Raw genomic sequence first — 57,671 nt, forward strand, 5'->3', positions numbered from 1 at the left:
GGAACGGCTTGACTTTATCTGAGTATCCAACGCCTAGAAGCCGTCAGAACCCAGGGCCGCCGCCCACATGTCCCTTCATCTATATCACTATGTCAAAGAGCACGTTCCTGCCCGAAGCGTCGCCACGAGCACCCCTTGAAAGGGAAACAGCCGACGCTGCCGGGGCAGCGCAACCGATTTAAGAACGTCCCAACCGGAGGCCGGTCAGAGCAGAGAAGCGAGCGCCTCGCTGCCGGGAGGGCGCCATCTATGTGCCCGACCGATTCCCGTCAACCCGAAAAATGCACTTTTTTCCGATCCCCGCATTTTTTCCGTTCGGCCGGCGGCTCGCGCCCCGCAATCCCCGTTGCACACAGTCCAAAGGAAGCCGCCCGCGCGGGGAGCCCCCTTCCCGCTTGCCAGGGCGAACGCTTCCCAGATGAAGGCGGCGCCCCGTGCGGCAGCCGATAGCAATAACCGCCTCGCGCCCGACCTCATGGACCATTGCGGAAACAAATTGGACATAACCGCGCACCGCCCGATGGTCGAAGCGATGGATTCCGGCCGATCCGGCGCGCCCCGACTGCACGGATACGGGACAGGTGCCGCTCCGGAAACCCTATCCCCTTAAGGGTAATTACTTGTTCAGCATGATATGATCCAAGCTCGACTCACAGGTATTTCGGGGGAATTACGATGGTTCGGCGAACGGATGCTGTGCGGCTCGCGCGGCTCGCGGCGCTGGTGGACGCGACGGGCGACGCGGTCGATGCCGACCGGCTCAGCCGCGCGCAGCGATCGGACTTCATTTCCGAGATCGGCGCTGTCCTCTCCCTGCTCGCCGATCGATCGGCAGCGCTGTCGCACGCGCTCGAGCGGTTGCGCGACCGCATCGCCGGGGCCGGCGCCCCTCGCCGCCCGCGCCAGGCCGACCGCAGGCTGTTCGGGACGCTCGCCCGGCAGCTGAAGCGCATCGGCCTGCTGCTCGCCATGGGCACCGCCGCCTGGGCGACCACCGCCGCGGCCCATGTCAGCGTATCGCGCATGGCATTGGCCAAGGCGATGGCCGCGCCGATGCCCGCCCCGCCGGCGATACCGCCGGTGCATGTCGGCGACATGGTGCTGAATCCGGTCACCGACGCCAATGAGCGCGTGGTCGAAGTGATCAACGACGCGCTGGTCCGCACCGACCAGAACAACACGATCCTGCTCGCCAACACCGTCGGCCAGACCTTCACCGATACCAATACCAACATCACCTACACGGTGAGCGCGGTCCAGCTGACCTCCGGCCGGGTCACCGGCGTCACGCTCGACAAGAGCGGCGGCGGCACGGTCACCACCCCCATCGTCACCGATGTGAGCGCGGGCGTCGGCTCGGCGCCGCCGCCACAGGGCAACGGATCGACCGGATCGACGAGCTCGGGATTCACCTTCCCGACGGCGGCGGGCGACCTCCACCAATATTCGAACGTCCAGCGCGGCGCGAACGGCGGCAATGGCAGCTTCGGCGCCGGCGTCGAGATCTGCATATTCGGCGGCTGCTTCACGATCGGCGCGAACGCCTCGGCCGGCGGCGGCGGCGCCAATGGGCCGAACATCACCGCGACCGTGACTCCCGCCAACAACGGCAACATCACCACCATCTCGGACAATCTTCCCGGCATCGCGGCGATCAGCGCCGGCGGCAATGGCGGCAAGGGCGGCGACGGCGCGGGCAATGTCCGCGGCGGCGCGGGCGGCGGCGCGGGCCGCGGCGGCAATGTCGACCTGAGCTCGAGCGTGACCATCGCCACCTCGGGCGTGCGCAGCTATGGCATCCTGGCGCAGAGCATCGCCGGGCGCGGCGGCGCGGGCGGCACCGGCTATCTCTTCTCGGGCGGCGGCGCCTCGGGGCCCGCCGCGCAGGGCGGCACGGTCACCGTCACCAATTCGGGCCAGATCCAGACCACCAATATCGGCGCGATCGGCATCCTGGCGCAGAGCCTGGGCGGCAATGCCGGCACCAGCGGCGGCAGTTACGGCATCGTCGGCAATCCGGGCGCCGGCAGCGTGGGCGGCGACGGCGGCAACGTCACTGTCGAGCATAGCGGCATCGTCCGCACCGAGGGCGTGGACGCGGTGGGCATCCAGGCCCAGTCGATCGGCGGCTCGGGCGGCAATGTCGGCGGGACCGGCGGGATCGTCGCGTTCGGCGGGACCGCCGGCAATGGCGGCAATGGCGGCAGCGCGACGATCAACGTGCGCGCCGGGGCCGAGGTCACCACCATCAACAGCGGCGCCTATGGCGTCTTCGCCCAGTCGATCGGCGGCGGCGGCGGCTCGGCGGGCGGCTCGGGCGGCCTGGTCGCCTTCGGATCGGACGGCAGCACCGCCGGCAATGGCGGGAGCGCCTCGGCCCTGGTCGAGGCGGGCGCGACCGTCACCACCGGCGGCGCCAACGCGCATGGCGTGTTCGTCGAATCGGTGGGCGGCGGCGGCGGCGCGGGCGGCGCCTCGGGCGGCGCGGTCGCGGTCGGCGGCAAGGGCGGGTCCGGCGGCACCGGCGGCGCGGCGAGCGCCACCATCGGCGGCGCGGTCCGCACCGGCGGCGTCGACGCGCGCGGCGTGTTCGTCCAGTCCGTGGGCGGCGGCGGCGGCTCGGCCGAGGGCACGGGCGGCCTCGTCTCGATCGGCGGCAGCGGCACCGGCGGCGGCCTGGCGGGCAGCGCCTCGGCCAGCATCACCGCGACCGGCAGCGTCGTCACCACCGGCAAGGGCGCCGACGCGGTGTTCGTCCAATCGGTGGGCGGCGGCGGCGGCGCCGGCTCGGGCTCCGGCGGCGTGGTCGCGCTCGGCGGGACCGGGGGCACCGGCGGCAATGGCGGCACGGTCACGGTCGGCAATGCCGGCACCGTCCGCACCGAAGGCGACGGCGCGCGCGGCATCTTCGCCCAGTCGGTGGGCGGCGGCGGCGGCAAGGGCGGCGACAGCGGCGGCCTGGTCACCATCGGCGGCAACGGCTCGGCGGCGAGCACCGGCGGCACGGTGACCATCACCAACACCGGCAGCGTCACCACGCTGCGCAACAACGCCACGGCGATCTTCGCCCAGTCGGTGGGCGGCGGCGGCGGCGACGGCGGCACCACCGGCGGCGTGCTGCTCACCATCGGCGGCAAGGGCGCGAGCGGCGGCAATGCCGGCCTCGTCACCGTCAACCACAGCGGCAATATCGGCACCGGCGGCAATGATTCGAACGGCATCTTTGCCCAGTCGATCGGCGGCGGCGGCGGCAATGGCGGCGCCAGCGCGTCGCTGAGCGCATTCGTCGGCGTCGCGATCGGCGGCGCCGGCTCGGCCGGCGGCAATGGCGGCATCGTCGACGTCAACCTCACGCCCCGCTCGGTGATGGTCGGCGGCGTGCCCACCCAGCTCGATCCGTTCATCGCGACCAGCGGCGATCGCTCGCGCGGCATCCAGCTCCAGTCGATCGGCGGCGGCGGCGGCAATGGCGGCTTCGCAGTCCAGGCGACCGGCGGCTTCTTCGGCGGCGCCAGCGTGGCGATCGGCGGCAGCGGCGGCACCGGCGGCACCGGCGGCCATGTCACGCTGGACGGCGACGCGGTGATCCTCACCACCGGCGACAATGCGCAGGGCATCCTCGCCCAGTCGGTGGGCGGCGGCGGCGGCGCCGGCGGCTTCACCGTCTCGGTCGCGGCGGCGGCGGGCCCGGCGCTGGGCGCATCGGTCTCGCTCGGCATCGGCGGATCGGGCGGCAGCGGCGGCAATGGCGGCCTGGTCGAAGTCAGGTCGGGCGGCGCGATCCAGACCGATGGCGACTTCTCGACCGGCCTGCTCACCCAGTCGGTGGGCGGCGGCGGCGGCAATGGCGGGTTCAACGTCTCGGCGGCGATCGCGGCGGGCGGCGGCGGCGCGGTCTCCTTCGCGGTCGGCATCGGCGGCAAGGGCGCCAATGCCGGCAATGGCGGCGTGGTCGATACCGATTTCGACGGCACCATCTCCACCGGCGGCGACGATGCCGGCGGCGCGGTGATCCAGTCGGTCGGCGGCGCCGGCGGCTCGGGCGGCTTCAACGTCTCGGGCGCGGTGAGCTTCGCGGGCACCACCAGCGTGGGCGTCGCGGTGGGCATCGGCGGCGCGGGCGGCGGCGGCGGCGACGGCGGCAAGGTGACCGGCCGCGTCGGCGGCAACGTCCAGACCACGGGCGACCGCGCGACCGGCGTGCTGATCCAGTCGGCCGGCGGCGGCGGCGGCAATGGCGGGTTCAACATCGCGGGCTCGATCTCGGGCAGCGGCAACTATGCCGGCGGCATCTCGGTCGGCCTGGGCGGCGCGGGCGCGGGCGGCGGCCGCGGCGGCGAGGTCACCGGCACCGCGGCGGGCACGATCTACACCTCGGGCGACCAGTCCGACGGCCTGCTCGTCCAGAGCCTGGGCGGCGGCGGCGGCGCGGGCGGATTCAACATCTCCGGCTCGATCGCGGGCAGCGCGACCTTTGGCGGCGGCCTGTCCGTCGGCCTGGGCGGCGCGGGCGGCACCGGCGGCAATGCGTTGCATGCGACGGGCAGCGCGCTCGCCGCCGTCCACACGCTCGGCGACCAGTCGCGCGGCGTGGTGGTCCAGTCGAACGGCGGCGGCGGCGGCGTCGGCGGGTTCAACGTCTCGGGCAGCATCGGCGGATCGGGCAGCTATGGCGCGGCGGTCAATATCGGCCTGGGCGGCTCCGGCGGCGGCGCCGGCAATGGCGGCGAAGTCGATGCGAGCGCGGTCTCGATCCTGACCGAAGGCAACCAGTCGGGCGGCTTCCTCGCGCAGAGCGCCGGCGGCGGCGGCGGCGCGGGCGGCTTCAACGTTTCGGGCGGGGTGAGCTTCGGCGGCACCGCGGCGGGCGCGCTCTCGGTCGGCCTGGGCGGCTCGGGCGGCGGCGGCGGCGGCGCCATGCGCGTCGGCGCGACGGTGACCGGCAATGTCGTCACGCTCGGCGACCAGTCGACCGCGATCACCGCGCAGAGCCTGGGCGGCGGCGGCGGCACCGGCGGGTTCAACGTCTCCGGCGGCATCGGCATCTCGGGCACCGTCGCCGGCGCGATCAATGTCGGCATCGGCGGATCGGGCGGATCGGGCGGCGACGCCGGCAAGGTCACCCTCACCGTCACCGGCACCACCGCGACCGCAGGCGACGAGAGCGACGGCATCCTGGCGCAGAGCGTGGGCGGCGGCGGCGGCGCGGGCGCGTTCAACGTCTCGGGCGGCATCGCGGTGGCCAAGGACGGGGCCGGCACGCTCGGCATCGGCCTGGGCGGCGCGGGCGGCAGCGGCGGCGACGGCAAGGCCGTCACGCTCAACGTCAACCAGGGCGTTGCCGACACCGCCGATACGCTGGTCGCGGTCTCCACCGAAGGCGACGACGCGCGCGGCATCGTCGCGCAGAGCCTGGGCGGCGGCGGCGGCAACGGCGCGTTCAACGTCACCGGCGGCATCGCCGGATCGAAGAGCGGCGCCGGCAATATCGGCGTGGGCATCGGCGGCGCCGGCGCCACCGCGGGCAATGCCGAAGCCGTGATCGCCAACATCAACGGCGACGTCGCCACGCGCGGCGCGCGCTCGGGCGGCGCGCTGATCCAGTCGGTCGGCGGCGGCGGCGGCAATGGCGGGTTCAACGTCTCGGGCGGCATCGCGGTCTCGAAGGAGCTCACCGGCAACGTGCTGGTCGGCGTCGGCGGGTTCGGCGGCGCGGGCGGCGACGCGGGCACGGTCGACGCGACCCTGACCAGCGACATCGGCACCAGGGGCGACGATTCGCTGGGCCTGACCGTGCAGAGCCTGGGCGGCAGCGGCGGCAACGGCGCGTTCAACGTCACCGGCGGCCTCAGCCTCAGCGCCGGCAATGGCAGCTCGGGCACGCTGGGCGTGGGCGTCGGCGGCTTTGGCGACAGCGGCGGCAATGCCAAGGCAGTTACCGCCGCGCTCACCGGCGATGTCGGGACGCTCGGCGCGCGCAGCGGCGCGATCCTGATCCAGTCGGCCGGCGGCGGCGGCGGCAATGGCGGGTTCAACGTCACCGGCAGCATCGCCCTTTCCAGCGGCGGCACCGGCACGCTCGGTGTCGGCATCGGCGGCTTTGGCGGCAATGGCGGCGACGCGGCCACGGTCGACGCCACGCTTTCGGGCAATGTCGCGACCAGCGGCGCGGAATCGGCCGGCGCGCTGATCCAGAGCCTGGGCGGCGGCGGCGGCAACGGCGCGTTCAACGTCACCGGCTCGCTCTCGATCTCGGCGGGCAACAACACTTCCATCGGCGCCGCGATCGGCATTGGCGGCTTTGGCGGCGACGGCGGCATCAGCCAGAAGGTCACCGCCAGCGTGGCCGGCGACTATCGGACCCGGGGCAGCGATTCGGCCGGCGTGGTGGCGCAGAGCATCGCGGGCGGCGGCGGCGCGGGCGGGATCAACGTATCCGGCGCGATCGCCCTCTCCACCGGCACCGCGGGCACCGCCTCGATCGGCATCGGCGGCTTTGGCGGCGACGGCGGCAAGGCCGGCGACGTCGAGCTGACCCGCACCGGAAACACCGTGACCGGCGGCGCCGATTCCGACGGCGTCGTCGCGCAGAGCATCGGCGGCGGCGGCGGCCGCGGCGGCATCGACGTGGCCGGCGGCATCTCCGGCAGCACCAGCGGCAGCACCGGCTCGTTCGGCTTCGGCCTGGGCGGCTTCGGCGGCGGCGGCGGCGAAGCGGGCAACGTCACCGCGCGGGTGACCGGCAATGTGCTCGCGACCGGCAATGGCGGCGTGGTCGCGCACGCGGCGCAGACGATCAACTTCCTTGGTTTCGACTTCAGCTTCCCCGCCTATCGCACCATCGCGAACGGCTCGAACGGCGTGATCGCGCAGAGCGTGGGCGGCGGCGGCGGCCAGGGCGGGCTCAACGTCACCGGCCAGATCGCCCTCACCTCGCCCGGCTCGAGCAGCGCGAGCCGCGTCGCCGCGCTGGGCATCGGCGGTTTCGGCGGCGATGGCGGCAATGCCGGCACGGTCGAGCTGAGCGTGAAGGCGCCGGGCGCCGACCGCGTGCAGGTCGTCGCTTCGGGCGACGAGCGCTCGGCGGTGATCGCCCAGTCGCTCGGCGGCAGCGGCGGCATCGGCGGGATCAACGTCTCGGGCGGGATCTCGCTCGACGGCCAGCTCACCGTCGGGATCGGCGGCTTCGGCGGCGATGGCGGCCTGGGCCGCAAGGTGACCGCCAATGTCGATGCCGACCTGTTCGCCCAGGGCACCAGCGCGCGCGGCCTGCTCGTCCAGTCGGTCGGCGGCGGCGGCGGCACCGGCGGCATCAACATCTCCGGCGGGATCACCGCCGACACGACCGCGACCGAGCCGACGCTCGTCTTCGGCATCGGCGGCTTCGGCGGCGCGGGCAATGCCAGCGGCGACGTGATCGCCACCCAGAACGGCCAGGTGATGGTCGACGGCTATGAGGCCGCCGGCATCATCGTCCAGTCGGTCGCGGGCGGCGGCGGCGATGGCGGGCTCAACGTCTCGGCGGCGCTGAACAATGCCGGCGCCGGCAAGTCGAAGCTCACCGGCGTCGCGCTCGCCGCCGGCCTGGGCGGCACCGGCGGCACCGGCGCCGATGCGGGCGACGTCACCTTCACCAGCAACGGCAATGTGCTGGTCAACACCAAGGTGACCAGCGGCGCCGGCGGCGCGGTCACGCTTTCGGCGACCGACTATGTCGGCAAGGCGACGGGCATCCTCGTCCAGTCGGTGGGCGGCGGCGGCGGCCAGGGCGGCATCGACGTGGCCGGCGCGGTCTCGCGCCAGGGCGCGCCGATCGCGCTCGGCATCGGCGGCACCGGCGGCGCGGGCGGCAATGCCGGCGACGTGACGGTGACGCGCGGCTATACCATGGTCGGCGGCGTCGAGACCGCGACGCCCGGCCTCATCCGCACTTTCGGCGACGAATCGAACGGGATGACCGTGCAGTCGATCGGCGGCGGCGGCGGCAATGCCGGGTTCAACCTGGTGCTCGACGTCACGCTGGCGCCGGCGGGCAACAGCCCGTTCGCGGCGGTGGTCAATGTCGGCGGCTCGGGCGGCGACGCGGGCGCGGGCGGCGACGTCACGCTGCGGCACCGCGGCGATATCGGCACCAGCGGCGCGCTGAGCGACGGCATCCTCGCCCAGTCGATCAGCAAGGGCGGCGGCAACGGCACCTTCAACCTGGCCGGCGGCTATACCCGCGACGCCAACCAGCTCAACCTGAGCATCGGCGGGCGCGGCGGCATCGGCGGCGAGGCCGGCGATGTCGAAGTGGATCATGACGGCGCGATCGTCACCACCGGCGAGCGTTCGATCGGCATCCATGCCCAGTCGATCGGGGGCGGCGGCGGCAATGCCTCGTTCGATTTCGGCCTGGTGCCGGGCGCGAAGAACCAGTTCGCGCTGAGCCTCGGCCAGTCGGGCGGCACCGGCGGCACCGGCGGCGAAGTGACGGTGAACGCCGCGGGCGCGATCGACACCAGCGGCGGCTATTCCTCGGCGATCTTCGCCCAGTCGGTCGGCGGCGGCGGCGGCAACAGCGGCTCGTTCAAGATCGGCGGCACCGTGGGCACCGGCAGCGGCAGCTCGGCGCAGAGCTTCGCCGGCAGCGTCGGCGTCGGCCTGGACGGCGGCGTCGGGGCGACCGGCGGCGCGGTCTCGGTCGTCAACGCGGCGAACCTCACCACGCGCGGCGTCGAATCGCGCGGCATCTGGGCGCAGAGCATCGGCGGGTCGGGCGGCGCGGGCGGCAGCGGCACCGGCGTGATGGTCAACACCACGGCGGCGCTCACGGTCGCGGTGGGCGGCACCGGCGGCGTCGGCTCGAAGAGCTCGACCGTCGATGTCGGCAACAGCGCGCGGATCGTCACCGGCGGCGACGATGCGGACGGCATCCTCGCCCAGAGCATCGGCGGCGGCGGCGGCACCGGCGGCTTCGCGGCGAGCGTCGCGCTGCAATATAAGGGCAGCGGCAACACTTCGAACACCATGGGCATCGCGGTGGGCGGCTCGGGCGGCACCGCGGGCATCGGCGACACGGTGACGGTGACCAACACCGGCGTGATCGCCACCAGCGGCGCGCGCGCCTTCGGCATCCGCGCCCAGTCGATCGGCGGCGGCGGCGGCATCGGCGGCGCGGTCATCGACTTCCGCGCCCAGGGCAAGAGCGCCAACAACTCGATCAACGTCAATGTCGGCGGCGCCGGCGGCACGGGCGAGAAGGCGGGCGACGTCTCGGTCACCAATGAGGGGCTGATCTGGACCAAGGGCGAGGATGCCGCGGGCATCAGCGCCAATTCGATCGGCGGCGGCGGCGGCGATGCGGGGCTGGTGCTCCAGCTCGCGGTGGGCGCCACCGGGGCGGACAAGCAGACGCACAGCGCGCGCGTCACCATCGGCGGCAATGGCGGCAGCGGCGGCGCGGGCGGCAAGGTCACCGTGGTGAACCGCGACACCGGCGGCGCCAATTCGGGCGACATCCTCACCGAGGGCAAGGGCGCCTATGGCATCTTCGCCCAGTCGCTGGGCGGCGGCGGCGGCAACAGCTCGACCATCCTGGCGCTGACCGGCGTCTCGTCGGGCAAGGACAGCGTCGCCTTCGGCTTCAATTTCGGCGCGGTCGGCGGCAGCGGCAATATCGGCGGCGTGGTCGAGGTGACCAATGCCGGCACGATCGAGACCAGGGGCGAAGGCGCGCACGGCATCCTCGCCCAGTCGATCGGCGGCGGCGGCGGCAATGGCGGGATGGCGCTCACCGGCAGCCTGCTGATCGGCGCGCCGACCTCGGCGCCGCTGATCGCGATCGGCGGCGTGGGCGGCAATGGCGGCAATGGCGGCGCGGTCACCGTGACCAACAGCGGCTCGATCCTCACCCGCGGCGCCAAGGCGAACGGCATCGTGGCGCAGAGCATCGGCGGCGGCGGCGGCAATGCCGGGCTGGGCGCGGCGCTCACCCCGGAGCCGGCCAGCCTAACCCTGTCCAACGAGATCGCGCTGATCGTCGGCCTCACCGGCGGCGGCACCGGCGGCACCGGCGGCGCGGTCACGGTCAACCAGACCGGCGACATCACCGTGCTCGGCGCGGGCTCGCAGGCGATCGTCGCGGAGAGCATCAATGGCGGCGGCGGCACGCTGGGCCTCGACTTCAGCGGCATCACCGGCCTGCCGGGCCTGCCCGTGGTCGGCCCGCACGGCAATACCGAGCGGCCCAACCCGCTGGTCGTCGCCCGCGCGGGCGCCGACGGCGCTTCCGGCATGAACGCCGGCAAGGTGACGGTGAATTCGAACGGCACGATCGGCGCGGGCGGGCGCAACGGCGTCGGCATCAGCAACCAGGCGATCGGCGGCGGCGGCGGCACGATCGACATCGACCTCGACATCGTCGCGCTCCGCGACCCGACCGTCACCGACCCCCAGGCGCCCGTCGGCGTCCGGCTGGCGCTGGGCGGCCTGGGCGGCGCCGACAATGACGGCGGCGACATCACCGGCAGCCATGCGGGCAGCGTCACCACCAATGGCGACGGCGCGGCGGGCGCGCTGGCCCAGTCGATCGGCGGCGGCGGCGGCCGGGGCATCATCGACGTGACCGCCGAGCTCGCGTCCTTCTTCGCCGGCGCCTCGGTCACGCTCGGCGCCGACGGCACCACCGGCGCCTCGGGCGGCGCGATCCAGCGCGGCATGACCGGCGCGATCAGCACCACCGGCAAGTTCGCGCCCGGCGCGATCGTCCAGTCGATCGGCGGCGGCGGCGGCTCGGCGATCGTCGAGATCGCCCTGGGCACGGGCGCCACGGCGGCCGCGCCCAGCGTGCTCGATGTCGACGCCACCGCGCCCGGCACCGGCCCCAGCGCGGGGCTCGCCCCCCAGAGCCAGCGCGCGCTGGCCTATTGGCTGGCGGGCGCCGGCGCGGATCCGCTGGCGGCCGCGCCGCCCGCGGTTCCGCCGACCGCCATCGCGCTCGGCGCCAATGGCGGCGCCGGGCTCGACGGCGGCACCGTCACCCTCGCCTATGCCGGCGGCTTCGCCACGCTGGGCGACTATTCGCCGGCGCTGGTCGTCCAGTCGATCGGCGCGGGCGGCGGCGAGGTGCGCCTCACCGGCGGCAGCGCCAGCGTCACCCTGGGCGGCAGCGGCGGCGCGAGCGGCAATGGCGGCAGCGTCACCGTGTCGAACAACGGCGCGGTCCAGACCGCCGGCAACCATGCGCATGGCGTGTTCCTCCAGTCGATCGGCGGCGGCGGCGGCGCGGTGCTGGGCGCAATCGATTCCGCCAGCATCGCCTTCAACCCGGGCAATACCGGCAATGGCGGCGCCATCCGCTTCGACCAGACCGGCAACATCACGGTGCTCGGCGCCAATTCCATCGGCGTGGTCGCGCAGTCGCTCGGCGGCGGCGGCGGCTGGGTCGAGGGGATCTTCGCCGGCAACGGCACCGGCACCGGCGCGGGCGGCGCGATCGACCTGCGCCTCTCCGGCTCGGTCTTCGCCGCCGGCCTGAACTCGACCGGCATCTTCGCCCAGAGCCAGGGCAGCACCGGCACGGGCAATATCCGCGTCACCGCCAACAACCTGGTGCGCGGCGGCGCCGGCACCGGCGCCGGCATCCGCCTGGCCGGCGGCGCGGCCAACCTGATCCAGCTCACCTCCGGCTCGATCAGCGCGGTCTCCGGCCTCGCGATCGACACCGGCGCGGGCAACGACCGGGTGGAGAACAGCGGCACGATCATCGGCAATGTCGACCTGGGCAGCGGAACCAACGCCCTGGTCAACAACGCCAGCGGCGTCTTCATCGCCTTCAGCCGGATCGACCTGCGCGACGGCGCCGGCTCGAGCGGGAGCTTCGCCAATGCGGGCGACTTCCAGATGGGCCTTGCCGCCAGCCGCACTCCGATCGACCTGCTGCACGGCGCCAGCTTCGCCAATCTGGACGGCGTTGGCACCCCCGCGACCAACCTGCTCTACGGCGCCCGCGTCATCAACACGGTCGATCTCGACGGCGACTTCACCCAGAGCGCCACCGGCCACCTGGCGTTCGACGTCGCCTTCGGCCCCTATGCGTCGGACCGCGTCAATGTGAGCGGCAACACCAGCGTGGCCGGCACCGGCGACGTGATCCTCACCTGGATGCAGGACAAGAACCCGGTCACCCTGTTCGCCACGGCGGGCACGGCGACCAACAACGGGCTCGTCATCCGCGACACGCTGGCGGTCGACTATCGCGTGCTCGCCAACAGCGCCGGCATCCAGCTCGCCTTCGACACCAATTTCGGCCAGCCCTTCCTCAACGGCAACGAGCGCGCGCTCGGCGCCTATATGGACCGCGCGGTGACGGCGGGCAGCTCGGCCGGGATCGGCCGCCTGCTGGCCCTGCTCGGCAACATCCAGGCCGGCGGCGAGGCCCAGTATCGCGCGATCTTCGACCAGCTGAACCCCGAGCCCTATCTGATCGCCTCGCTCACCCAGTTCGGCGCGGCGCGCGACTTCTCGTCCAACCTGTTCGGCTGCGGCACGCTCGCCGGCCCGGCGGGCGATGGCTGCGCGTGGAGCCAGGCCGGCGGCCATGTCTTCAAGCGCAGCGGCGACGGCGAGCATGCCAGCGTCCGCGGCGATACCGACGGCCGCTTCCGCGCCGGCTTCGAGAAGCCGCTGGGCGGCGACTGGATGATCGGCGGCGCGATCGGCTATGACAGCCTCGGCAATGCCAGGATCGACGGGCTGCGCGCCAATTCGGACGGCAACGGTGTCCATGCCGGTATCGGCGCGCGCTATGCGGGTGCGAGCGGCGCGCAGTTCGCCGCCTCGGTGAGCGGCGGCTGGCAATGGACCGAGCTGCGCCGCGGCGTGAGCATCTTCGACACGCGCCAGGGCGTGGGCAACCAGGGCACCGGCTATTTCCAGGGCAGCGCCGAGGCGGCCTGGGTGCTCGGCCAGGGCATGGTGTTCGCGCGGCCGGCGGTGCGCGGCTTCGTCACCGCGCTGCGCCAGGGCGGCTTCACCGAGCACGGGCTCGAGGGCCTGGGCGTCGAGAGCCTCTCGCACACCCAGTGGATCGGCACCGTCGCGCCCGAGCTGAGCCTGGGCGTGCGGCTCGCCGGCAGCGGCCCGACCAGCGCGACCTTCGCGATCACCGGCGGCGGCGTGTTCAACACCACCGACCGGATCGCGGCGCCGTTCCGCCTGCTCGGCGGCAACGCCTCGGCCGCGCCGGCGACGATCACGACGCTGATGGATCGCCAGGCCGCGCATGTCGGCGCGGAGCTGCGGGTGGTGGGCAACGAGAACCTGTCGCTGCGGCTCGGCTATGACGGCGAGTTCGGCAAGCGCACCACGGACCATCGCGCCAGCCTGAGCGCCCGCATCCGCTTCTGATCGCATGGGGGCTGTCCAGGGCATGAGGCGCGCCCTGGGCAGCTCCGTCAAGCCGATCGAGCAGCCCCCGGCGGATCACATTGACGAGATCCCAATAGCCGTCATCCCCGCGAAGGCGGCGATGGCCGGGCGGAATACGGGCACGAAGCCCGGACAGCCCGCCCATGCCTCATCGCATCGTGCGGATCTCGTCGTCGCTTCCCGTCAGCTCCCAGCGGATCAGCGAGATCGGGATCGAGCCCGCCGCGCGGAAGCGATCGTGGAACGTCTTGATGTCGAACCCCTCGCCTTCGCGCATCGCCACATCGGCCAGCAGCTTCTCCAGCTCGACCTTGCCCATGTAATAGCCGATGCCATAGCCCGGCTGGCGCAGGTACAGCTCGATGTCGAACTGCGCGACGGCATCGCCCGGCTGCATCCATTTGGGCGTGCGCGAGACCAGCGAGGCATTGGCCTGTTTCCAGGTCCATTCGTTCGCCTGCATCTTCAGCTCGGGCAGGATGCGCGCCGCGCGCTTGGCGCCCAGGATATAGTCGATCTCGCGCGCCTTGGGCCGGTCCGCCAGCATGCCCGACTGGATCAGGAATTCCTCGAGGTAAAAGGCCCAGCCTTCGTTGCGCAGGCCGTTGACGAAGAACAGCCGCGGCTGGCCGCGCACCGGGCGCGTGTCGCGCGCCGCCTGAAGTTCGTCAAAGGCATGGCCGGGCAGGTTGTGCGCGCGCAGCGGCCGCCCGTCGCGGAACTCGGCCTGGAAGAAGAAATGGAGATGCTGCGGCGCATCGAACAGGCCCGGCCTGGACGGATCCTTCTCGAAGGGGAACTGGTACGGCCCCTCCTCCGGATCATGCTTCACATAGTCCGGGACCGTCACCCATTGGCCGTCGCGCAGGAACCTGAGCAGGTCCTCGTCCTCCGCCTTGCGCTTGGCGTCGAACTCGGCGCGGGTCTTGACCGGCTCGGGCATCGGAATGGCCCGGTCGCGATGCTCCTCGATCTTCAGAAAGGCCAGCTGGCGCTGATATTCGCGCTCGCCGATCACCCGGATCTCCTCCGGCGTATAGGGCAGCAGCAGCACGTGCCTGAGATACCAGGCGTAATTCTCCGCCCCCACCCCGCCATGCGCGGGAAGCCCGGCCTCGATGCCCTCCAGCCACGCTTTGAACGCGGCGGCGGCGGCCTGGGCGCGCTTCGCCGGGGCGACGAGCAGAGGCTGGCGCTTCGCCGCTTCCGCCGCCAGCGCGCCATAGACGTTCACTTCCACCTGCTTCTGCACGATCGCCAGCCGGGCAAGGTCGCCGCGCGCATCGGTGAGGTTCGCCCGGGCCTGGCGCAGCGCCCCGGGCACCGCGTTCAGCCGGGCGGCCAGCGCCGCGGCCGCGTCCTTCGCGACCGGCAGCGCCGGGATCGCGATGGCGCCGTGCATCTTGGGCCCGAAGCCGAGATTGGTGGTGCTGTAGAAGGCCGGATCGCGCTTCCAGGGCTGCGTCACCCGGTGCTGGAACTCCAGCCCGCGCATCTCGGCGAGCACCACCATGTAGTCGACGCGCCGCGGGATCGGCCAGGCGCTGTCGTCGATCGCCGCCAGCCGCGCCTCGAAGCGCTGGAGCCCGGCATAATGGCGCGCCATCGTCTCGGGCGAATAATCGGGCACGCCCCGCACCATCGGCGGCGGCACGAAGGCGCGAAACTCCTGGTAGAGCGCGACCAGCGCGTCATAGCCCTGCGGTGCGGCCTGAGCCTGGGCGCGTGCGGGCGCCGCCAACGGGATCGGAAGCGCCGGCAACGCCAGCAGCACGGCAGCAAGACCCAGACGCCTCTTCATCCCATTTCTCCCCAATTCGTCGAGTTGAAGCTCTCACCGCTCTTCGTCGCTCCGGCCCCGCGCCGGGGCGACGACGGAGGAATGCAACCGCCCGCGCCCTTCAGAGCGCGTTGAAGAACCGCCCCAGCCGCTCCATCGCCTCGGCCACCCGCGCCTCGGATTCCGATCCGAAGCAGACGCGCAGATGCCCCTCCCCGCCCGGGCCGTAGAAGCTTCCCGATTCGACCACGACATGCGCTTCCTTCAGGATCGCCATGGCGAGGTCCTGCGAGGAGCGCCCGGTGCCGCTGATGTCCGGAAAGGCATAGATCGTCCCTTCCGGCTCGGCGCAGCTGACGCCCGGCATCTGGTTGAGCGCCTGGACGACGATGTCGCGCTTGCGGCGATCGGCCTCGACCATCGCCAGCATCGCGTCCTGCGGCCCCTCCACGGCGGCGCGGGCACCTTCCTGGATGAAGACGTTGACGTGCGTCACATCGGTCATGGTGATGCGCAGGATCGCGGGCATCAGCTTCGCATCGGCGGTCAGATAGCCGATCCGCCAGCCGTCCATCGAATAGGCCTTGGTGAAGGCGAAGCAGGTGATGGTCCGGTCGCGCATGCCAGGCAGGCTGGCGATGCTGACATGCTCGGCCCTGCCATAGGTGATATATTCATAGACCTCGTCGGAGAGCACCAGCAGGTCGTGCTCGATCGCCAGGTCGGCGACGTGCTGGAGTTCCGCGCGGCTATAGACTCGGCCGGTGGGGTTGGCCGGGTTGACCAGCACGATCATCCGCGTGCGATCGGTGATCTTCGCGGCGATCCTCTCCCTTGAGATCGCGAAATTGTCCGCCTTGTCGAGATCGGCGATCACCACCTTGCCGCCGGCCAGCTCGGTCTTGCCGATATGCTGGGGGTAATAGGGATCGAGCAGGATCACTTCGTCGCCGGGATCGATCGCGGCCATGAAGGCGGCGAAGGAAGCATGGGTGAGCCCGTTGCACACCAGCACCTCGTCGACGCCATAGTCCAGGCCGTTGAACGCGGCGAGCTTCTCCGCCAGCGCCCGGCGGAAGGAGAGCGTGCCGCGGAAATCGCCATAATGGACGATGCCCGCGTCGAGCGCCGCCTTGGCCGCTTCCTTGATGTGCGCGGGCGTGTCCGCATGCGGGCGGCCGAATTCGAGGTGGATCAGGTCCACGCCCGCCGCGTCCAGCTTCGCCGCTTCGTCGTACATGCCGAAGCTCTTCTTCGATCCGCCCGTCAGGCGCTGTGCCGGCCACTTCATCCCTAGACCTCCCACGACTCGATTACCTGTGAATAATTGCGTGATATATGATATTTCAAGCTTGAAATTTTAGGCTTGAAATATCTAGGATCCGGGCGTTAGGTGACACGGACGGAGTCGCCGCGAGGGAGTTCTGCTCGATGAAGATCGCATGCGTGGGCGGCGGGCCGGCTGGCCTCTATTTCGCCATCTCGATGAAAGTGCGCGATGCGGGCCATGAGATTCATGTGTTCGAGCGCAACCGGCCCGACGACACGTTCGGCTGGGGCGTCGTCTTCTCGGACCAGACGGTCGAGAATCTGATGGCGAACGATCCCGTCAGCGGCGAGACGATCCGCGGCGAGTTCGCGCATTGGGACGATATCGACGTGCATATCCATGGCGAGCGCATCCGCTCGTCGGGGCACGGCTTTATCGGCATCGGCCGCAAGCGGCTGCTGGCGATCCTCCAGGCGCGGGCCCGCGAGCTGGGCGTGGTGCTGCATTTCCGGCACGAGGCGGGGCCGGACCTGGCCGACTGGGCGGACTATGATCTCGTCATCGCCGCCGACGGCGCCAACAGCCGCATCCGCAATGCGCATGCCGAGCATTTCGACGTCGACATCCAGGTGCGCAGGAACAAGTTCTTCTGGTTCGGCACCGGCAAGGTGTTCGACGCCTTCACCTTCGCCTTCGAGGAGACCGCGGCGGGCTGGGTCTGGGCCCATGCCTATCGCTTCGACGACGATCTCTCGACCTTCATCGTCGAGATGGATCCGGCGACCTGGCACGGCCTGGGCCTCGACGCGATGGACCAGCCCGCGGCGATCGCGCTGTGCGAGCGGATCTTCGCCCGGCATCTGGACGGCCATGGCCTGATGTCCAACGCCACGCATCTGCCCGGGCCCCAGGCCTGGCTGAACTTCCGCCGGATCGTCACCGGCCGCTGGTCGCACGACAAGTTCGTCCTGCTCGGCGACGCGGCGCACACCGCGCATTTCTCGATCGGGTCGGGCACCAAGCTGGCGCTGGAGGACGCGATCAAGCTGGCCGAGGTGCTCAACCGCCCCGGGCTCGGCCGCGCCCAGGCGCTGGCGGAATATCAGGCCGAGCGCAATGTCGAGGTGCTCAAGCTGCAGAACAGCGCGCGCAACTCGACCGAATGGTTCGAGACGCTCGACCGCTATCTGCCATTCGCGCCGATCCAGTTCGCCTATTCGCTGCTCACGCGCTCGCAGCGGGTCAGCCACGAGAATCTCCGCCTGCGCGACCGGAACTGGCTGGAAGGGGTCGAAAGCTGGTTCCAGGCGCAGTCGCCGGGCGGAAAGCGCGCGCAACCGGTCCCGCCGATGTTCGCACCGTACAGATTGCGCGAAATGCCGCTGGCGAATCGTATCGTGGTTTCGCCCATGGCCATGTATTCGGCCGTCGACGGCACGCCGAACGACTTCCATCTCGTCCATTACGGCACCCGCGCCCAGGGCGGCGCCGGCCTGATCTATACCGAGATGACCTGCGTCTCGCCCGAGGGCCGGATCACGCCCGGCTGCCCGGGCATGTACGCTCCCGGGCATGTCGCGGCCTGGCGGCGCATCACCGATTTCGTCCATGCGCACAGCGGCGCGAAGATCTGCCTCCAGCTCGGCCATTCGGGCGCCAAGGGCTCGACCAGGATCGGCTGGGAGGGGATGGACCAGCCCCTGCCCGAGGGCAATTGGCCACTGATCGCCGCCTCCGACGTGCCGTGGAGCGCCGACAACGCCGCGCCGCGCCCGATGACCCGCGCCGACATGGACGAAGTGCGCGACCAGTTCGTCGCGGCGGCGCGCATGGCGGCGGAAGCCGGCTTCGACATGATCGAGCTGCACGCCGCGCACGGCTATCTGCTCTCCAGCTTCATCACGCCGCTCCAGAACACTCGCACCGACGACTATGGCGGCAGCCTGGCGAACCGCCTGCGCTATCCGCTCGAAGTGTTCGCGGCGATGCGCGCCGCCTGGCCCGCCGAACGGCCGATGTCGGTCCGCATCTCGGCGACCGACTGGATGGGCGACCAGGGCGTCACGCCCAACGAAGCGGTGGCGATCGCCCGCGCCTTTGACGAAGCGGGCGCCGACCTGATCGACGTCTCGGCCGGCCAGACCTGGGTCGAGTGCAAGCCGGTCTATGGCCGCATGTTCCAGACGCCCTTTGCCGACCGGATCCGCAACGAGGCGCGCGTCTCGACCATGGCGGTGGGCAATATCTTCGAGACCGACCACGCCAATTCGATCCTCGCCGCCGGCCGCGCCGACCTGGTCGCAATCGGACGGCCGCACATGATCGACCCGATGTGGACGCTGCGCGCCGCCGCGCAGCACGGCTATCGCGGCGTGCGCGTGCCGCCGCAATATCTGGGCGGGATGAGCCAGCTCGCCCGCAACCTGCAACGCGCCGCCGAGGCCGGCGCGGCGCTCGGGAGCTGATGCCATGCGCCTGAAGGATGTCCATGCGGTCGTCACCGGCGGCGGGTCCGGCATCGGTGCGGCGATCGCCCGGGCCCTGACCGAAGAGGGCGCGCGCCTGACGCTGATCGGGCGCCGGGTCGAGCCGATCGAGGCTGTCGCCGCGACGATCCCCGGCGCCATCACCATCCCCGCCGACGTGACCGATCGCGCCTCGATCGACACCGGCTTCGAGACCGCCCGCGCCGCGCACGGGCCGATCGGCATCCTGGTGAACAACGCCGGCATCGCCCCCAGCGCGCCCTTCGCCAGAATGACGGCAGACACCTGGCGCGCGACGATGGCGACCAATCTCGACGCGCTGTTCCATTGCTGCCAGGCCGCGCTGCCGGACCTGCTCGCGGCACCGGCGGGGCGGATCGTCACCATCGCGTCGACCGCGGGGCTCAAGGGCTATGGCTATACCGCCGCCTATGTCGCCTCGAAGCATGGCGCGATCGGGCTGATGCGCGCGCTCGCCGCCGAGTTCGCCGCCACGCCGCTCACCGCCAATGCGCTCTGCCCCGGCTTCACCGATACCGACATCGTGGCCAGGGCGATCGAGACCATCGCCGGCCGTACCGGCCGCAGCGAAGCGGAGGCGCTGGCCGAGCTGACTCGCCACAATCCCCAGAAACGCCTGATCACGCCCGAGGAAGTGGCGGCCGCGGCAGTGTGGCTCTGCCTGCCGGCCAGCGGATCGGTGACCGGCCAGGCGATCCCGATCGCCGGCGGAGAAGTGACATGACCCGCGCCGCCTCCCTCCGCGAGAAGCATGACGGCGCGCTCGACGATCGCGGCAGCGTGCGCCTGTGGCTGCGGCTGCTCACCTGCACCACGGTGATCGAGAAGCGGCTGAAGCGCGGCTTCGCCGACAAACATGACATCACCCTGCCGCGCTTCGACGTGATGGCCGCGCTCGACCGCCATCCCGGCGGAATGACGATGGGCCAGCTCTCCCAGGCGCTGCTCGTATCGAACGGCAATGTCACCGGCGTCGTCCAGGCGCTGGTGCGCGATCGCTATGTCAGCCTGGCCCCCTCTCCCACCGACGGCCGCTCCTCGGTCGCGCGGCTGACCCAGCTGGGGCGCGAATGCTTCGCCGGGCTGGCCGAGGCGCATCACGCCTGGATCGAGGCGATGCTCGCGGGACTGGGCCGGGAGGAACGCGGCCAGCTTCACGCGTTGCTCGGAATACTCAAGGATTCGCTCGCTGCCGATGGAGGGAAGGAATGACCATGGATCCGACCAGCTTCGCGCCGGCGCATTTCGGCTGGCAGTTTGCCGACGGGATAGCGACCATCACCCTCAACCGCCCCGAGCGGAAGAACCCGCTCACCTTTGAAAGCTATGCCGAGCTGCGCGATGCCTTTCGGGATCTGGTATATGCGCCGCAGGTGAAGGCGATCGTCCTTACCGGCGCCGGCGGCAATTTCTCCTCGGGCGGCGACGTCCATGAGATCATCGGGCCGCTGACCGGGATGGCGATGCCCGAGCTGCTGGCCTTCACCCGGATGACCGGCGACCTGGTCAAGGCGATGCGCGCCTGCCCGCAGCCGATCGTCGCGGCGATCGACGGCATCTGCGTCGGCGCCGGGGCGATCATGGCGATGGCGTCCGACCTGCGCCTCGCCACCCCGGCGGCCAAGACCGCCTTCCTGTTCACGCGCGTCGGCCTGGCGGGCTGCGACATGGGCGCCTGCGCAATCCTGCCGCGGATCATCGGCCAGGGCCGCGCCGCCGACCTGCTCTATACCGGCCGCATGATGTCGGCCGAGGAAGGCGAGCGCTGGGGCTTCCACAACCGGCTCGTGCCCGCCGACGCGCTGCCGGGCGAAGCCCAGGCACTGGCCCGCAGCATCGCCGCCGGCCCCAATTTCGCGCACGGCATCACCAAGACCCAGCTCAACACCGAATGGGCGGTGAGCATCGAGACCGCGATCGAGATGGAGGCCCAGGCCCAGGCGATCTGCATGGCGACCAGGGATTTCCGCCGCGCCTTCGAGGCCTTTGCGGAGAAGCGCACTCCCGAGTTCGAGGGCAATTGATGGCCGACCGCAGCTTCCTCGACTGGCCCTTTCTCGACGACGGCCACCGCAGGCTGGCCGAAGCGCTGGAGACCTGGTGCATTGCCAACCTCACCGGCCATCACGGCGCCGATATGGATGCCGAATGCCGGAGGCTCGTCCGCGCGCTCGGCGACGGCGGCTGGCTGCGCTACTGCGTGCCGGCGGCCTGGGGCGGCGTGCACGAGACGCTCGACATCCGCTCGCTGGCGCTGATCCGCGAGACGCTGGCGCGCCATTCGGGGCTGGCCGATTTCGCCTTCGCCATGCAGGGACTGGGATCGGGCACCATCTCGCTGTTCGGCACCGAGGCGCAGAAACAGGCCTATCTCCCCGCCGTGGCACGCGGCGAGAAGATCGCCGCCTTCGCGCTCACCGAGCCGGGCTCCGGCTCCGACGTCGCCGCGATGGAGACGCTGGCCGAGCGCCACGGCACTGGCTGGCGCGTGAACGGCGCCAAGACCTATATCTCGAACGGCGGCATCGCCGATTACTACGTCCTCTTCGCCCGCACCGGCGAGGCGCCGGGCGCCAGGGGCATCTCCGCCTTCCTCGTCGATGCCGACACGGCGGGCCTGCGCGTCACCGAGCGGATCGAAGTGATCGCGCCGCATCCGCTCGCCACGCTGGAGTTCGCCGACATGGCGCTGCCCGCCGACGCCCTGCTGGGGGAGCCCGGGCGCGGCTTCGCGGCGGCGATGGCGACGCTCGACATCTTCCGCACCACCGTGGGCGCCGCCGCGCTGGGCTTCGCCCGCCGCGCGCTCGACGAGGCCACCACCCGTGCCCGGACCAGGCGGCTCGGCGATGGCACGCTCGCCGACAATCCGGTCACCCAGTCCAAGCTCGCCGAGATGGTGCTCGACATCGATACCTCCGCCCTTCTCATCTACCGTGCCGGCTGGCTCCGCGACGTCCGGGGCCAGCGCAACACGCGCGAGGCGGCGCTCGCCAAGCTCCACGCCACCGACAGCGCCCAGCAGGTGATCGACAAGGCGGTGCAGATCTTCGGCGGCCTGGGCGTCACCGTCGGCGCGCCGGTCGAGGCGCTGTACCGCGAGGTCCGGGCGCTGCGCATCTATGAAGGCGCCTCGGAGGTGCAGAAGATCGTCATCGCCCGCCAGCACCTCGCCCAGAGCGCCGGCTGATGTTCCGCGTCGCCTATCCGCTGCGCTTCGCCCATTGCGACCCGGCGGGGATCGCCTTCTACCCACGCTGCCTCGAGCTGTGCGACGCCGCGGTCGAGGACTGGACCCCGGCGGTGCTGGGCGACGACCGGCGGGCGATGCACATGGGGCGCGGCCTGGGCCTGCCCACCGTCAGCCTCTCCTCCACCTTCACCGCGCCGAGCAGGCTGGGCGACCGGCTCGATTTCGCCGTGCGCCTCACCCGGGTTGGCCGCAGCTCGATCGACCTGGAAGTGGAGGTGACGTGCGAGGGCGCGCTGCGCTTCTCGGTCCGCCTCACCCAGGTGCTGATCGATCTTGCCGACGGCAAGTCGCGGCCCTGGCCCCCCGAATATCGCCAACGCCTTGAAACGGAATGCCGATGACTGCCCATCAGAGCCTGCTCCCCCCCGGCTGGAAGCGCCCGCGCGGCTATGCCAACGGCATCGCGGCCAGCGGCCGGATGCTGTTCACCGCCGGCGTGGTCGGCTGGGACGCGGAGGAGCGCTTCGTCGCCCCCGATCTCGCCGGCCAGTTCCGCCAGGTGCTGGTCAACACGCTGGCGATCCTCGCCGAAGGCGGCGCCGGCCCGGAGCACATCGTGCGCATGACCTGGTACGTCACCAGCCGCGCCGAATATCTCGGCCAGATCGCCGAGATCGGCGCGGCGTATCGCGAGCTGATCGGCCGCAACTATCCGGCGATGGCCGTGGTCGAGGTCGCCGCGCTGGTCGAGGCCGAAGCCAAGGTCGAGATCGAGACGATCGCGGTCGCCCCCACTGCCTGAGGAACCCTGACATGCAGAAATTCGACTGGGCCGATCCCCTGCTGCTCGACACGCAGCTGGAGGACGAGGAGCGGATGATCCGCGACACCGCGCGCGACTATGCGCAGGGGCGGCTCGCGCCGCGCGTGATCGAGGCGTTCGACCGGGAAGTCACCGATCCGGACATCTTCCGCGAGATGGGCGCGCTGGGCCTGCTCGGGCCGACCGTGCCCGAGGCTTATGGCGGCGTCGGCGCCTCCTATGTCGCCTATGGCCTGATCGCCCGCGAAGTGGAGCGCGTGGATTCGGGCTATCGCTCGATGATGAGCGTCCAGTCGAGCCTGGTCATGTACCCGATCCATGCCTTTGGCTCGGAAGCGCAGCGGCTGCGCTATCTGCCCAAGCTCGCCAGCGGCGAATGGATCGGCTGCTTCGGTCTGACCGAACCCGATGCCGGCTCCGATCCCGGCGGCATGCGCACGCGTGCCACCCGGATCGACGGCGGCTATCGGCTGAACGGCGCCAAGACCTGGATCTCCAACGCGCCGATCGCGGACGTCTTCATCGTCTGGGCCAAGTCGGACGCGCATGGCGGCGCGATCCGCGGCTTCGTGCTCGAGAAGGGCATGAAGGGCCTTTCGGCACCCAGGATCGAAGGCAAGCTGAGCCTGCGCGCCTCGATCACCGGCATGATCCAGCTCGACGATGTCGAGGTGCGCGAGGACGCGCTGCTGCCCGGGGTCGAGGGGCTGAAGGGCCCCTTCTCCTGCCTCAACCGCGCCCGCTACGGCATCAGCTGGGGCGCGCTCGGCGCCGCCGAATTCTGCTTCCATGCCGCCCGCCAATATGGGCTCGACCGGCACCAGTTCGGCAAGCCGCTCGCCGCGACCCAGCTCTTCCAGAAGAAGCTGGCGGACATGGAGACCGAAATCGCGCTCGGCCTGCAGGCTTCCCTGCGGGTGGGCCGGCTGATCGACGCCGGCCGCTTCGCCCCCGAGATGATCTCGATCGTCAAGCGCAACAATGTCGGCAAGGCGCTCGACATCGCCCGGGCCGCGCGCGACATGCACGGCGGCAACGGCATCTCGGGCGAATTCCAGGTGATGCGCCACCTGATGAACCTCGAGACGGTCAACACCTATGAGGGCACGCACGACGTCCATGCGCTGATCCTGGGCCGCGCGATCACCGGCATCGCCGCTTTCTGACTGGTTTCCGGTTGCCGGCCTGTCTCCTACAGCGAACCGGCAAGCGTAGCGCGGAAAGTCACAAGGGTCGCACCACCGCGAATTCCTCGCGCGGCCTATTTTCCCTGTTTTCCCGGAAAGCGCGCGCATCTCGCAACATAGCTGCGCGCGGCTGATCCTATCTTTCCAACAAAGCAAAAGAGCGGCCGGCAGCCAGGGCCGACCGCTCGAGCCAAGCAGGCGAAACCCTACATTGCAAGCGCGCCCGGAGCGGCCCGCACGCCTTACTTCACCAGCAGGATGCGGCTGTTGGGCGGATAGGCCCATTCGAAGCCGCGCTCGGTGACCACGCCATTGTCCTCCAGCGGGATCTTGATCTTGCGCGCCCCCCATTCGGGCACCGGCGTGTAGAGAAACAGCTCGATCGACAGGAAATTGCCGGGGCGGAGCGTGTAGGTCATGCGCAGCGGATTGAAGTCGGCGATCGACGGACCCGAGCCATGGCCCCAATCTCCCACCGAATGGCTGCCGATCACCACGTCCGAGACCTTCATGTCCCTGCTCGGATCGTCATAGCGGCCGAGCGCCAGCCCCGGCGTCGCCGCCACGCGCCGGTTGACCGCGGCGAGCGCGTCCCCGGCGGTCACGCCCGGACGGATCACGTCGAGGATCATCCGGCGGATTTCCTGCGCCTTGTCATAGGCGCGCTGCACGCCGGGCGGCGGGGCGTTCTCCCCAGGCTTCAGCACATAGGCCATGCGCTTCATGTCGGTATAGTAGAAGAGATAGTTCACTCCCCAATCGACCGTGATCAGGTCGCCCGGCTGGATCACATGGTCGCCCGAGACCGGGCCGCGCTCGCCGGGGCCGAGGACATAGATGCTCGGCAGGCCGAAGCTGCTGCCCAGCCCCTCCTTGTGGAGCTGCTCCATCATCCACCAGGCGACATCGCCGGTGGTGGTGTGGCCGGGCACGATCACTTCGTTGGAGAGGGCACGCTCCAGAATGGTGCGCGAATATTCCCCCGCCCTGGCAAAGGCCGCGATTTCATGGATCGAGTGGCGCGAACGGAAGTCGGAGACCAGCTTCTCGGCCGAAACCAGCCGCTCCGCCAGCGCCGGGCCGAGCGTCTCGACCAGCTTCGCGTGGAGCGAATGGCTGAGCCCGTCGGCAGTGCCGATCTCGGTGGCGATATCGATGCCGATCCGCCTGGGATCGCGCGCCTCGACGAACTTGCGCAGCTCGGCGGGCGAGAGCTTCAGGTCGTAGAGCGGGCACTGGTCGAACGCCGCGCCGCCGATTCCCATCGCGGCCCGCTCGATCCGGCCGCTGCCGGCGCGATCGGTGAAGACATGATAGCCGACATCGCCCACATAGCCGCCGCCGAGCAGCGCGGCATTGGGATCGTCATGCCCCTCGCGCGAGGCGACGATCCACATGTCGATGCGGTTCTCGCGCATCGCCTCGGGCAGGATCAGGTCGAGCTTGTCCTTGCGGATCTGGCACATCTGGTCCCAGCGCCGCCTGGCCTCCTGCCCCTGGGCGGGAAGCGCCGCCAGCAAGGGAAGGACGGCAAGCGGCAGGGCCAGGCGATGGCGGCGTTTCGACGACACGCTTGTTCTCCCATGACTTATACCCGGGGAAGGTGGCAGGCCCGTCACGGAAATGGAACAATAATCACGCAATTTTCGTTGATATTTCACCGCGTGTTCGGCATGGGCCCGCCTTCCCGCGCGACGGGGGCGTCCATGGCGTTTCCGCCACGCAACCGATCCGGCGCAAATGACGATTGATAGGTGTAGAAACATATGTTTTCGGCTAATTCGCCTGCCCGATGCCGTCCGGCCCGGCGCAACGTCTTGATCCTGCGGAACGATTGAGGGAAACATGGCCACCAGCGCGGTGAAGAAAACGGCGAGAACGGCAGAGGACCTGATGGACAATCGCAGCGTCTACGACCCGAGCAGCCCCAATTTCCGTCTCGAGAACTCGCCTTTCTACCTGATGGCGCATGCCGACTTCAAATATCACGAGGACATGGACATCGTGCTGCACAAGCATGGCGTGTCCAAGCCGATCTATCGCGTGATGACCGTGCTGCGCGAACGCCAGCCAGCCAGCATCGGCGCGATCGCCGAGGCGGCGTTGACCAAGCGCTCGACGATCAGCCGGATCATCGACCGGATGGTCGAGCAGGGCCTCGTCACCACCGAGCCCAACCCCGAGGACAATCGCATCACCGAGGTGACGCTGACTCCGGCCGGCCAGCAGACGCTGCGCAAGCTGACGCCGATCGTCGGCCGCCAGTTCAGCCGCGCGATGGACGGGGTGAGCGACCGCGACATCGCCCATCTGCTGCGCACCCTGCAGAAGATCAGCGCGAACCTGAGCAAGCTGCCGATCGAGTGAGCGGAGACGCGGCTGGGCGATCGCGCAGCCGGGCCGGAACAGCCTTGCGGGGCGGCAACGCTTCGAACCCAATTCCATCGTCACCCTGAACTCGTTTCAGGGTCCAACCTGCCACGGGCGATATCGCCGGTGGAGAATTGGATGCTGAAACAAGTTCAGCATGACGGAAGGGAGAAACTTCGACATCGTGTTTCCCTCCCCGCCAGCCGGAAGCGGCGGGGGAAAAGCCGAATATCGACGCGCCTACCGGCCCCTGCCGTCCACCACCAGCTTGCCATCCGCGATGACATAGCGGACGTCGCGCAGGTTCTTCAGCGAATCCAGCGGATTGGCACCGACGATCAGGATGTCGGCGATCTTGCCCGGCTCGATCGTGCCCAGCTTGTCGCCCATGCGCATGATCCGGGCGCCCATGCTGGTGGCGGAGGCGAGCACATCGGCATTGGTCATGCCCGCCTGATGGAGATAGTCGAGCTCGCGGAAATAGGCGTCGGGATAGCGCCATTCATTCTCGAACGGGATGTCGGTGCCCACGCCGATCGGCACGCCGGCGCGCCAGGCCTCGTTCACGCGCTTCAGATGATCCTGCTGGTTGATCACGAAGCGGCGCGAATGGGTGTAGTAGAAGCCGCCGCTGGGAATGCCCGCGGTCGGGTAGCCGCCCTCGAGCAGATTGTCGAAGGCGCCGATCGTCGGCACGAAGGCGGTGCCGTGCTTCTTCATCAGCGCCACGGCCTGGTCGCTCAGCAGCAGCGGATGCTCGAGCGTGTCGACCCCCGCCTCGATCGCCCAGTCGGTATATTTGCCATAGCTGTCGATCGCGACCGGCACGCCCAGCGAATGCGCCTCGTCGATCGCCGCGGCGAGCTCCTCGCGGGCGGCCGGGGCGCTGATCTTGATCCAGTCGGCCAGGCGCCGGACCTGCTCGCGCACTGCCTTGCGCCATTCCCAGGGCCCGTCGACGCCATGCGGATCGCCGCCGAGATTGGGCTTTTCGCGGCCGGTGGCGGTGGAGGTCACTTCGTCGCCATGCCCGCCCGTGCTGGCGAGCAGCTTGCCGCTCCACATCACGCGCGGGCCCCGGATCATGCCGCGATCCACCGCTTCCTTGATGCGCAGCGCCACGTCGTCCATCGTGCCGACATCGCGCGCGGCGGTGATGCCCGCGGTGACCATCTGCTCGGCCAGCACCGTGCCGCGGATCGCCGCGGCGGCCGGGCTGTCGGAATAGCGGCCCATGTCGGTGCCGCGCTGCTGGGTGAAGTGGATATGCAGGTCGATCAGGCCCGGCAGGATCCACAGCCCCCGCGCATCGATCGTCCGCGCCGCATTGGCGGGCACGGGCGTGCCAGCCGGGCCGGCGGCAAGGATCCGGTCGCCCTGGAGCACGACCACCGCGTTCGGTATCGGCGCGCCGCCCCGCCCGTCGAGCAGCGTCCCGCCGCTGAGCACGATCACCGGCTCATGGCTGCGGTCGATCGGCGGAATCGGCAGGCGGCGGACATCGTCGGTCGTCTCGGGGATCGCGCGCTGCGCATGCGCGAGATGCGGCGTCAACACCCCGATCAGCAGCGCCGCCGAGATCGCCGCACCCCGCAGGAGCCGTTTCCGAACCGCGCCGCCCTGCCTCGATTCCCTCATGGCAACATCCTCATCATTCCCATTTACACATGATTTAAAGCGTGATTCTCTTGACGAGACAAGGGGCATTTGCAACCTTTCCCCCTCGGCGGGCTCCCGGAAGGACATCCGCCATGGGAATTGCGTTCGATGGAGCAGGCACCGCGACATGAAGGCCCGGCCCCTCCGCCCGCGGAGTCGGACGGCCTCGGCGCGCCGGCGCTGGGCGAGGCCTTGCGGCATGCCATGGCGCTGGCGCGCGGCGGCCAGGGCGAAGCGGCGGAGGCCATCCTGCTGCACCTGCTGGAGCTCGCGCCCGAAAATCCCGACGCGCTCCAGCTGCTCGGCATGATCGCGCGGCAGGCCGGCCGGCACGCGGCGGCGGTGGCGCTCTTCCGCCGCTCGCTCGCGGCCGCGCCGAACCAGCCGCATGTGCACAACAATCTGGGGAACAGCCTGGGCGACCTGGGCGACTCCGCGGGCGCGGTGCGGGCCTATCGCGAGGCGCTGTCGCTCGCGCCCGGCTATGACGAGGCCCGGGTGAACCTGGCGATCGCCCTGCTCGCCGCCGGGCAGCCGCTGCCCGCCTGCGAGACGCTCGCCCCGCTGCTGCGCCGCGATCCGCGCAACGCGCGCGCCTGGGCCACGCTCGGCCAGGCGCGGCGGGCGAATGGCGAGCTCGATCACGCCATCGCCGCCTTCCGCACCGCGCTCGCGCTGCGGCCGGATCATGCCGCCACGCTGCTCAACCTGGGCGTCGCGCTGCGCCTGGCCGGCTGGCCGGAAGAGGCCCTGCCGCTGCTCGCCCGCGCCGCCGAGATCGATCCGGCCAATCCCGAGATCGCCTATGCCCTGGGCCATTGCCTGCAGGATCTGGGCCGGACCGACGCCGCCATCGTCTCCTATGAACGCGCGATCACCCTGCGCCCCGCCGATCGCGCCGCGCACCGGTCGCTCAACAACCTGTTGTGGCGGCAAGGGCGCGGCGAGGCGTGGCTCGCCAGCTATCGCGCCGCGCTGACCCGCTTTCCGGGGGACGAAGGGCTGCTCTGCGACCTGGCCGACCGGCTGCTGCTGGCCGGGGACGCCGCCGGTGCCGCCGCGCTGCTCGCGCCCCATGCCGGCCGCGCCGGAGCGGAGCTGCGCCACCAGCTCGGCCGGGCCCGCTGGTCGCTGGGCGAGCCGGAAGCAGCGCTCGCGGAGTTCGATGCCGCGCTCGCCGGCGATCCCGGCTTCGCGCCCGCCGCGCGCGAGGCTGCCCGGGCAGATGTCATCCTCGATCGCCCCGCCGAAGCGCTCGCGCGGCTGAAGCCGCTGCTCGCCGCCGATCCGTTCGACCAGCAGGCGCTCGCGCTCCAGGGCCTCGCCTGGCGCTTCACCGGCGATCCGCGCGAAACCTGGCTGAACGATGCCGAGCGCCTGGTCTCGGCGAGCCTGGTCGCGCCGCCCGGCGGCGATGCTATGGGCTTCAACGCGCGGCTCGACGCGGCGCTCACCCCGCTCCACCGCGACCGCCGGCATCCCCTCGGGCAGACGCTGCGCGGCGGCAGCCAGACCAGCGACGACCTGTTCGCCCGGCCCGATCCGGCGATCGCCGCCGTGCGCGCGATGATCGAGGCACGGGTCCGCGCCTGGCTCGCGGCGCTGCCGGACGATCCCGACCACCCTTTCCTCCGCCGCAACACCGGCCGCTTCGCCTTTTCCGGCTCCTGGTCGGTGCGGCTGCGCAGCGCCGGCTTCCACGAGAACCACATCCACCCCGAGGGCTGGATCAGCGCCTGCTATTATGTCGCCCTGCCCCGTGCGGTGGATTTCCACCGCCAGGGCTGGCTGAAGTTCGGGGAGAGCGGGCTGCGGCTCGGCGAACGCGAGCGGATCACCCGCATGATCCGGCCCGAGCCCGGGCTGCTCGTGCTGTTCCCCTCCTATTTCTACCACGGGACGGTGCCGTTCGAGGATGCCGGCCACCGCACCACCATCGCCTTCGACATCGTGCCCGCATGACCGGGCGCGAGCACAACCAGCCCCAGGGAGGACAGACATGACCAGCCAGACGCTCGAGAGTTTCGCCGCGGGCATCGCATCGGGCGCGATCCGCGCGATCGACCTCACCCAGACGCTGTCGCCGGACACGCCCACGCTCGTCCTGCCCCCGGAGTTCGGCCAGTGCGCCGGGTTCAGCCAGGAGGAGATCTCGCGCTATGACGAGCGCGGCGTCGCCTGGTATTGGAACAACTTCACCGTCAGCGAGCATACCGGCACCCATTTCGACGCGCCGATCCACTGGATCACCGGCAGGGACCTGCCCAACAACGCCGTCGACACGGTGCCGCCGGCCGACTTCATCGCGCCGGCCGTGGTGATCGACATCTCCGCCCCTGCGGCCGAGAACCCCGACTATCTCCTCACCGTCGAGGATATCGCGGCCTGGGAAGCCGAGCATGGCCGCATCCCGCCGCGCAGCTGGATCCTGCTGCGCACCGACTGGTCGAAGCGCGACGTCGATGCCTATACCAATCGCCGCGAGGACGGGGCGCACACGCCCGGCCCCTCGGCGGAAGCGGTCCGCTTCCTGATCGACGCGCGCGACGCGCATGGGCTCGGCGTGGAGACGATCGGCACCGATGCCGGCCAGGCGCATCTCCTCGATCCGGCCTATCCGGCGCACACGCTGTTCCACGCGGCGGGCCGCTACGGGCTCCAATGCCTGGAGAATCTCGACCAGCTGCCGCCCACCGGCGCGGTGATCCTCGCCACGCCGCTCAAGATCAGGGGCGGCTCGGGCAGCCCGCTGCGCGTCCTGGCGCTGGTCGCGGGCTGAGCGGATGGCCGAGCGTTCGTTCAAGGCGGAAGTCGAGCAATTGCGGCTGGGAGACGGCGAGACCTTCCATGGCGAAGGGATCCTCGCAGTCACCAAGGCGCTGCTCCAGGCGGGAGTGGCCTATGTCGGCGGCTATCAGGGCTCGCCGATCAGCCATCTGATGGACGTGTTCGCCGATGCGAACGAACTGATGGGTGAGCTCGGCGTCCATTTCGAGAGCTCGGCGAGCGAGGCGACGGCGGCGGCGATGCTGGCCGCCTCGGTCAACTATCCGCTGCGCGGCGCGGTGGCGTGGAAATCGGTGGTGGGCACCAATGTCGCCTCGGACGCGCTGTCCAACGTCGCTTCGGGCGGAGTGACCGGCGGCGCGCTGATCATCCTCGGTGAGGATTATGGCGAAGGCTCCTCGATCATGCAGGAGCGCACCCATGCCTTTGCGATGAAGTCGCAGATGTGGCTGCTCGATCCCCGGCCCAGCCTGCCGGTGATCGTCGACATGGTCGAGAAGGGCTTCGCGCTGTCCGAGGCGTCGAACACGCCGGTGATGCTCGAGCTGCGGGTGCGGGCCTGCCACGTCACCGGCAGCTTCGTCGCGCGCGACAATCGGCGCCCCCGGCTCACCGTGGCGGAAGCGGCCGAGGCGCCGGTGCGCGACGCCGACCGGATCGTGCTGCCGCCGGCCAACTTCCTCCACGAGGTGGAGAAGATCGAGCGGCGCTGGCCCGCCGCGATCCGCTTCATCCGGGAACAGAAGCTCAACGAGCATTTCGGGCCCGAAAGCGACGAGATCGGCATCATCGTCCAGGGCGGCCTGTTCAACTCGCTGAACCGCGCGCTCGAGCTGCTCGACCTGTCCGACGCCTATGGGAAAGTGGCGATCCCGGTATATGTGCTGAATGTCGCCTATCCGCTGATCCCCGACGAGGTTCGCGACTTCTGCGCCGGCAAGCGCGCGGTGCTGGTGGTGGAGGAAGGGCAGCCCGAGTTCATCGAGCATGAGCTGAACACCCTGGTGCGCCGCGCCGGGCTCGACACCCGGATCGTCGGCAAGGATGTGCTGCCGCGCGCGGGCGAATATGGCGGCGCGGTGATCCGGGACGGGGTGGCGAAGTTCCTGCGCGCTTATGCTCCCGAGCGAGCGCCTGCCGAAGAACCCGTGGCCCCCGCCCCCGCCCTGCCTCCCGGCGCGGTGCCGCAGCGGCCGGCCGGATTCTGCACCGGCTGCCCGGAGCGGCCGATCTTCTCGGCGATGAAGCTGGTGCAGAAGGAGCTCGGCGCCTTCCATGTCTCCGCCGATATCGGCTGCCACCTCTTCTCGATCCTGCCGCCCTTCCATATCGGCAACACGACGATGGGCTATGGCCTGGGCACCGCCGGCGCGTCCGCGTTCAAACCCCGCGACCGGCGCGCGATCGCGATCATGGGCGATGGCGGCTTCTGGCATAACGGCCTCACCTCCGGGATCGGCAACGCCGTCTTCAACCAGGACGACAATCTGACGATCATCGTCGACAACGGCTATTCCGCCGCCACGGGAGGCCAGGACATCCTCTCCTCGCGGGCCAGGCCGCCGGGCCGCAAGACCAACAACCCGATCGAGAAGGCGGTGCGCGGCATCGGCATCGGCTGGGCGTGGACGATGACGCGCACCTATGACGTGGCCGGCATGCGCGACGCGATCCGCGCGGCGCTGACGAGCGCGGAGAAAGGCCCCAAGGTCCTGGTCGCCCAGTCCGAATGCCAGCTCAATCGCCAGCGCCGGCTGAAGCCGCAGGTGGCGAAGGCGCTCAAGGCGGGCCGGCGCGTGGTGCGCGAGCGCTTCGGCGTCGATCCCGATACCTGTACCGGCGACCATAGCTGCATCCGCCTCTCCGGCTGCCCCTCGCTCACGATTCGGCCCAATCCCGATCCGCTGCGCCAGGATCCCGTGGCCCATGTCGAGAATAGCTGCGTCGGCTGCGGCGTTTGCGGCGAGGTGAGCCACGCCGCGGTGCTCTGCCCTTCCTTCTACAAGGCCCGGATCATCGCCAATCCCGATCGCCGGGATCGCCTTCGCCAGCGCCTGCGCGGCTGGGTGATCGGCGCGCTCCAGCGCCGCGCGGCCCGCGCGATCGCCGCGAGGGCCTTCTGATGCCGGAGCGCGCGCGGATCACCATCGCGGTGCTGGGCCTTGGCGGCCAGGGCGGCGGCGTGCTGGCGGACTGGATCGTCCAGCTTGGCGAGCGCGGCGCCCATGTCGCGCAGGGCACTTCCGTTCCCGGCGTCGCCCAGCGCACCGGCGCCACCGTCTATTATGTCGAGATGATCCCGAAAGGGGGCACCGGCGCGCCGGTGCTGGCGCTGACGCCCGTGCCGGGCGATGTGGATATCGTCGTCGCCTCCGAGCTGATGGAAGCGGGCCGGGCGATCCTGCGCGGGTTCGTCACCAGCCGCACCACGCTGATCGGCTCCACGCACCGCGTCTATGCCATCGCCGAGAAGTCGGCGATGGGCGATGGCCGGGCGAGCACCGAGCGGATCCTGGCCGCTGCCGGGGAACGCGCCGGGCGCTTCATCGGCTTCGACATGGACGCGGTCGCCGAGCGCACCGGCAGCGTGATCAGCTCGGTGCTGTTCGGCGCGCTGGCCGGCAGCGGCGCCCTGCCCTTTCCCCGCACCGCCTTCGAGGACGCGATCCGCGCCGGCGGCAAGGCGGTGGAGGCGAATCTGCGCGGCTTCGCGGCGGGGTTCGACGCGGCCCGGGGGAAGCCCGAGCCGAAGCCGGAAGCGCCCGACGCGACCGCCCCCACCTCCGAAGCCGGCCGTGCCCTGGCCGCGCGGATCGACGCCGACTTTCCGCGGGAAGCGCGGTTCCTCGCGCGCGAAGGGGTCCGGCGCCTGATGGACTATCAGGACGCCGACTATGCCGTGCTGTACCTGGATCGGCTCGACAGCCTGGGCAGCGACCCGGTGCTGCTCGCCGAGGCGGCGCGTCACCTCGCGCTGTGGATGTCCTATGAGGACACGATCCGTGTCGCCGACCTCAAGGTCCGCGCCAGCCGCTTTGCCCGCGTCCGGGGCGAGGTTCGCGCGAAGGACGGCCAGATCGTCCAGCTCACCGAATATATGCACCCGCGGCTGGAGGAGGTCTGCGAGACGCTGCCCGCCGGCATCGGCCGCCGCATCCTGGCGAGCGAGCGCTGGTCGCGGCGGCTGGAGCCGCTCTTCGCCAAGGGCCGCCATGTCGAGACCACCGGCCTGCGCTGGTTCCTGATGCTTTCCCTGCTCGCCGGCTGGCGGCGCTGGCGGCGCGGCACCTTGCGTTACCAGATGGAGCAGGCGCGGATCGAGGACTGGCTGGCGCTGATCCGCGCGGCGGACGCCGATGCGGCGATCGAGCTGGCGCGATGCCAGCGGCTGATCAAGGGCTATGGCGAGACGTTCGCGCGCGGGCTGGGCAACTATGCGCGGATCGTCGAGCGCTGGCGGGCCGGCGGTCTGGATGCGGCCGGGCTGCGGCGCCTGCGCGAGGCGGCGCTGGCGGACGAGGACGGCGTGGCGCTGGGGGAGGCGCTGGCTTCCTAGGCGCGGTTTGGACAAATCCGAGGGGTTGGCCATCGCCCGATTGTGGGGCCTTCCATGCCTTTCCAGCGCGCGCCGATAGCTGGCGCCTGGTACCATGTGACCGCTTCCCCAAAGCAACCATGAAGGTTCGGAACCCCAGCTTCCGCTTGGAGCTTTGTCACGCGGCGGCCATACTCGATGAGGATATTGGCAGGCTAGAAGCTCGGGGAGCCAGAGGGGACATATGTATCGTGGCATTGGATGCGCGGTCTTTTCGATTGCCTGTTGCGGCGGAGCGTTGGCTCAAGTCGCTCCGGCTGCTCCCGCCAGCCTGTCAGCCGCGGAGATCGCAGGCATCGAGAATGGCCTGACGCCACGGGTGGTTCTGGCCGACGAAGCTCGAAGGACGTATAATCTCAACGAGCGCATGGCATTGCTTGGCGTCCCCGGCGTCAGCGTGGCCGTTTTCGATGACCGGCACGTCATCTGGGCAAAGGGCTATGGATCCACCGATAGTCGACGGTTCCAAGGCGTCGATGTGCATACGCGTTTCCAGGCGGCTTCGATCAGCAAATCAGTCACCGCTTTTGCCGTGATGACCCTGGTCCAATCCAAAGGCCTGAACCTCGACCGGGATGTGAATGACTATCTTCGTACCTGGAAGGTTCCCTCAAGCGAACTGAACCGAACCGAGAAGGTCACGATCCGCCGATTGTTGAGTCACACCGCCGGGCTGAACGTTGGCGGCTTCGCCGGTTACGAGAAGACCCGGGCAATACCCGATGCGGCCGGGGTGCTGGACGGCAAGGGCAACAGTCCCGCGCTTCGCGTCGAGACAGCGCCCGGATCGAGATATTCCTATTCCGGCGGTGGGTATGTCGTGCTGCAGAAGCTGATCGAGGATCAGTCCGGCATGCCCTTCGGCCGCTACATGCAACAACATGTGCTGACGTCGCTGCAAATGACCGACAGCAGTTTCGACCCTTATCCCAGAGGGAATGTCAGCCTTGCCCATCAGTTCGATGGCCAGCCCTTTCCCGGCGGCTGGCATATCTATCCGGAGCTCGCGCCGGCCGGCTTGTGGACGACGCCCTCCGACATAGCGAAATTCTGTTTCGGCATGCTGAAGGCCCTGTCCGGGGCGAAGGGGGCATTGATATCCAGAGCGCTTGCCGAGCAGATGATCCAACCGAGCGGCAAACCGGGAGGTGGCGATGGTTACGGCCTCGGCTTCGAATTGCGCGGGAAGGATGCAACCGCCTCGTTCGGGCATGGTGGCAGCAATGCCGGCTTCAAGAGCGAGCTGTTCTATTTCCCGCAGCGCCGACTGGGGGTGGTCCTGATGACGAATTCCGAGAACGGCCGAGTGGTCAGAAATGAACTGGCCCGGGCCATCTCGAACAAATTCGCACTGGGACTGTTCCCGACGCGCACGATTACCCGAATCCCGGTGTCCGCTGACGAATTAGCAGCGATCACAGGGCGATACCAATATATGGGCGCGGAGAATTATTTCTTCAACGCAACCGCCGGAGCCGATAACGAGCTGGTCGTGAAGGACCTGACGACCGGGAAAACCAATCATCTGGTGGCGTTCGAGCACGACAAGTTCATCGATCGCTACACCGGCGAAGGGATCACCGTCACCCGTGATGCCACCACCGGCGAGATCACTGGCCTCCTGGATAATGACGGAGATGCGTTGCTGCGCGTGAAGGGCTGATGCGCGGACTAGGAGGGCGTGGCGCTGGAGGAGTCGCTGGCTTCCTGAGGCAGCGTGGGCGGGTTCAGGGGTCGGCTAAGGCGCCAAATTGCGGACAATGCGAGATCAGGCCATAGTTTCGAAATGGTGATAGTAGCTCGACCCGTTGCCAGCCTCCTGCTGCTAGCGGCCGCAAGTTGTGGGCAGCCGCCCCGTGGCGGCGCGGCGCTCGAATATCATCTGCTCGTCTTTGATGACCCGGGACCTAGTCCGGCCCCCACTGATCGGCTCTTCAAAGGGAAGAACTGGGAAAGCCCGGTCGAAGCTGCAAACGGAGACATAGCCGCGAGCCTGATCGCGTGCGGTGCCAAGGAACTGAAGATTAGCGGAGCCGACACGGATCACTCCTGGTCAATCACGACGCCTGAACCCGCAAATACGGCGTCGTTTGTGAAATGCGTGTCGCAGCATGCAGGTCCGGGTACGTTCCGGGTTCGCGCGATCACCTCGCGGAACGGCAGCTAGCCACCCGATTCCAGCCGTTTCCGGCTTTCACGGGGATGACGGCCTGCATCGGCGAACAGCTATCTCCGCGCGGCGATCCAGTCGTCCACCACGGCCTCCAGCATCGTCATCGGCAGCTGGCCCTGGGCCAGGATCAGGTCGTGAAAGGCGCGGATGTCGAACCTGTCGCCCAGTGCCTTCTCCGCCCGGCGGCGCAGTTCGACGATCTTCAACTCGCCGACCTTGTACGCCACCGCCCCGCCCGGCGCGCCGATATAGCGGGCCAGCTCGGTATCGATGTTGATATCGGCCAGGGCGGTGTTCTCGGTGAAGCAGGCGCGCGCCTGCTCGTAGCTCCAGCCCATCACATGGATGCCGGTATCCACCACCATCCGGCATGCCCGCCACATCTCGGTCGAGAGGCTGCCGAACGCTTCATAGGGATCGCGATAGACGCCCATCTCGTGCCCCAGCCGCTCGGCATAGAGCGCCCAGCCCTCGCGAAAGGCGAGCAGGTCGCGCTGGCGGCGGAAGCTCGGCCATTCGGGATGCTCCTGCGCGATCGCGGCATGGGTGTGATGGCCGGGCGCCGCCTCGTGCAGCGTCAGCGCCGGCACTTCGTAGAGCGGGCGCTGGTCGAGATGCGACGTATTGACGATGAACCGCCCCGGAAAGCCCCTGGAGAAGTCGCCGCCGCCGGAGCGGGCGGTGGTATAGCCCTCCTCCAGGTCCGCGGGCACGGGCTCGACGGTGAAGGGCTGGCGCGGCAGCGTGCCGAACCAGCGGGGGAGCAGGCCGTCGATGCGCTTGGCCGCGGCGCTGTACTTCTCGATCAGTTCCTCGCGGCTGCGCGCATAGAAGCGGGGATCGGTGCGAAGCTGGCGCAGCCACTCGGCAAAGCTGCCCTTGAAGCCGCTTTCCGCGATTACTCTGTCCATTTCGCCCCGAATGCGCTTCACCTCGGAAAGGCCCAGGGCATGGACCTGCTCGGCGGTGAGGTCGGTGGTCGTGTAGTAGCGCAGCAGGAAGCCATAATAGTCCCGGCCGCCGGGAATGCCGGCAATGCCCAGCCCCTTGCGGGCATGCGCGCGATAGCGGCCGTCGACATAGGCCAGGATCGCGCGCTGCGCCGGGCGGATCTCGCGTTCGATCACCAGGCTCGCTTCGGCGACCAGCGCGTCCCTGCCCTTCAGCGGCGCGAGCAGCGGGTCCTCCGCCACGGGCCGCGCGATCTGGGCGCGCAGCACCGCCACCGCGACGTCGACCACCCGCGCCGGCTGGGTCCAGCCCGTGGCGATACCGCGCTCGAGATTGGCGCGCTGCTCGGCAAAATAGCCCGGCACCCCGCGCAGCCGCGCGATCCAGGCCCGCCCATCGGCGTCGCCGCGCACTTCCACGCTGCGCGCGGCATAATAGGGCGTGTTGTAAAAGCCTTCGTGGGCGACAAAGGCGAAGCGGCGCTCGTCGAGATCGATGCCCTCCACGCGCCAGCCGATGATCTGGCGAAGAAAGTCGCGGTTCCTCCGGTCCTCGGATGCGAGCGCCGCATCGGGCAGCGCGGCGAGCGCCTCGTCGATCGCGCGCAGCTCGGCCTTGCGCGCCGCCATACCGGCGGGCGTCTCGACCGGCCAGCCTTGCGGGGAATGCGAGGGATCGGAACGCCCCGCCTCCATCGGGAAGCCCTCCGAGAAGCGCTCGTACCGGGCGATCAGCGCATCGAGATCGGGCGATCCCGCCCCGAGCAGCAGCACGGCGCCGATCGGCAGCAGGAACAATCGCAGGGCACGGATCATGCGCGGTCTCCTCCAGGAACGGCCAGGCACCTGCTCAGTTGGACAGCCAGGCCATCGTCATCAGCAGCTTGGGCAGCAGCGCCGCACCGGCATGGAGCCGGATCGGATGCGGGGTGCGCGGCACGACCGAGAGCCGCTCGCGGCTGTTCGACGCGATCGCCGCGGCCACTTCGATGCCCAGCTGCGTGTTGATGCCGATGCCGCGGCCATTGTCCGCCTGGATCGCCAGCGCGCCGTCGCCCAGGTCGTAAAGCTCGGGCAGGAAGGACGAATTCACCCAGGCCAGCCCCTCCCAGATATGGTCGATCCGGGGATCGGACAGCGCGGCGAAATGCTGCCGGAGCCGGCGCCGCGCCTCGCGCAGATGCGCCTTGCCGCCCCGCAGCAGGAACGACATCGGGAAGGCCGAGATCAGGTGCCCCTGCGGATCGAGCCGCGCGGTGAAGAGATAGGAGACCTTGTCGGTAAAGGCGCCGCCCTCGGGCAGGATGGTGGCGCGCTGCACATCGTCCAGCGGCGCGGTCGCGAACTGGACGACGTGGAGCGGCAGCGCCGTGCGCCGCAGCGCCGGGTGCAGCCGGGCATTGCCGCCATTCGCCGCCAGCACCACCCGCCGCGCCGATACCGCGCCGCCCGGCGTCCGCGCAATCCACCGGCCGCCTTCGCGCCGGAGCGCCCGCACCGGGCTCTCGCCGAACAGCCTTGCGCCCTGCGTCAGCGCCGCCCGGGCAAGCCCGCGGACATAGCCGAGCGGGTTGAGGCTGCCGCCGTCGCCGAAGCGCAGCGCGCCGCAATAACGCTCGACCCCAAAGGCATGCCGCGCCTCGCGCGCCTCGACGAAGCGGACGTCATAGCCACGCGATCGCCACTGATCGGCATAGCCGCGCTGGCTCTGCGCCAGCCCGTCGCTGTGCGCGGGCGTATAGAAGCCGTCCTGCCGGGCATCGCAGTCGATCGCGTGCCGCTCGACCAGGTCGAACACCGCCCGCGCCGATCCGCCGATCATCCGCGTCAGCATCTCGCCATGGTGGCGGCCGAGCGCCGTGACGATCGTCTCGGGCGTATGCCGGATATAGTCGGGCGCGACGAGCCCGCCGCTCCAGCCGGTCGCCTGGTCGCCGGGCTGGCCCGCCTCGAGCAGCACCGTGTCGATGCCGGCCTCGGCAAGATGGAGCGCGGTCGCCATGCCGGCGATGCCGCCGCCGATCACGAGCACATCCGCTTCGATCTCGGCCGCCAGTGGCGCAAGCTCGGGGCCGGGCGCCGCCGTGGCGACCCAGACCGGCCTGGTCGACGGCCCGCCACCCCGGCGACGGGAAATGGACTGATGCTCCATCACCACGCCTTCACAAGGGTGAGGCCGGGGGCCGGCGCGAAGGACAAGAACTCCCCCGCGACGTCCGTGATACGGGACGTTTGCATGTAATCTCGAACTCTCTGTTCGCCCCGCAAAGGGAGCGGTGTTTGCGCGCCCCTGAAAGAGGCGTAGTTCTCAAAGGACGGTCAGGCGGCGGCGGGCGCAGTTCTCCCGGCACGCTCGGTGCGGCGCGCGATGGTAACGAAGGCCAGCACGAAGCAGAGCGCCACCGGCGTGTTCATGATCATCGGCAGCGACATCTCGTTGTTGCCGACGATGCTCACCGCGATGAAGATCGCCGTGCCCTCCTGCCGCATCAGATGCTCGATCCCGATCGCGATGTTCTCGCGCCGGGTGAAGCCGGCGAAGCGCACGATCGTCATCACCACGCAGACCATGATCAGGTTGAGCGCCACGGTGATCCAGAACAGCGCGCCCAGATTCTCGCGCAGCACCGGCACCTGATCGAACAGGATGAAGCCGAAAGCAGTGAACAGCACGATCGTCGCGATGTTCTTCAGATATTTCTTGAAGGCGATCGCGAAGCCGGGGCGCAAGGCACGAAGCGTGAAGCCGGCGGCGGCGGGAAGCACGGTGATCGAGAAGATGTCCCAGAAGAACGAGGCCAGCGGCACCTTCACATCGGCCTCGAGCCCCAGGAAGTGGCTCAGCGCGAAATGGGCATAGAAGGGGACGACGAAGATGTAGATCATGCTGAGCAGCAGCGTCATCGACATCGACAAGGCGAGATCGCCTTTCGCCATGTCGGTGAAGAGGTTCGACAGCATGCCGCCGGGCGTGGTGGCGAGCAGCACGAAGCCGACCGCCAGCGCCGGCGTGGGCGCCACGGTGAGCGCGAGCGTGAGCCCGATCAGCGGCGGCACGATCAGCATCGAGCAGACGCCGAAGACCAGCGCGCGCTTGTTGCGGAATACCTGGCGGAAATCCGCTGCGGTGAGCGACAGGCCCATCGAGGCCATGATCGCGATCAGCGAGCCGGGCAGCACCCAGTGCCCCAGGACGGACATCAGATCGGCATAGGTCATGTCCCGCTCCCCCTCAGGCCGGTTCGACGGTGATGGTGCAGGCGCCGTTCCGCCGGATCGCGTGGCAATCGGCGACGGCCTTTTCCAGATCCTCGTCGAGGATGCGGGCGCAGACATTGGCCTGGATCCAGCCGAACGGCATCAGCAGCCGGCCGCCGGCACCGTAGAAGATGCCGATGTCGTAGAAGGGCCCGGGCGGCAGGCCCTGGGTGCTGCCCGGCGCGAGATAGGCCAGCACGATGTCGCCGGCGCCCGGATAGGAGGTGGCGTTCTCGGCCGGGATCGGCGGCCAGGCCATGCCCTCGGGAAGGGATGCCGAGGGCATCGGCACCGAGATCTCGGGCCCGGTCCAGATCGCGTGCATCGCCTCGAACGAGGCGCGCCGCGCGGCGAGATCGCGCAGGAATTCGCAGGACAAAGGCGCCGCTTGCGGGAGCAGGCGGCAACGCGCCGACAGTCCCGATCTCGGCTCCGTGAAACGTACCAGATCCATCGAAAGCATCCCCCTATCCGCCCGTCGCCATCGACAGATATTCTTCCTTCTGCAGCGCGATCGGCACATTGCCGTTGGTCCAGAGATAATCGTGGAAGCGCTTGAGATCGAAGGACTTGCCTTCGCGCACCCGGGCCTCCGCGAGGAACTCGGTCGTCTGCATCTTGCCGATCTGGTAGCTGATCGCCTGGCCGGGCGCGGCGGCAAAGAAAGTCGCTTCCTCGCGCGCCGTCGCCCGGTCCATCGGGACCATCCTCTCCAGATAGTCGGCAGCCTGGGCGATGGTGAATTCACCTAGCGCCAGCTTCACGTCCACTTCGACCCGAAGGGCACGCAATCTCGCGAAATTATAGATGATCTCGCGCGTCTTGGGCGCGTCGGCCCAGAAGCCGGCCTGGAGCATCATCTCCTCGGCATAGAAGCCGGTGCCTTCATTGGCGCCGCTGTCATAATAGCGGCGGCGCAGCGGATCGGGGTTCCGCCAGCTGAGGCTGAGCTGGAAGAAATGGCCGGGCACGCCTTCATGGACGATGATCGGCCGCGGATCGCGCGCGATCGAAAGGTTGAAATAGCCGAGCTTGGGCGAGGGATCGGGGAGATAGACGGTCGCGTCCTGCCCGGTCCGGTCGATGCTGGTGAAATCGAAGGTCCGCCCCAGCCAGCCGATCGGCGCGAGATAGGCGGGGAAAGGCTGGGCCCTGTAATGCCCCACCCAGTCCGGGACCGTCAGCAGGTTCTTCTCGGTGAGGAACTGGCGGACCTTGAGCTCATCGGCGTCGAGCCGGGCAGTGACGGCGCCGATCGAGGCGCCGATCGGCAGCTCCGGCAGGCCGGCATTGCGGTTGCGCTCGAGCGTCTCGAACAGCACCGAGCGCGCCCATTCCTGACGGCCCATCGCGACGAGCTGCTCGGGCGAATAGGGATAGATGCCGACATTGCCGAGGAAATAGAGGTAGCTCTCGCGGCCGACAGCGGTCTGCTCGGGCAGGCCGGCGCGCTTCGCCTTGAGGAACTCGGTGTAGGCCGCGAACGCCGCGATCGCCTTCTCGACCACGGCACCGAGCCGCTTCTTCCGCGCCGCATCGGCATAGGGGGCGAGACCGGCGGCCATGCCGCGCAGGCTCTCCGGCACTTCGGCGAGCTGGCCGAGCGCGACGTCGACGAACGGCCCGCGCATGTCGTCGAGATTGGCACGGCCGGCGGCGAGGATCGCGGGGACGTTGCCGAGCAGGTGGATCACTTCATCCAGTCGCGCATGCGAGACCGGCGGCTTGGGCAGCAGGACCTCGAACACCGGGTTGAGCGCCTGGGCGGTGTAGAAATGCGGCTGGCGGCGCCAGGCGGCGACATGGTCCATTTCCCAATGGACGCGGGCCAGCGCCGAGCCGACCAGCCGGTAATCGACCTTCTCGCCGATGGCTTGCGGCGCCGCTTCCAGCGCCTTCCAGCGCGCCTCGAACGCGGCGAGCTGCCGGCGCTGGGCGGCGACGCCGGCGGGCGACCAGTCGGGCAGCCAGCCGGCGGGGCGGACGATGCGCGGAATATCGTCGCTGCTCGCGGGCTGGGTGGTGCCGCGCCAGGCCCAGAAATCGGCGCCGAGCTGCTGGACGGCCGGCTGCGCGGCCGCCGCCTGCGCCATGAACAGGGTGGCGCCTCCCATCAGTACCGCGATGCCCCGGCCCAGCATGCTACTTCCGGTTCTTCACATTGCGATCGAAGAACTCGACCATCTTCTTGAACGAGAAACGGGTCTGCGGAATGTTCTCCGCGTCCCAGGGGTGGTTGGCGCCGGGCAGCGTCACCAGCTCGAACAGCTGCTCGCGCCGGATCATCTGCTCGGCCAGCGCCATCGTGTCCGAATAGAGGACGACGGAATCGCGGGTGCCGTGGATGATCATCAGCGGGTCCCTGATGCCCTTGGCCTGGTACAGCGCCGACTGCGCCTCGTAGCGCCCGGGCATGTCCGGCCCGTCGGGCGGACCCATGATCCACATCTGCGCCGGGAAGGCATGCCAGACATTGGTGGCGGGCGCGCCGGCGATACCCGCGGCATAGAGGCCAGGCTTCTTCGACAGCGACATGATCGTCATCAGCCCGCCATAGCTCGAGCCCCAGATGCCGATGCGCTTCGGATCGGCATGGCCCTGGGCGATCAGATAGCGGACGCCGCTCTCGAGATCGTTGATGTCGGTCTCGCCATAGCTCTCATATTGCGTCTGGTTGTGGTCCCGTCCCTGCCCCCAGGAACCGCGGATGTTGACGGTCAGGACGATATAGCCCTGCGCGACGAAATACTGGTCGAGCCCCCAGGTCGGGTGGGCGCGGCGGCCGCCCCATTGGTTGTGGACCGCGTCCGAATAGACCGAGCCGACGATGACCGGGTATTTCTTGCCCGGGTCGAAATCGGCGGGGACGCTCACCCGGCCGAGCAGGTTGATCCCGTCGACATGGCTGGGGAACTGGACATAGCTGGTCTTCGCCCAGGTCTGGCCGTAGAAATCGGGCTGGGGCGACTTTGTGACCTGCACCGCCTTGCCGGGCTTCGCGGTGTCGATGACGAACAGCTCGGGCGGCAGGTCGTCATTGCTGTACCAGTCGGCGATGCGGCTGAAATCGGGAGAATAGACCGGCTCGTGCGTGCCGCCCGCCGGCCCGCTCAGCTGCTCGATCTTTCCGCCCGCCAGCGGCACGCGGTAGAGCTGGCGGTCCTGCAGGGCGGACTTGTTGGCGGTGAAATAGAGCTGCCTGTTCCTGGCATCGACCGCGAACGAAGCGATTTCCCATTTGCCGCTGGTGATCTGGCGGGGCGCCTCGCCGGCCTTTTTCTGGTGGTAGAGCTGAAGCCAGCCGTCGCGATCGGTAAGGATGATCAGGCCGTCGTCGCCCGGCGCCCAGGCGACTTGCCAATCGGGGCGGAGATGCTTGGGCTCGCGCAGCTGGTAGAAGGTCTCGCGCCCGCCGGTGGCGGCGTCGTAGAGATAGATGCTGTGCTCCTTGGCCTCCATGTCGGCGCTGCTGACGAACAGCCGCTTGCCGTCATGCGACAGGCCATAGCCCCAGACGTCGTGCTTGGCATCGGGGCGCTCGAACAGACGGGACTTGCCGGTGGCGAGGTCGACCATGCCGATCGCCGTCCTGCTGGTCTCCTCGCCGGGGAAGGCGCGGATCACGCGGTTGTTCTGCAGCTTGCCCTTGGCGTCGTAATAGATATCGCGCTCGGGCATGGCGCGGTCGTCGGCCTGCTGGAAGGCGATCGACTTGCCGCTATCGGCCCATTTGAAATCTTCGATGTAAACCTTGGGATCGTCGCTGCCGGCAAGGCGCGTGGCGACGGCTCCCTCCCCCGCCGCAATATCGCGGACCCAGAGCTGGCCGCCGGGGGCGACCGGCGATGCGGCGGACGCGGCGGCGATGAAGGCGAGCTTCGAGCCGTCGGGCGCGACGGCGAGCTTGCGGATACCGCGCTTGTCGGCCTCCGCCTTCACGATCCTGCCGTCCGCCTCGCGGATATGGAGCTGGCCGCCCAGGGTGAAGGCAACGCGGCCGTTGGCCAGGAACACCGCCTGGGCGATGCCCTTCGCTTCCGCCTCCGGCTTGCTGTCCTTGCCCAGGAAGGTCAGGCGGGTCTTCTGCCCGGTGCGGGGCGACCAGGACCAGATGTCGCGGAACGAATAGCCTTCGTCGTTCCACAGGAAGAGCACCGCGCTGCCGTCCGCGGCCCAGCTATAGCCCTGGGGATCGATGCCCACGAGGCTCTTGTAGCGATAGAGTTCGTCGATCGAGAAGCTGGTGCCGGGCACGCCGGCGGTGCCCCGGACCGGCCCCTGGGCCTGTTGCTGGGCAAGGGCGGGAGCCGCCGCCCCCGGCGCGGCGATCATGAGAGCCGCCGATATCGCCCGGACGGAAACGCTGAACTTGATCATCTTCCCAACACCTTCACCCTCTGTCGACGCTCCCGGCCCCGGTTGCCGGCGACGGCGGGGGATCGCCGCCGCCGCCGGACTTGGGGCCTCAGAACCGCTTGCGGAAACCGATCGTGAACCGGCGGCCGATCGCGTCATAGGTATCCCGCTCGTAGAGCTGGAACGGCGGGTTGTGATCGCCCAGATTGTCGATCATGCCGTAGATGCTCAGGCTCTTGTCGATGTCGTAGGACGCGCTCAGATCGAAATAGCTGATCTGGCCCGTCTCCGGCACCGCGAGCAGCGGCATCGCCGCGCCGGAGGCCTTGGCGGCGGCGATCCGCCCGTCCTTCGCCGAGCCGATGAACCGGTGCCGCAGCGAGACCTGGAAGGCATCGGACACGTCCCAGGTCACGCGCTGGGTGAAGCGCCATTTGGGATTGGCGTTGCCGCAGGTGCCCCCGCCGATATAGCCCGCGCAATCGACCGCCGCGACGATCGGGCTGCTCTGCACGATGCTGTTGATCAGATAGCTGCCGGCCAGATAATAGCTCAGCCGGCCCAGCGAGCCGATATCGTGGCGATAGTCGAGGCGGAAATCGACGCCCGCGGTCTTCATCGAGGCGATGTTCGCGTTGAGCAGCGGCACGTCATAGAGCTGCCCGTCCGACGAGCGGTGGTTGAGCGGCTGGCAGAAGATGTTGCTCATCGACAGATTGGCGCGACAGGCAGTGATCACCGACTGGAGGCCGCCACCGAACGCCGCGATCGCGCCGTCGATCTTGATGTTGTAATAATCGACGGTGAGTTGGAGGTTCGGCACGAACTCCGGCCGGAACACCGCGCCGAGCGACCAGGTGTCCGAAGTCTCTTCCTTCAGATTGGGATTGCCGCCGGTGATCGCGCGGATCTGGACATTCTCCTGCTGGAACACGTCGATCACGCTCGCCGGCACGCCCAGCGAGCTGATGCAGAAGGCGCGCTCCGCCGCGGTGCGGTTGGCGCCGGTGGCATTGCAGAAGTCGGTCGCCTGCGGCGCGGTGTTGGTCGCGCCCGAATAGAGCTCGATCACGTTCGGCGCGCGCACCGCCCGCTGATAGAGCCCGCGGATCTTGAAGCTCTTCACCGGCGAGAACTCGCCGCCCGCCTTCCACGAAGTCACGCCGCCCGCGGTGGAATAGTCCGAGTAGCGGATGCCGCCTTCGAACGCGAGGAGGTGGACGAAGGGCAGGTCGGCCAGGATCGGCACGACGAGCTCGCCATAGACTTCCTTGACGTCGAAGCTGCCGCCGGTCGCCTGGATGCCCGCCGAGCGCGAGAGCGCCTTGCCCTGGATGTAGAGCTGGTCGGGCGTGAAGGTCGAGCTTTCCTTGCGATATTCCGCGCCCACCGAGATGCCGACATTGCCGGCGGGCAGCTTGAACAGCGTGCCGGTGATGCTGGCGCCGGCCTGTTTCTGGTCGACGACGGTGATGTTGGTGAGGTTGGTGTAGATATAGTCGATCATCGGCTTGGTCATCGACATCAGCCCGAACGGGTTGATCGTGACGCAGCGCGGATCGGCCACCTTGCAGGCATAGGGATTGCTGGGGTTGGTCAGGAACGCGTTGGCGAAATTGTCGATCAGCACGCCGCCGCCCTGGACCTCGGTGATCCGGACATGGCCCTGATTGTAGAAGGCTTCCCAGTTCAGCTTGTCGGTCAGCGCGCCCTTCAGCCCGACGACGAAGCGCGAGAATTCGCGGGTCTGGTCGTCGGTGCGCGAGCCGAAGTCGAGCAGGCGGCGATTGATGTTGAGCGAAACCAGATTGTCGCCGTCACCGTCGAGATTGGTGCGCAGGAACTCGCGCAGCGACGACGACAGATAGGGATTGCGCAAATCGAACTGGAAGTTCGGCAGGAAGCCCGAACTGCTCATCGGCACCGCGCCCAGCGTCGAGTTGATCTCGCTGCGGACGTAATTGCCTTCCCAGAAGGCAGTGACGTTGTCGGTCACGTCGTAATGGCCCGTGATCGCCCCCGACCAGCGCTTCATCGGCATCTGGAGATTGGTGTAGGGACGGTCGTTGAAGCCGTCGCTGGTCTTGTAGGCGCGCCAGCCCTCGGGCGCGAAGAAGATCCCGGCGGTGCCGATGGTGTTGCCGAACTGGTCGAGCTTGCCGACCAGCGCCGGCGTGAAGATCGTGCCCTGCGGCGTGACGCCGTTGCCGCCGGGGACCAGCACGCCCTTGCCGTTCTGCACGGCATCGACCAGGTAGAGCGAGGCATGGTCGCGCGCGGCGCCCTTCACCATCGAACGGTCGTAATAGCTGCCGTTGAACACGATGTTGCCGCGGCCATCGCCGAAATTGCCGCCGACGGTGAAGTCGATATTGTAGCGCTCGGCATCGCCCCGCTCGCTGATGCCGTACTGGCCGCTGACTTCGAGACCCTGGAAATTGGTCTTGGTGACGAAGTTGACCACGCCGGCCATCGCATCCGAGCCATAGACCGCCGAGGCACCGCCGGTGACGACTTCCACCCGCTCGATCAGCGAGGGCGGGATCATGTTGATGTCGACCACGCCGTCCTGGCTGGCGCCGACGATGCGGCGGCCGTTCTGCAGCACCAGGGTGCGCGCCGCGCCGAGGTTGCGCAGATTGACCGTGGCCGAGCCGTTGCCCGCATTGGACTGGGCACCTGAACCGGCGACCGCCTGGGGCAGCGCGTTGAGCAGCTGCTCGGTCTCGGCCGTGCCGGTCTGGCGGATTTCCTCGCTGCCGATCACGTTGACCGGGCTGTTCGAGTCGACATCCGGACGCGGGATGCGCGAGCCGGTGACGACGATCGCCTCGGCTTCCTGCGCTTCCGGCTCGGCGGTCTGCGCCATTGCCGTGCCCATCATCATCATCGTGGCGAACAGCGCGGAGCCGCCCCGCAATCCCGCCCGCATCACCGCAACCCGCTTACTGCCCATGTCCGTGTCTCCCCGAATGGATACGCCCACCTGCCTTGCTCCGCTCCGGCGTCGTTGGTCGCGCCATTTCCGTGAACAAGTGCGTGATTTTGAGCATATCAAGGGCGAAGGGTCAATTCGGGGTAACGAAAAAATGTGAAAAGTGTCGCTTCTCGGTAACAAAGCTGCCGGGAAACCCGCGATTGCGCACGGTTTTTTCCAGGCCGGGGGACCGCTCCGACAGGGCCGACAGGCCAGGGCGCGCGCCCTCCAAACCTCGGAACAAAGGCCGGAAACTCTCGGTTTTCCGCCGATTCGCACCGGTTTGGACTGGTCTGAGGCACCCCGCATGCCTCCGAGATAACACCGATTCGGTGCCTCTTGACCAGTGCCACCCATGAGATCATCACATTACAAATCACATGTTTTTAGTTTTATTCTGAATGATGCGGCGCCCGAGCATCTGGCGGCCGGAGACCGAGGGGAGATCGACATGCGTGCAGGAGGACTGGTGATCGCGATGCTCCTGGCCGGGAGCGCCGCGCCGGCGGCGTTCGGCATCGCTCCGGCAAGCGCGAGGCAGGCCACCGCCCAGCCCGACGGGCCGCCCCAGGGGACGCGCGGCCATGCCGATCTCGTCACGCTGTTCACGGCCTTCGATGCCTGGCGCACGCCGCCCACAGCCGACGGCGTCGACTACAGCGCCGCCGCGGTCGACAAGCGCCGCGCCGAGCTGCGCGGCTTCCAGGCGCAGCTCCCCGATTTCGCCGTGGCGCGCTGGGATCGCCACCAGCAGGTCGATTACCTCGCCGTCCGCGCGCAGATGGACCTGGAGGATTTCAACCTGAACATCCTCAAGCCCTGGGCACGCGATCCGGGCATGTATGTCGATACCCTGCAACGGCTGGCCTATACCGAGCTGCCGCTGAAGGGCGATGCGCTCGCCGGCTTTCGCGCCCGGCTGAAGGCGATCCCGGCCTATCTGGCCCAGGCGCGGACCAATCTCGATTCGGTGGCGGCGGATTATGCCGATCTCGCGCTCCACGGCCTTTCGCACGGCGACGGCGTGGGCCATGGCATGCCCTATCGCGCAGTGGAGCCCGAGGGGTTGATCGGCTGGTTCGCCGACCTGCGCGGCCGCGCGCGGACGCAGCAACCAGCGCTGCTCGCGGACATCGCGGCAGCAGAGGGCGCGATCCGCGGCTTTCGCGACTGGCTCGCCGCCGCCCGCCCGACGATGACCGCCCGTGCCGGGGTCGGCAAGCCGGCCTATGACTGGTTCCTCGCCAATGTCCGGCTGATGCCCTATACTTCCGACGAAGTGGTGACGCTGGCCGAACGCGAGCTCACGCGCTTCTGGGCCGATTATGCCACCGAGCGGCACCGCAACCGGAAGCTCCCCGAACTACAGCTGCCCAAGTCGGCCGAGGAATATGAGGCGCAGCTCACCGGCACCGATGCCAAGATCCGCAAATGGCTGAAGGATGAGGAGATCATCACCATCCCGGACTATATTCCGGGCAGCTATCGGGAGGTCGGCTTCAACGCGCCCTGGATCGTGCGCCCAACCGGGCCGATGTTCTGGGAGCAGATCCAGTTCCGCGACGCCTCGCCGGACCATCTCCATGCCACCTTCCCCGGCCACCGCTTCGACGGGATGACCGGAAAGCGGGTTACCGATCCAATCCGCGGCCGGGTGAGCGACAGCGGGCGCACCGAAGGCTGGGGCTTCTATCTCGAGGAGACGGCGCTCCAGCTGGGCCTGTTCGACGACCGGCCCCGCACCCGCGAGCTGATCTATATCTTCGGCCTGTTCCGCGCGGCCCGCACGATCGGCGACGTGAAGATGCAGCGCAACGAGATGACCGTCGGCGAGACGATGCGGTTCTGGAAGCAATGGACGCCCTGGCTGGACGACAATGTCGCGCGCACCGACGCCGGCATCTATATCCGCCGGCCGCCGGGCTATGGCATGACCTATACGATCGGCGCGATGCAGCTCCAGAAGCTGCTGGTCGATCGCCGCCGCCAGCTCGGCGACAGCTTCTCGGTCCGCGACTATCACGACTATCTGATGAACACCGGCCGCCTGCCGGTGTCGCTGCTGCGCTACGACCTGACCGGCCATGACGACGAGATCCGCGGGTTCTGGCGGCATGTCCCATTGTCGGACGTGCCGCGCTGATCGCGGCGGCGGCGCGCAGCCACTGCCAGGCAATGCGGGGGCGCACCGGGCGTGCGCCCCCGAGCCGTTTTCGCCCTGCCCTTCGCGCATGAACGACCGGACGCCGACGCGTGGCGCCGTCCCGCGCGATGGCCGCGCGCATCGCGCCCCGCCTTGCCGATGGGGAAGACGCGCGATACCGGCCGCTTTCCCTGACCCAGACTCCCCGTTCACAATCTAATTTGATCATTGACATGATCGAAAAAGATCGAGATTGAATGATTGTGGAAAATCGCCCGAGCGGGTGATTCCATCCGGCGGAAGGCAATGCCCCCGCAGGAAACGAGAGTCCGAAGGACCAATTGGGGAGGGAATATGAAGACCGAGATCATGGAGCCGCGCGTCCGCGGGTTCGCGAAGCAGGCGGGGCTTTCGATGCTGGCCCTCGCCACCATGCTGGCTTGCGCCGGCGCAGCACATGCGCAGACCGCCCCGGCGGGTCCCGAGGCCGCCCAGGCCGATGCCCAGCCGGTCGATGACGGCGCGCAAGAGCCCCAGGACGATATCGTCGTCACCGGCACGCTGCTGCGCGGCGTCGCGCCCACCGGCACCAACGTGATCGGCGTCACTCGCGACACGATCACCGCGCGCGGAGTCGCTTCCTCGAACGATCTGCTCGCGAAGATCCCGCAGGTCGGCAATTTCGGCACGATCCCGGTCGGCTCGGCCTCGTTCGGCCTGCCGGTCCTCCGTCCCAACATCCGCAACCTCGGCGCTTCGGGCGGCAGCACCACGCTGGTGCTGATCAACGGCCATCGCGGCGTCGGCGCGGGCATCCTTCAGACCACCGTCGACCCCTCGATCCTGCCGCCCGACGTGCTCGAGCGCGTCGAAGTGGTGCCGGACGGCGGCTCCGCCATCTACGGCTCCGACGCGATCGGCGGCGTGGTGAACTTCATCACCCGCAAGCGCTTCGACGGGGTCTCGGCCAATCTGCGCTACGGCTTTGCCGACAAGTACAAGACGGTCGACGGCAACCTGACCATCGGCAAGGACTGGGGCAGCGGCTCGCTGTTTCTTTCCTATGCCCATGTCTGGCACGACAATGTCCTCGGCATCGATCGCGACTATGCCTCGGCCGATCGCCGCTCGAAGGGCGGCGGCGATTTCCGCGTCACCACCTGCGCGCCGGGCAACATCCAGATCGGCGCGGTCAACCCCGTCACCTATGCCCTGCCCGCCCTCACGCCGGGCACGCTCAACAAGTGCGACCAGAACGCCTATGCCGACCTGTTCCCGCGCGAGGAGCGCAACTCGGTCTTCGGCTCGCTGACCCAGCAGCTCGACGACAATGTCGCCTTCGGGGTGACTGCCTATTGGTCGCGCCGCGACACGGTGGTGAACCAGGCCCAGGGCATGCTTTCGAGCACGATCACCGCGCTCAACCCCTTCTTCCGCCCGATCTCGGGCCTGACGTCGCAGACGGCCAGCTTCTCCTTCGCCAGCGTCTATGGGAACAGCCTGACCAGCCGCCAGCGCTTCGAATCCTATGGCGTCACTCCCAGCTTCTCCTTCGCGATCGGCGACAAGTGGCAGCTGCGGGCGGAGAGCAATTTCGGGCGCAGCACCAACCTGGTGCGCGAAGCCGCGCTGGACACCACCACTGCTTCGCTCGCGCTCGCCGGTCTGATCCCGGGCATGGCGCTCAACCCCTATGACCTGGCGGCCAGCAGCCCCGCCGCCCTCGCCGCCATCCGGAACTATGAGAATTACGGCGATGCCACGCAGGAACTGGCCGAGGGCCGGCTGATCCTCGACGGTTCGCTGGCGCATCTGGCGGGCGGCGATGTCCGCCTCGCGGTCGGCGCGGAATATCATTACGAGAACATCTCGTCGCGCATCGCCCAGGGCGCGATCGGCTCCTATGCCAATGCGAAGACCTCGCGGGCCTCGCGCGACGTGCGCTCGGCCTTTGGCGAGCTGATGATCCCGATCGTCGGCGCCGGCAATGGCAGCCCCGGCCTGCGCGGCCTGCAGCTCTCGGCGTCGGTCCGCTATGACGACTATAGCGACCAGGGCGGCACCACCAATCCGAAGATCGGCGTGAACTACAAGCCGTTCACCGACCTGACGATCCGGGGCAATTGGGGCACGTCGTTCCACGCCCCGAGCCTCGCCGACACGACGAACACCTCGGACTCGCGCGCGACCGTGCTGCCCTACAGCCCGTTCCTCGCGCCGGGCGCCACTCCCGTCGATCCGGCGCGTGCGACGATCGTGCTGGCGGGCGGCAACCCGAACCTGAAGCCCGAGCGCGCCGACACCTGGTCCGCCGGCTTCGACTGGACGCCGAAGGCGGTCCCGGGCCTGGTGGCGAACCTCACTTACTACAATGTGAAGTTCAAGGACGCGATCGGCCTGGCGCCGTTCCTCTCGCCGACGCTGTTCACCAACACCAACTATGCCAATTTCTACATCCTGCGGCCGACGCTCGCCCAGGCCCAGGCGGCGGTGGGCAACCTCGCCGTGGTCGGCGCCCCCAGCATCGCCAGCCTCTATACCGGTCCGCTCAGCCCCTATGTGCTGATCGATGCGCGCCGCAACAATCTGGGCGCGGTCAACACCGACGGGCTCGATTTCAACCTGGCCTATACCCGCCTGACCGGCTTCGGCGCGATCAACGCCAGCATCGCGGGCACCTATACGCTCAGCCGCAAGTCGCAGGCGGTCTCCGGCGGGCCGTTCACCGACGATCTGAAGAACGGCGTCGGCCGCACTGCCTTCGTCGCTACGCTGGGCGGCAAGTCGGGCGGCTTCATCGCCTCGGCCTCGTACAACTACAAGGGCGGCTTCCCGATCCTCGGCGTGTCGCCGCAGACCCGGGTGGGCGCGTTCCAGACGGTGGATGCCTTCCTCGCCTATGACCTGGGCGCGCACGGCTTCATCAAGAACGCGATGCTCACGCTGAACGTCGACAATATCTTCGACCAGGATCCGCCCTGGCTGAACAGCGCCGCCGCCTATACCAATGGCAGCACCCTGGGACGGCTGGTCACCTTCGGCATCCGGACCAAGTTCTGAGGAAAGGGGATCGGGTGTCGCTTCCGTCTTCCGTCCTGACCATGCGTACCCTGTTGATCTCGGGTACGGCGGCCATGGCCCTTCTTGCCGCCATGGCCGCGTCCGCCCAGGAGGATGGTCCGGCACCCACCCGGCTTACCGTCGAATATGCCGATGCCGCGCTCGGCATCGACGAACCCGCCCCGCGCCTCGCCTGGCATTCCCCGGCGAAGCGCCAGGCGGCCTATCAGATCCGCGTCACCGCCGCGGGCAAGCCCGTCTGGGACAGCGGCAAGGTGGCTTCGGCCGACAATGCGCAGATCCCCTATGCCGGCCCCGCACTCGCCGCGCGTACCCGCTATTCATGGCAGGTCAGGACCTGGGACGCCGATGGCCGCGAGAGCGGCTGGAGCCGGCCCGGCTGGTGGGAGATGGGCCTGCTCGCCCCGGCCGACTGGTCGGCCGGCTGGATCGCCGGCCCGGCGCGGCGCGACCATGACTGGAGCGACCTTCGCTTCGAGAGCGACCTGACGCTGACCGGCAGCTCGGTCGACCTGCTCTTCCGCGCCCGCGCGGCGGGCAAGACCTATGGCGAGGCCTATGTCTGGACCCTGGCCGAGGAAAAGGCCGGCGCGGTGCTGATCGCCCGCGTCCGCCATTATCCCGGCGGCAGCAGCTCGGGCGTCAAGCTCACCGAGCTCAAGCGGGTGCCGCTCACCGGCATCACGCTGAAGGGCGTGCGCCACAAGGTCACGATCACCGCGCAGGGCAACAGCATCGCCACCGCGATCGACGGCAGGCAAGTCGACCTGCTCACCGATACCGGACAGCCGCACGGCACGATCGGCTTCTCGTCGCGGGAAGCCGCGGCGGCGACGATCCACGCCGTCAGCGTCACGGGCACCGGCAGCCCGGCCTTCGCCACGCGCTTTCCCGCCAACGACAATCCCTTTGTCGGCGGCACCGTCGAGGCGGACGGGCTCACCGTCGCCGCCGGCGTTCCGAACATCGATATCGTCCTGCCGGTCGAGGCGCCCGCCCCGCTGGTCCGCAAGGCCTTTACCCTGCCCGCCAAGAAGATCGCGGCGGCGCGTCTCTATGTCGCGGGCGCGGGCTGGCCGCGCATGCATCTCAATGGCGGCACGGTCGGCGACAGCGCGATGGCCAGCGGCTTCACTGCCTATGACAAGCGCGTCCTCTACCAGACCTATGACGTGACCGACCGCGTTCGCGCCGGGCAGAATGTCCTCGGCGCCGAGCTCGGGCGCGGCTGGTACGGGCTGACCGATCCCAATGAATGGTATTTCGACCAGGCGCCCTGGCATGGCGAGCCGGCACTCAAGGCCCAGCTCGAAATCACCTTTGCCGACGGATCGCGCCAGTCGGTTGCCACCGACGCGAGCTGGCGGACCGTTTCCGGCCCGACCCGCAACGATTCCGTCCATCGCGGCGAGCGCTATGACGCGCGCCTGCTTCCCACCGGCTGGGACAGGCCGGGGTTCGCCGGCAAGGGCTGGACCGCTGCCCAGCAAGTCCATGGCCCCGATGGGTTTCTCCAGGCTGCCAATGTCGAGCCGATCGCCCCGGTCGAGCAAATCGCGCCCATCTCGCGCACCGAAGTGAAACCGGGCGTCTGGGTCTATGACTTCGGCCGCATTTTCTCCGGCTGGACCGCGCTCGACGTTCGCGGACCGCGCGGCACCACCGTCTCGCTCGTCGCCAGCGAACGGATCGGCGACGATGGGATGGTCGTCCCCGCCTCGGGCCTGATCGACGCGCAGCTGCAGACCGACCGCTACACGCTGGCCGGATCGGGAACCGAGCACTGGGAGCCGAGCTTCGGCTATCGCGGCTTCCGCTATGTCGAGCTGCGCGGCTATCCCGGCACGCCGACGCTGGCGACGCTCACCGGCAAGGTCGCTCATAGCGCCGTCGCCCGCACCGGCGGCTTCGCCAGCGCCGATCCGCTGCTGAACGAGATCGACCAGGCCGCGATCCGCACCATCCTGAACAACATGCACGGCTATCAGACCGATACGCCCACCTACGAGAAGAACGGCTGGACCGGCGATGCCCAGGCCTCGGCCGGCGCCGCCGCGCGCAGCCTGGGCGTCGCCCGCGTCTGGACCAAATGGCTGAACGACTATCCCGATGCGCAGGCGCCCAGCGGCGAGCTGCCCGAGATCGTGCCGGCGACGCCCTTCTACGGCTATGAGGACACCCCGGGCTGGTCGTTCGTCTGGGGACCGTCGACGCCCTGGGACGTCGCGGCGATGATCCTGCCCTGGGAACTCTACCAGACCGAGGGCGACACCCGCATCCTGGCGCGCATGCACGCCATGCAGAAGCGGCTGGTCGACTATACCGCCACCGTCTTCAAGGCGCCCGACTATCGCCACGACCGGGGCCTGAGCGAGTGGAGCGCCCCCGGCCCGCTCGACATCTTCGCCACCAACAATGGCGGGATCGACGCGATCACCACTGCCTATTTCTTCCACGAGGCGGACCTGCTGGCCAAATCCTCGGCGGTGATCGGCAACCGGGCCGATGCGGACCGCTACGGCGCGCTCGCCGCCGATATCCGCCGCGCCTATAATGCCCGCTATTGGGACGCGGCGAACGGCTGGTACCGCACCCTGGACGACAAGGGCGCGACCAAGGGCCCCACCCAGTCGCAGAACATCCTGCCGCTCGCCTTCGGCATGGCACCTGCGGGAACGGAACAGAAGATCGCCGACACGATCGCGAAGGATGTCGAGGCCCGCGGCCTGCGCGCCGGGGTGTTCGGCACGCGCTATCTGCTCGAGATTCTCAGCGACTATGGCCATGCCGACCTCGCCTATCGCCTCGCGACGCGCACCGACGAGCCGAGCTGGGGCTTCTGGCTGAAGAGCGGCCACAAGACGATGTTCGAATCCTGGGGTCTCAACGCCCGCTCGCGCGACCATCATTATTTCGGCTCGATCGCCGACTGGATGCGCCAGCGCCTCGCCGGCCTGCGCCCCGGGGCGCCGGGCTATCGCACCGTGCTGATCCGCCCGGAGATTCCCCGGGGCCTGGCCTCGGCCTCGGCGACCATGGCGACGCCCCAGGGCGAGGCGCGGGCGGAATGGAAGGTCGAGAATGGCCGCCTGACCCTCAGCGCCACCGTGCCGATGAACGCCAGCGGCGAGATCTGGGTGCCTGCCCGCTTCGGCGCGCCCGCCACGCCGCCCGCGGGCGCAACGCTGCTCCGCAAGACCGATGCCGCGACCGTCTACGCCACCGGTGCCGGCAGCTACACCTTCGTCACCGAGGGCCGGAAATGAAGACCAGCGTGATCGCCCTGTCCCTGCTTGCCCTGACCCTTGCCGGCGCCGCCCGGGCGCAGGAGGCCCGCGCGCCGGCCGGCACGCTGCGCGGCGCGACCGCCGAGGGCGTGACCAGCTTCAAGGGCATTCCCTATGCCGCCGCCCCGGTCGGCCCGCTGCGCTGGCACGCGCCGATGCCGGCGCCGACCTGGACAGGCGCCCGCGCCGCGACCGGCTATGGCAATGACTGCGTCCAGGCGCGCATGCCCGGCGACCTTGCCAACACCGCGCTGCCGATGAGCGAGGACTGCCTGTTCCTCAACGTCTGGACGCCCCGCACCCGCGCCGGGGCCAAGCTGCCGGTGATGGTCTATATCCATGGCGGCGGCTTCTCCACGGGATCGGGCAGCGCCGCGATCCTCGACGGCACTCGCCTGGCCGCGCGCGGCGTGGTGGTCGTCACCTTCAACTATCGCCTCGGCCGGTTCGGCTTCTTCGCCCATCCCGCGCTGACCCGGGAGGCCGGCGCCGGCCCCACCGGCAACTGGGCGCTGATGGACCAGCTCGCCGCGCTGCACTGGGTGAAGCGCAACATCGCCGCGTTCGGCGGCGATCCGACGAACGTCACGCTCTTCGGCGAGTCCGCGGGCGGGGAATCGGTCGGCCGGCTGATGGTCTCGCCGGCGGCGAAGGGCCTGTTCGCCAAGGCGATCGCCGCCTCGGGCGGCGGCCGCGACAGCTGGCCCGACCTTGCCGCCGGAGAGGCCAGGGGCGTGGCCTTCGCTAAGCGGGCGGGCGCCGGGGATCTCGCCGCGCTCCGCGCGCTGCCCGCCGACACGGTGCAGGGCGGCATCAACCTGCTCAACGGCGACGAGGCACATTATTCCGGCCCGATGACCGACGG

30 protein-coding genes (1 of these 30 running past the window's edge) are annotated in these 57,671 nt (G+C 69.3%); 19 read left to right on the forward strand and 11 right to left on the reverse strand.

The annotated features are described in order from the left end of the window. Nucleotides 1-675: 675 nt before the first annotated feature. Nucleotides 676-13,389 carry an autotransporter outer membrane beta-barrel domain-containing protein gene (locus tag OMP43_RS21175; protein ID WP_280281537.1) on the forward strand — a complete coding sequence of 4,238 codons (12,714 nt, stop codon included), beginning with the start codon at nt 676-678 and terminating at the stop codon, nt 13,387-13,389. A gap of 169 nt (nt 13,390-13,558) precedes the next feature. On the opposite strand, the gene OMP43_RS21180 is transcribed toward OMP43_RS21175, so the two are convergent. Continuing rightward, nucleotides 13,559-15,211 (reverse strand): DUF885 family protein, encoded by a 1,653-nt coding sequence (locus OMP43_RS21180; protein ID WP_280281538.1) that lies wholly within the window; start codon nt 15,209-15,211, stop codon nt 13,559-13,561. A gap of 100 nt (nt 15,212-15,311) precedes the next feature. Next, nucleotides 15,312-16,481, reverse strand: coding sequence for a pyridoxal phosphate-dependent aminotransferase (locus tag OMP43_RS21185; RefSeq protein WP_280281539.1), 1,170 nt, complete (start codon nt 16,479-16,481; stop codon nt 15,312-15,314). A gap of 140 nt (nt 16,482-16,621) precedes the next feature. On the opposite strand from OMP43_RS21185, the gene OMP43_RS21190 reads away from it, so the two are divergent. Genes OMP43_RS21190 through OMP43_RS21225 form a run of 8 tightly spaced genes read left to right on the forward strand, consistent with a single transcriptional unit; the run spans nt 16,622 to nt 24,149 of the window. Continuing rightward, a complete protein-coding gene (locus tag OMP43_RS21190; protein ID WP_280281540.1) occupies nt 16,622-18,925 on the forward strand; it encodes a bifunctional salicylyl-CoA 5-hydroxylase/oxidoreductase in 2,304 nt (767 codons plus the stop codon). A 4-nt stretch (nt 18,926-18,929) separates the two neighbouring features. Beyond that, nucleotides 18,930-19,691 carry an SDR family NAD(P)-dependent oxidoreductase gene (locus OMP43_RS21195; protein ID WP_280281541.1) on the forward strand — a complete coding sequence of 254 codons (762 nt, stop codon included), beginning with the start codon at nt 18,930-18,932 and terminating at the stop codon, nt 19,689-19,691. Beyond that, nucleotides 19,688-20,179, forward strand: coding sequence for a MarR family transcriptional regulator (locus OMP43_RS21200; RefSeq protein WP_280281542.1), 492 nt, complete (start codon nt 19,688-19,690; stop codon nt 20,177-20,179). Before OMP43_RS21195 ends, OMP43_RS21200 begins: the two co-directional genes overlap by 4 nt. Beyond that, on the forward strand, nt 20,176-20,991 hold the full coding sequence (locus tag OMP43_RS21205; RefSeq protein ID WP_280281543.1) for an enoyl-CoA hydratase family protein: 816 nt from the start codon (nt 20,176-20,178) through the stop codon (nt 20,989-20,991). The genes OMP43_RS21200 and OMP43_RS21205 overlap by 4 nt, the downstream gene beginning before the upstream one ends. Continuing rightward, a complete protein-coding gene (locus OMP43_RS21210) occupies nt 20,991-22,157 on the forward strand; it encodes an acyl-CoA dehydrogenase family protein (protein ID WP_280281544.1) in 1,167 nt (388 codons plus the stop codon). Before OMP43_RS21205 ends, OMP43_RS21210 begins: the two co-directional genes overlap by 1 nt. Continuing rightward, nucleotides 22,157-22,561 (forward strand): thioesterase family protein, encoded by a 405-nt coding sequence (locus OMP43_RS21215; protein ID WP_280281545.1) that lies wholly within the window; start codon nt 22,157-22,159, stop codon nt 22,559-22,561. Before OMP43_RS21210 ends, OMP43_RS21215 begins: the two co-directional genes overlap by 1 nt. Beyond that, nucleotides 22,558-22,962: a RidA family protein gene (locus tag OMP43_RS21220; protein ID WP_280281546.1), complete on the forward strand. Its 405-nt coding sequence runs from the start codon at nt 22,558-22,560 to the stop codon at nt 22,960-22,962. The genes OMP43_RS21215 and OMP43_RS21220 overlap by 4 nt, the downstream gene beginning before the upstream one ends. An 11-nt stretch (nt 22,963-22,973) precedes the next feature. Beyond that, on the forward strand, nt 22,974-24,149 hold the full coding sequence (locus OMP43_RS21225) for an acyl-CoA dehydrogenase (RefSeq protein ID WP_280281547.1): 1,176 nt from the start codon (nt 22,974-22,976) through the stop codon (nt 24,147-24,149). A 263-nt stretch (nt 24,150-24,412) separates the two neighbouring features. Here OMP43_RS21225 and OMP43_RS21230 read toward each other — a convergent pair whose 3' ends face one another. After that, nucleotides 24,413-25,741 (reverse strand): M24 family metallopeptidase, encoded by a 1,329-nt coding sequence (locus tag OMP43_RS21230; RefSeq protein ID WP_280281548.1) that lies wholly within the window; start codon nt 25,739-25,741, stop codon nt 24,413-24,415. Between the two features lie 274 nt (nt 25,742-26,015). Between OMP43_RS21230 and OMP43_RS21235 the strand changes: the two genes are divergently transcribed. Continuing rightward, the gene (locus tag OMP43_RS21235; protein WP_086131331.1) at nt 26,016-26,537 is read left to right on the forward strand and encodes a MarR family transcriptional regulator; all 522 of its coding nucleotides are present in this window, start codon (nt 26,016-26,018) and stop codon (nt 26,535-26,537) included. A gap of 243 nt (nt 26,538-26,780) precedes the next feature. Here the strand turns inward: OMP43_RS21235 and OMP43_RS21240 are convergent, their stop codons facing one another. After that, complete coding sequence (locus OMP43_RS21240; RefSeq protein ID WP_280281549.1) at nt 26,781-28,178, reverse strand: amidohydrolase family protein; 1,398 nt, start codon at nt 28,176-28,178, stop codon at nt 26,781-26,783. 129 nt (nt 28,179-28,307) lie between these two features. On the opposite strand from OMP43_RS21240, the gene OMP43_RS21245 reads away from it, so the two are divergent. From OMP43_RS21245 to OMP43_RS21265, 5 genes are all read left to right on the forward strand, one after another. Next, a complete protein-coding gene (locus tag OMP43_RS21245; RefSeq protein WP_280281550.1) occupies nt 28,308-30,161 on the forward strand; it encodes a tetratricopeptide repeat protein in 1,854 nt (617 codons plus the stop codon). A gap of 37 nt (nt 30,162-30,198) precedes the next feature. Next, the gene (locus tag OMP43_RS21250) at nt 30,199-30,978 is read left to right on the forward strand and encodes a cyclase family protein (protein WP_280281551.1); all 780 of its coding nucleotides are present in this window, start codon (nt 30,199-30,201) and stop codon (nt 30,976-30,978) included. Between the two features lie 4 nt (nt 30,979-30,982). Further along, nucleotides 30,983-33,109: an indolepyruvate ferredoxin oxidoreductase subunit alpha gene (locus tag OMP43_RS21255; RefSeq protein ID WP_280281552.1), complete on the forward strand. Its 2,127-nt coding sequence runs from the start codon at nt 30,983-30,985 to the stop codon at nt 33,107-33,109. Next, nucleotides 33,109-34,542: an indolepyruvate oxidoreductase subunit beta family protein gene (locus OMP43_RS21260; protein ID WP_280281553.1), complete on the forward strand. Its 1,434-nt coding sequence runs from the start codon at nt 33,109-33,111 to the stop codon at nt 34,540-34,542. Before OMP43_RS21255 ends, OMP43_RS21260 begins: the two co-directional genes overlap by 1 nt. A gap of 223 nt (nt 34,543-34,765) precedes the next feature. Then, on the forward strand, nt 34,766-36,244 hold the full coding sequence (locus OMP43_RS21265; RefSeq protein WP_280281554.1) for a serine hydrolase domain-containing protein: 1,479 nt from the start codon (nt 34,766-34,768) through the stop codon (nt 36,242-36,244). Between the two features lie 563 nt (nt 36,245-36,807). Here the strand turns inward: OMP43_RS21265 and OMP43_RS21270 are convergent. The 7 genes from OMP43_RS21270 to OMP43_RS21300 all read right to left on the reverse strand — a co-directional run bounded on the left by OMP43_RS21270 (nt 36,808) and on the right by OMP43_RS21300 (nt 48,274). Next, nucleotides 36,808-38,520, reverse strand: coding sequence for a DUF885 family protein (locus tag OMP43_RS21270; protein ID WP_280281556.1), 1,713 nt, complete (start codon nt 38,518-38,520; stop codon nt 36,808-36,810). 34 nt (nt 38,521-38,554) lie between these two features. Beyond that, complete coding sequence (locus OMP43_RS21275) at nt 38,555-39,856, reverse strand: FAD-binding oxidoreductase (protein WP_280281558.1); 1,302 nt, start codon at nt 39,854-39,856, stop codon at nt 38,555-38,557. Between the two features lie 167 nt (nt 39,857-40,023). Continuing rightward, nucleotides 40,024-40,923, reverse strand: coding sequence for a bile acid:sodium symporter (locus tag OMP43_RS21280; RefSeq protein ID WP_280281559.1), 900 nt, complete (start codon nt 40,921-40,923; stop codon nt 40,024-40,026). 13 nt (nt 40,924-40,936) lie between these two features. Continuing rightward, nucleotides 40,937-41,485: a DUF3830 family protein gene (locus OMP43_RS21285; protein ID WP_348538624.1), complete on the reverse strand. Its 549-nt coding sequence runs from the start codon at nt 41,483-41,485 to the stop codon at nt 40,937-40,939. Then, nucleotides 41,430-43,103 (reverse strand): DUF885 family protein, encoded by a 1,674-nt coding sequence (locus OMP43_RS21290; protein WP_280281561.1) that lies wholly within the window; start codon nt 43,101-43,103, stop codon nt 41,430-41,432. The genes OMP43_RS21285 and OMP43_RS21290 overlap by 56 nt, the downstream gene beginning before the upstream one ends. A 1-nt stretch (nt 43,104) precedes the next feature. Then, nucleotides 43,105-45,339, reverse strand: a complete 2,235-nt coding sequence (locus tag OMP43_RS21295) for a prolyl oligopeptidase family serine peptidase (protein ID WP_280281562.1) — start codon at nt 45,337-45,339, stop codon at nt 43,105-43,107. An 88-nt stretch (nt 45,340-45,427) separates the two neighbouring features. Further along, on the reverse strand, nt 45,428-48,274 hold the full coding sequence (locus OMP43_RS21300) for a TonB-dependent receptor (protein WP_280281563.1): 2,847 nt from the start codon (nt 48,272-48,274) through the stop codon (nt 45,428-45,430). Nucleotides 48,275-48,746: 472 nt separating this feature from the next. Between OMP43_RS21300 and OMP43_RS21305 the strand changes: the two genes are divergently transcribed. The 4 genes from OMP43_RS21305 to OMP43_RS21320 all read left to right on the forward strand — a co-directional run. Then, complete coding sequence (locus tag OMP43_RS21305) at nt 48,747-50,438, forward strand: DUF885 family protein (protein ID WP_280281565.1); 1,692 nt, start codon at nt 48,747-48,749, stop codon at nt 50,436-50,438. Between the two features lie 354 nt (nt 50,439-50,792). Then, nucleotides 50,793-53,498 (forward strand): TonB-dependent receptor, encoded by a 2,706-nt coding sequence (locus tag OMP43_RS21310; RefSeq protein WP_280281567.1) that lies wholly within the window; start codon nt 50,793-50,795, stop codon nt 53,496-53,498. Nucleotides 53,499-53,539: 41 nt separating this feature from the next. Continuing rightward, entirely contained in the window at nt 53,540-56,785 is a 3,246-nt protein-coding gene (locus tag OMP43_RS21315; RefSeq protein WP_280281568.1) for an alpha-L-rhamnosidase, read from the forward strand. After that, nucleotides 56,782-57,671: the 5' portion of a carboxylesterase family protein gene (locus OMP43_RS21320; protein WP_280281569.1), read on the forward strand. 598 nt of this gene lie beyond the right edge of the window; 890 of the gene's 1,488 nt are visible here — the first part of the coding sequence; the start codon lies at nt 56,782-56,784; its stop codon lies off the right edge, out of view. Before OMP43_RS21315 ends, OMP43_RS21320 begins: the two co-directional genes overlap by 4 nt.

Origin of the sequence: Sphingomonas sp. CBMAI 2297, from assembly GCF_029870595.1 — a bacterium.
Lineage (GTDB): Bacteria > Pseudomonadota > Alphaproteobacteria > Sphingomonadales > Sphingomonadaceae > Sphingomonas.

Excerpts from the sequence above, each read along its gene's own strand:
- OMP43_RS21175 (WP_280281537.1), top strand. The coding sequence starts at position 676 with ATGGTTCGGCGAACGGATGCTGTGCGGCTCGCGCGGCTCGCGGCGCTG.
- OMP43_RS21180 (WP_280281538.1), bottom strand. The coding sequence starts at position 15,211 with ATGAAGAGGCGTCTGGGTCTTGCTGCCGTGCTGCTGGCGTTGCCGGCG.
- OMP43_RS21185 (WP_280281539.1), bottom strand. The coding sequence starts at position 16,481 with ATGAAGTGGCCGGCACAGCGCCTGACGGGCGGATCGAAGAAGAGCTTC.
- OMP43_RS21190 (WP_280281540.1), top strand. The coding sequence starts at position 16,622 with ATGAAGATCGCATGCGTGGGCGGCGGGCCGGCTGGCCTCTATTTCGCC.
- OMP43_RS21195 (WP_280281541.1), top strand. The coding sequence starts at position 18,930 with ATGCGCCTGAAGGATGTCCATGCGGTCGTCACCGGCGGCGGGTCCGGC.
- OMP43_RS21200 (WP_280281542.1), top strand. The coding sequence starts at position 19,688 with ATGACCCGCGCCGCCTCCCTCCGCGAGAAGCATGACGGCGCGCTCGAC.
- OMP43_RS21205 (WP_280281543.1), top strand. The coding sequence starts at position 20,176 with ATGACCATGGATCCGACCAGCTTCGCGCCGGCGCATTTCGGCTGGCAG.
- OMP43_RS21210 (WP_280281544.1), top strand. The coding sequence starts at position 20,991 with ATGGCCGACCGCAGCTTCCTCGACTGGCCCTTTCTCGACGACGGCCAC.
- OMP43_RS21215 (WP_280281545.1), top strand. The coding sequence starts at position 22,157 with ATGTTCCGCGTCGCCTATCCGCTGCGCTTCGCCCATTGCGACCCGGCG.
- OMP43_RS21220 (WP_280281546.1), top strand. The coding sequence starts at position 22,558 with ATGACTGCCCATCAGAGCCTGCTCCCCCCCGGCTGGAAGCGCCCGCGC.
- OMP43_RS21225 (WP_280281547.1), top strand. The coding sequence starts at position 22,974 with ATGCAGAAATTCGACTGGGCCGATCCCCTGCTGCTCGACACGCAGCTG.
- OMP43_RS21235 (WP_086131331.1), top strand. The coding sequence starts at position 26,016 with ATGGCCACCAGCGCGGTGAAGAAAACGGCGAGAACGGCAGAGGACCTG.
- OMP43_RS21240 (WP_280281549.1), bottom strand. The coding sequence starts at position 28,178 with ATGAGGGAATCGAGGCAGGGCGGCGCGGTTCGGAAACGGCTCCTGCGG.
- OMP43_RS21245 (WP_280281550.1), top strand. The coding sequence starts at position 28,308 with ATGGAGCAGGCACCGCGACATGAAGGCCCGGCCCCTCCGCCCGCGGAG.
- OMP43_RS21250 (WP_280281551.1), top strand. The coding sequence starts at position 30,199 with ATGACCAGCCAGACGCTCGAGAGTTTCGCCGCGGGCATCGCATCGGGC.
- OMP43_RS21255 (WP_280281552.1), top strand. The coding sequence starts at position 30,983 with ATGGCCGAGCGTTCGTTCAAGGCGGAAGTCGAGCAATTGCGGCTGGGA.
- OMP43_RS21260 (WP_280281553.1), top strand. The coding sequence starts at position 33,109 with ATGCCGGAGCGCGCGCGGATCACCATCGCGGTGCTGGGCCTTGGCGGC.
- OMP43_RS21265 (WP_280281554.1), top strand. The coding sequence starts at position 34,766 with ATGTATCGTGGCATTGGATGCGCGGTCTTTTCGATTGCCTGTTGCGGC.
- OMP43_RS21270 (WP_280281556.1), bottom strand. The coding sequence starts at position 38,520 with ATGATCCGTGCCCTGCGATTGTTCCTGCTGCCGATCGGCGCCGTGCTG.
- OMP43_RS21275 (WP_280281558.1), bottom strand. The coding sequence starts at position 39,856 with ATGGAGCATCAGTCCATTTCCCGTCGCCGGGGTGGCGGGCCGTCGACC.
- OMP43_RS21280 (WP_280281559.1), bottom strand. The coding sequence starts at position 40,923 with ATGACCTATGCCGATCTGATGTCCGTCCTGGGGCACTGGGTGCTGCCC.
- OMP43_RS21285 (WP_348538624.1), bottom strand. The coding sequence starts at position 41,485 with ATGTGCCGATCGCGCTGCAGAAGGAAGAATATCTGTCGATGGCGACGG.
- OMP43_RS21290 (WP_280281561.1), bottom strand. The coding sequence starts at position 43,103 with ATGCTGGGCCGGGGCATCGCGGTACTGATGGGAGGCGCCACCCTGTTC.
- OMP43_RS21295 (WP_280281562.1), bottom strand. The coding sequence starts at position 45,339 with ATGATCAAGTTCAGCGTTTCCGTCCGGGCGATATCGGCGGCTCTCATG.
- OMP43_RS21300 (WP_280281563.1), bottom strand. The coding sequence starts at position 48,274 with ATGGGCAGTAAGCGGGTTGCGGTGATGCGGGCGGGATTGCGGGGCGGC.
- OMP43_RS21305 (WP_280281565.1), top strand. The coding sequence starts at position 48,747 with ATGCGTGCAGGAGGACTGGTGATCGCGATGCTCCTGGCCGGGAGCGCC.
- OMP43_RS21310 (WP_280281567.1), top strand. The coding sequence starts at position 50,793 with ATGAAGACCGAGATCATGGAGCCGCGCGTCCGCGGGTTCGCGAAGCAG.
- OMP43_RS21315 (WP_280281568.1), top strand. The coding sequence starts at position 53,540 with ATGCGTACCCTGTTGATCTCGGGTACGGCGGCCATGGCCCTTCTTGCC.